Genomic DNA, 54,749 nt, shown 5'->3' with positions numbered 1-54,749 from the left:
GGCGGTCGCGGCGGCCAGCGCCTCGACCGGGTTGAGCAGGTCGATCAGCCCGGCGTACGGGATCTCCCGGTGGCCGTCCGCGCTCGGCGCCCCGGAGAAGCGCTCCCAGTGCTTGCCGCCCAGTCGGGCCGCGGTGGCCGCGTCACCGCCCTGGTACGCCACGGTGTCCACGACGATCAGCTGCTCGGCCTCGGCCGGGGTGGAACGTTTGACCTGGAGCGCGGTCTTCGGCTGCCAGAACAGCGGGCCGGTGCCGGCGTCCGACCCCAGCCGGTAGCTGACCTTGGCCCGGCGGGCGGTCTGCATGGCGAGCTGGGCGGAGAGCAGGACGCCGTGCGGCGACCGGTCGGTGGGCTTGGCCGGCCCGGTCGGGGCGGCGCTGGTCGACGTCGGAACGCCGGAGGGCGTCGGCGTCGCGCTCCCGCCGCTTCCGCACGCCGTGAGACCGCTCGCCAGGAGCACCGCGGCCGTCATGGCCGCCAGTCGCTGCCGCACCGCCATGCCCCCTCCCCTTCCTGTCCGGTCACCACCGCGACGGTCCCGCTGCGGGCCGCGCCGTCCTCGACCGCGCCGTCGCGGGCGCGCTGTCCCAGCCACCATGCCACCAGGGGCCCGGTCGACCGGCGGCGCCCCCTCGGCCTCCCGGGCGGTGTCGGCCGAACTCCGTCACCTCGGCCCCGTCGGCCGCGGCGCCGGGCTCCGCGGCCCGGTCGGCCGCTCAGGCGCCGGTGACCCCGGACGGCCCGCCCGCGACCGGCCCGGATCGGCCCCGTCCGGCCACCGGAACGGACGGCCCGGATCGGCTCAGAACTTGAAGCCCTTGGCGAGGTCGGCACCCGAGCCGATGTCGCCCGCGGCCGGCGCCTCGATCTTGGGCGCGGCGCCGAGGCCCGCGTATGTGACGGTGACGGCCGAGGCCTCGCCGCCCTTGTCGCCGTACTCCTTGAGCTGGACGAGCTGCTGCCCGGCGTTGATCCAGAAGTCCACGGTCAGCGTGCTGCCGCCGGCGGTGAGCGTCTGCTGGACGGCCGCGCGCTGGTCACCGCCGAGCATGGTCAGGCTCTCGGCCAGCTTCGCGGTGTCCTCGACGGCCCGGAAGTGGGTGGCCTGGGCCCCGCCCACCGTCTCGGTGCCGACCTTGGTGAGCTTGCCGCCCTGGGCCGCCGCCGACAGCTGGAGGACGGGGTTGGTCATCTGCGCCATGGACAGGAACAGCACCGACATCGAGCCGACGATCGGGTCCTTCGGGCCGACCTTGGCCCAGTGCCGCCCGCCCAGCACGACCGTGGTCTCGGGGCCGCCGCCGAGGTAGACGTCGTCGCCCAGCACCCGCACCTTGGTGCTCGCCTTGTCCTTGCCGGCCAGGTCGACGACGGTCTGCTGGCGCCAGTCGCCGGCGCCGGTCAGGGTGTCGCTCTCGGTGCTCACCGTGAGCGAGCCGTTGCCGGCCCGCTGCATCACCGCGGCCGACGCGGCCAGCGCCGCCCGGGGGTCGAGGTCGGCCACCTTGCCGGCGATCGCGTCCCCGGCGGCCTTGGTGTCCGCCGTGCCACCGGTACCGCCACCGCTGCTGCAGGCCGAGAGCCCGCCGGACAGGACGGCCGCCGCGACGGCGACGGACGCAAGGCGCAGAGCGCGCATAAAGGATCCCCCCATTGACCGATCATCAGAAAATACCCAGCGGACTCTAATGGATCGCCGGGCCCCTGCCCCACCGGACGGAAGCGGCCCCGCCTACTCCGCCGGGGCCGGGCCCTCGGTGCTCGCCCCTGGGTCGGAGACGTCCGTCGTGGTGACCACGGTTCCGGCGCTGCCCTCCGCGGTGGCGCGCAGCCGGAGCAGGCGGTCGCCGGGCGCGACCCAGAAGTCGTAGCCGATGGCGGCGACCCCGCGCTCGCGGTAGTACCCGAGCACCACCGCGAGCCGCTCGGGGGTGAGGCCCTGGTCGACCGCGAAGAACTCGGCCACCGACGCGCTGCCCCGGTAGTGCGCCACGATGCCGCCGGCCAGCTGTTCCCCGCCGAGCGAGGTGAGCCGGCCGGCCAGCGCCATGCCGTGCACCGCGTCGCCCGGGTTGGAGACCAGGCCGGACATCCAGCCGCCCGCGTAGCCGCCCGCTCCCCGGGCGGCCCGCGGGTCGAGCGACTCGGCCTCGGCCCGCTCGGCCCGCATCGACGCCGCCCCCTCGTACCCGAGGTCGAGCGTGCCGTCCTGGCTGTGCAGCCGGCCGGTGCCCCGCTCGTCGGTGACGGTCAGCTCGGCCGCCTCCCGGGCTCCCCAGAACACCGTGCCGGTGGCGGTCCGCCGACCGGCCGGGCTCTCCTCGACCACCTCGACGTGCGCGCCGCCGGTGTCGTCCAGCGTCTGCGCGGCCGCGAGCAGCACCTGTTTCGGGGGCCGGACGGTCGCGGGCGTGCCCTGCGGGGTGCGGTCGCCCGAGACCGCCAGCAGGCTGCACGCGGTGAGGCCGCTGGCGAGCACCAGGAGGGCCGCCCCCCAGGCGGCGGGGCGAAGGGCGGGCGGCACGGCACACTCCGGCGGTCGGCTGCGGTCACGCGTCGATCGGATGATCGGACCGGCCGAGCGTACGACGACCCGCCCGGGAGTTCCCCACCGCCCCGGATCTCGATCCGGACACGACGACGGGCCCGCACCCCCGGTGAGGGGTACGGGCCCGTCGTGCGGACTACTGCTGCGCCCAGGACGCGGCTACCGGTCGGAGCTCGGGGCTCAGACGGCGGCCGGGTCCTCCTCGACCAGGAGGTTGCGGGTACGGTTCGGGTCCACCAGGATGCCGGGGCCGATCGTGGTGCTGATCGCGGTCTTCTTGATGTAGCGACCCTTGGCGGCGGACGGCTTGGCGCGGAGCACCTCGTCCAGCGCGGCGGCGTAGTTCTCGACCAGCTGCACGTCGGTGAAGGAGGCCTTACCGATGATGAAGTGCAGGTTCGAGTGCTTGTCGACGCGGAACTCGATCTTGCCGCCCTTGATCTCGTTCACGGCCTTGGCCACGTCCGGGGTCACGGTGCCGGTCTTCGGGTTCGGCATCAGGCCACGGGGACCGAGCACGCGGCCCAGGCGGCCGACCTTGCCCATGAGGTCCGGGGTGGCGACGACGGCGTCGAAGTCGAGGCGGCCCTTGGCGACCTCGTCGATGAGCTCGTCGGAGCCGACGATGTCGGCGCCCGCAGCACGCGCGGCCTCGGCACGCTCGCCGGTCGCGAAGACCAGGACCCGAGCGGTCTTACCGGTGCCGTGCGGGAGGATCACGGTGCTGCGGACCATCTGGTCGGCCTTGCGCGGGTCGACGCCCAGACGCATGGCGACCTCGACGGTGCCGTCGAACTTGGAGGTGCTGGTCGCCTTGGCGAGGCGGATGGCCTCGAGGGGGGCGTAAAGGCGGTCGCGGTCGACCTGTGCGTCCGCGGCCTTCAGAGCCTTGCTGCGCTTCACTGCTGCTCCTGAATGGGGAATGGAGTCGTGGTATGGACGGGCCGCGCTGGCCCTACCACATGGACGAGAAGGGTGATCAGCCCTCGACCGTGATGCCCATCGACCGGGCGGTGCCGGCGATGATCTTCGACGCGGCGTCCAGGTCGTTGGCGTTCAGGTCGGGGAGCTTGACCGTGGCGATCTCGCGGACCTGGGCGGCCGTGAGCTTGGCGACCTTGGTCTTGTGCGGCTCCGCCGAGCCCTTGTCCACGCCCGCGGCCTTCAGGATGAGGCGCGCGGCCGGCGGCGTCTTCGTGATGAAGGTGAAGGAGCGGTCGTCGTAGACCGTGATCTCCACCGGCACGATCATGCCGCGCTGCGACTCGGTCGCAGCGTTGTAGGCCTTGCAGAACTCCATGATGTTGACGCCGTGCTGGCCCAGCGCGGGGCCGACCGGCGGCGCCGGGTTGGCCGCACCGGCGTTGATCTGGAGCTTGATAAGCCCCGTGACCTTCTTCTTCTTGGGAGGCATTTCTCTCCGGGTCCTTCCGAGAGGTGATTGCTGGTGCGTGCCGGGCCGGGGCGACACCCGACCGCCAGCACACACATCGGACCAGGCTAACGCGGATGCGCCGCTGGACCAAAACGGTTTCGGGGCGGAGCCGAAGCCCCGCCCCGATACCGAAGACTCGTACGCGTTCTTCCGGCCGTGCTAGTTCTTCTGGATCTGGTCGAAGGAGAGCTCGACCGGGGTCTCGCGACCGAAGATCTCGACCAGGCCCTTGACCTTCTTCGAGTCCGGGTTGATCTCGTTGATGGTCGCCTGCAGGGTGGCGAAGGGACCGTCGGTGACGGTGACCGAGTCGCCGACCTCGAAGTCCAGGACCTGGATCTCGCTCGGCTTGACCGGCGAGGGCTTGCCGGCGTCCTTGGCCGCCTGGCGCTCGACGTCCGGGGCGAGCATCTTGACGACCTCGTCCAGGGTCAGCGGGTACGGGTCGTAGGCGTTGCCGACGAAGCCGGTGACACCGGGGGTGTTGCGCACGACGCCCCAGGACTCCGGGGTGAGGTCCATGCGCACCAGGACGTAGCCGGGGAGCTTGTTCTGGCGGATGGTCTTGCGGTCGCCGTTCTTGATCTGGACGACCTCCTCCTGCGGCACCTCGGCCTGGAAGATGTACTCCTCGACGTTGAGGGAGACCGCGCGCTGCTCCAGGTTCTGCTTCACCCGGTTCTCGTAGCCGGCGTAGGTGTGGATCACGTACCACTCGCCGGGCATGAAGCGCAGGTCCTCGCGGAACTTGGCGACCGGGTCGACCTCGACGGCCTCCTCGGCCTCGGCCTCGACCTCGGCCTCGTCCGCAGCCTCGTCGTCCTCGTCCTCGGCCTCGGCGGTCTCGGCGGCGAGCTCCTCGGCGGCGAGCTCCTCGTCGGACTCCTCGTGCAGCGCGGCCTCCTCGGCGGGCTCGCCGGCCTCGGCCTCGTCGTCCGCCGCGACCTCGTCCTCGTCGCTGTCCGCGGCGTCCACGATCTGCTCGGCGGCCTCGACGTCAGCCAGCTCGGCCGCGTCCGGCTCGGCGGCGACATCCGCCTCGCGGACGGTCTCGTCGGCGTCGTACAGGGGGGACTCAGACACGGTGGCTGCTTCTTTCCTGGAGATGGTGAAGGTGGCGCGCTCCGGGACCGCTCCGGCGCCGCTCCGCTTCACGCGGGCGCCAGGAGATGCCTCGGAGACTTCAACAGTACCGAGTCAACGGTAGCGGCCTCGTACGTCCGGCGCCGACAGCTCGACCCGGGCCGAAGAATCGGCCCGGGTCGGGAAGCTGTTTCGAAGGTGGGACCGCTCGGTCAGCCGAAGACCCAGAGACTGAGCTTCGAGAAGCCGTAGTCGAGGCCGGCGACGAACGCCATCACGACCACGACGAACACGACCACCACTGTGGTGTAGTTGACCAGCTCGTTGCGGGAGGGCCAGACGACCTTGCGCAGCTCCGCGATGATCTGGCGGTAGAACAGCGCGAGCCGGGCGAAGACGCCCTTCTTGGCGCGCTTGCCGGACTTCTTGTCCGCGCGGCCCGCCCGCTTGCGGTCGCGGCGCGATCCCTTGCCGTCGCCCTCGACGGGCGTGGTCTCGTCAGCGCCGTCGGCACCCTCGGGGTTGCCGCTCTCAGGCGTTGCGGTGGAGCCCGTGGTCTCCGTCACTCGTCCTCACCTGAATCCGGGTCCTGCCGAGCATCACCTGCGTGCCCGACAGGGCACGAGCGGCCGGCTAAAGCGGTGCTGTTCGGTGCCCTCTCCGCATCAAGCCCGCTCGCTCTGTGGAGCGAACGGGCTGAATACGGATCAAGCAGCAGGGCAAGAGGGACTTGAACCCCCAACCGCCGGTTTTGGAGACCGGTGCTCTACCAATTGAGCTATTGCCCTACGGTGCCTTACGGCTCCTGTAGCGACCACCAACCTACCGCATCTCCCGCTGCTGCATGCACAGGCAGTGGAAGCTGTGGCTTCTCGGTGGCCGTCGAGGAGTGAGTGTACGTGGTCGAGGGGCGTTTGGTCGAACCTCTTCTTTCACGACCGACCACCGACCGGACCAGGTCCTGGCCGCCATGTGGACGAGCCCGTACATATGGTGAAACCCCCATGCCCGGTCCGTCCCGGTTCTGCGACCATGCAGGCATGAGCGCTTCCACCCCGCAGCCCGACAGTTCCGTCCGCCCCGCCGACCGCCGGGTCTCCGCCCGGATCGGCGCGATCGCCGAGTCCGCGACCCTCGCCGTGGACGCCAAGGCCAAGGCCCTCAAGGCGGCCGGCCGGCCGGTCATCGGCTTCGGCGCCGGCGAGCCGGACTTCCCCACCCCGGACTACATCGTCGAGGCGGCCGTCGATGCCTGCCGTGACCCGAAGAACCACCGCTACACCCCGGCCGGCGGTCTGCCGGAGCTGAAGGCCGCGATCGCCGCCAAGACGCTGCGCGACTCCGGCTACCAGGTGGACGCCTCCCAGGTGCTGGTGACCAACGGCGGCAAGCAGGCGATCTACGAGGCGTTCGCCGCGATCCTCGACCCGGGCGACGAGGTCATCGTCCCGGCCCCGTACTGGACGACCTACCCGGAGTCGGTCCAGCTGGCCGGCGGCGTACCGGTGGAGGTCGTGGCCGACGAGACCACCGGCTACAAGGTCTCGGTCGAGCAGCTGGAGGCCGCCCGCACCGAGAACACCAAGGTGGTGCTCTTCGTCTCGCCGTCCAACCCGACCGGCGCGGTCTACACCGAGGCCGAGGCCCGGGCCATCGGCGAGTGGGCGCTGGAGCACGGCCTCTGGGTGCTGACCGACGAGATCTACGAGCACCTGGTCTACGGCGACGCGAAGTTCACCTCGCTGCCGGCGCTGCTGCCCGCGCTCGCGGACAAGACCATCGTGGTCAACGGCGTGGCCAAGACCTACGCCATGACCGGCTGGCGGGTGGGCTGGGTGATCGGCCCCAAGGACGTGATCAAGGCCGCGACCAACCTGCAGTCGCACGCCACCTCGAACGTCTCCAACGTCGCGCAGCGCGCCGCCCTCGCCGCCGTCAGCGGCGACCTCGCCGCCGTGCACGAGATGCGCACCGCCTTCGACCGGCGCCGCAGGACCATCGTCAAGATGCTGAACGAGATCGAGGGCGTCGTCTGCCCCGAGCCCGAGGGCGCGTTCTACGTCTACCCGTCGGTCAAGGGCCTGCTGGGCAAGGAGATCCGCGGCAAGCGCCCGCAGAGCTCCGCCGAGCTGGCCACCCTGATCCTGGACGAGGTCGAGGTCGCGGTCGTTCCCGGCGAGGCCTTCGGCACCCCGGGCTACCTGCGGCTGTCCTACGCGCTGGGCGACACCGACCTGGTCGAGGGCGCCGGCCGGATGCAGAAGCTGCTCGGCGAGGCGACCGCCTGACGGTCCGATCCGCCGCGGCCGCCCCCTTTTCACCCCTTCGGGGGACGTGAAGGGGGCGGTTCCCGTATCGGGGCCCGATGCGGCAGTATCGGCGAATGGAACGCCTGCCAAATCCGCGAGACGTCAGGGACCTCCCCAAGGCCCACCTCCACCTGCACTTCACCGGCTCGATGCGCCCCGCCACCCTGCTGGAGCTGGCCGACAAGCACGGCGTCCGGCTGCCGGAGGCGCTCAGCTCCGCCGAACCGCCCCGGCTGCGGGCAACCGACGAACGCGGCTGGTTCCGCTTCCAGCGCCTCTACGACACGGCCCGCTCGGTGCTGCGCGACGAGTCCGACATCCGCCGGCTGGTCCTGGAGACCGCCGAGGACGAACGGCGCGACGGCTCGCGCTGGCTGGAGATCCAGGTCGACCCGACCTCGTACGCGCCCCGGCTCGGGGGGCTGATCCCCGCCCTGGAGCTGATCCTGGACGCGGTGGAGCAGGCCGCCGAGGCCACCGGCGTCGGCATCCGGGTGCTGGTAGCGGCCAACCGGATGAAGTCCCCGATGGACGCCCGGACGCTGGCCCGGCTCGCCGTCCGCTACGCCGACCGGGGTGTGGTCGGCTTCGGCCTCTCCAACGACGAGCGGCGCGGCCTCGCCCGGGACTTCGACCGGGCCTTCGACATCGCCCGCAGGGGCGGGCTGCTGGCCGCCCCGCACGGCGGCGAACTGGCCGGGCCGGAGTCGGTCCGGGACTGCCTGGACGACCTGGGCGCGGGCCGGATCGGCCACGGTGTCCGGGCCGCCGAGGACCCCCGGCTGATGCAGCGGCTGGCCGACCGCCAGATCACCTGCGAGGTCTGCCCGTCGTCCAACGTCTCGCTGGGCGTCTACGAGCGGGCCGAGGACGTCCCGCTGCGCCGGCTGTTCGACGCGGGCGTGCCGCTGGCGCTGGGCGCCGACGACCCGCTGCTGTTCGGCACCCGGCTGGCCGCCCAGTACGACCTGGCCCGCGACGTGCTGGGTTTCTCCGACGCCGAACTCGCCGAGCTGGCCCGCCAGTCGGTGCGCGGCTCGCGCGCACCGGACAGCGTCCGGAAGGAGCTGCTGGCGGACATCGACACCTGGTCGGGGGACGCCGGCGCCCCGGCCTGACGACCGGCTAGAGCTTGACGCCCACCATGACCGGCTCGTTGACCAGGTCCACCCCGAACGCCGCCCGGACGCCGTCGCGGATCTCGCGGGCCAGCGCCAGCAGGTCCTCGGCGGTGGCCGCGCCGCGGTTGGTCAGGGCCAGGGTGTGCTTGGTGGAGAGGGTGGCCGGGCCGCTGCCGTAGCCCTTGCCGAAGCCGGCCTTGTCGATCAGCCAGGCCGCCGAGGTCTTGGTCCGGCCGTCCGCCGCCGGGTAGGCGGGGGCGGTGAGCTCGCGCTCGGCGGCCAGCGCCAGGAAGGCGTCGTACTGCTCCGCGGTCAGCACCGGGTTGGTGAAGAAGGAGCCCGCCGACCAGGTGTCGTGGTCGGCCGGGTCGAGCACCATGCCCTTGCCGGCGCGCAGCCGCAGCACGGCGTCGTGGGCCTCGCGCAGCCCGACGGCCTCGCCCTGCTCGACGCCCAGGTGCCGGGCCGTCTCGGCGTAGGCGACCGGGGTGGAGAGCCCGCCGGCGTCCCGCAGACCGAAGCGGACCCGCAGGACGACGTAGCGGTCCGGGTCGGCCTTGAAGCGGCTGTGCCGGTAGGAGAACTCGCACTCGGCGTTGGAGAGGGTCACCGTCTCACCGGCCCGGCGGTCGTAGGCGACCACCTCGGTGACGGACTGCGCGACCTCCTGGCCGTAGGCGCCCACGTTCTGGACCGGCGTGGCGCCGGCCGAACCGGGGATGCCGGCCAGGAACTCGATCCCGGCCAGGCCCTCGTCCACCGTCCGGGCCACGGCCCCGGCCCAGACCTCGCCGGCGGCCAGTTCCAGGGTGGTGCCGTCGAGCACGAAGCCGGTGGTGGCGATCCGCAGCACCGTCCCGGCGAAGCCGGCGTCGCCGATCACCAGGTTGGAGCCGCCGCCGAGGACCAGCAGGGGCTCGCCGGCCGCGTCGGCCTCCCGGACGGTGGTGATCACGTCCTCATCGGTCTGCGCGGTCACCAGCCGGCGGGCGGGACCGCCGAGCCGCAGGGTGGTCAGCGGGGCGAGGGGGGCGTCGAGTTCTACCAGCACGCCCCCAGCGTACGGGGAGGGGCCGGTCCGCCCCTCCCCGCCGTCCTTCACCGGTACGGACCGGCGGCCTCAGGCCAGCCGGACGACGGCGCGGGACATGCCCAGCACCTTCTGGCCGCCGTAGGTCGCCAGCAGGTCGACCTGCACCCTGCGGTCCTCCAGCAGCTTGGCGACCTTGGCCGTGACCTCGATCACGGAGCCGACGCCGTCGTTGGGCACCATCACCGGCCGGGTGAAGCGCACGCCGTACTCGACCACCGCGCCCGGGTCGCCGACCCAGTCGGTGACCACCCGGATCGCCTCGGCCATGGTGAACATGCCGTGCGCGATGACCTCGGGCAGGCCGACCTCCAGGGCGAACTTCTCGTTCCAGTGGATCGGGTTGAAGTCCCCGGAGGCGCCCGCGTACTGCACCAACGTGGCGCGCGTCACGGGGAAGGACTGCGCCGGCAGCTCGGTGCCGACCGCGACCTCGTCGTAGCTGATCGCCATCGTGTTCACTCCCCCGCTTCGTCGGCGGCCCGGGCCACCAGGGTCATGACCGACGTCACCACGTGCTCGCCGGTCTCGTCCGTCACCTCGCCGCGCACCGTGAGCACGTCGTTGCCCGCGAGCGACTTGATGTTGTCGATGGTCACGGCGACCGAGAGCCGGTCGCCGGCCCGCACCGGGCGGGTGTAGGCGAACTTCTGGTCGCCGTGCACCACGCGGCTGTAGTCCAGGCCCAGCTGCGGGTCCTCGACCACCTGACCGGCGGCCCGGTAGGTGAGCACGAAGGGGAAGGTCGGCGGGGCGATGACGTCCGGGTGGCCGAACGCCTTGGCGGCCTCCGGGTCGGTGTACGCCGGATTGGCGTCGCCCACGGCGAGGGCGAACTCGCGGATCTTCTCCCGGCCGACCTCGTAGGGCTCGGTGGGCGGGTAGGTCCGCCCGATGAAGGAGGGGTCGAGTGCCATGGCAGCTCCTCAAGAGCGCGGTGAATGACGAAAAGACTCCGGGCCGCACCCTGTGAGGGGTACGGCCCGGAGTCGTAGACCTGTAGTCACACAGGCCCGGAGACACGCGACAGGGTCAGCGGGTCTCGCGGTGCGCGGTGTGCGAGTTGCAGCGGGGGCAGTGCTTCTTCATCTCAAGACGGTCCGGGTCGTTACGCCGGTTCTTCTTGGTGATGTAGTTCCGCTCCTTGCACTCCACGCAGGCCAGCGTGATCTTCGGGCGGACATCGGTGGCAGCCACGGGAGTGCCTTCCTTGGACAATGAATAAGAACACGACAAGAGTAGCCGACCGGGAGTGCGATCTCCCGACCGACTACGCGGGGTAGCGGTGACCGGACTTGAACCGGTGACACAGCGATTATGAGCCGCTTGCTCTACCAACTGAGCTACACCGCCACAGTGATCCGGAGCACAGCCGAAGCTGACTCCTTCTCACCAGAGCCCCCATGCGGAATCGAACCGCAGACCTTCTCCTTACCATGGAGACGCTCTACCGACTGAGCTATAGGGGCGAACGAGGAAGAGATTACACGTTCCGCGCCCAGAGGTGAAATCCGTATCCCGGCGCGAAGACCGCAGGTGGGCGAGGTGCACGGGCGGGCGATCGAAGGCCGGGTGTTCGAACCGCCTCCGCGGGACGCGGCCCGACCCGATACGACTATTGCCCGCCTCCCCGCACCACGTGCCCCCGCGCCATAGGCTCGTCGCTCATTGATCGGGACGGCCGGGGATCTGCACGGGCCAGCGCGAGGAGGAACCGGGCGATGGACAGCGCACCCTCCGACGGGCCGCACTCCGGGTCCGGCCCGGCCGCCAACCCGCTGGGGCACGGCCCCGTACTACTGCTCACCGACGCCCGGCTCGCCGACGGCCGGGTGGTGGACGTGCGGATCAGCGGCGACCGGATCCAGGCCGTCGGCACCACCGGCAGCCTCGGCCCGCTGCCCGCCCTGCCCGGCGCCCCCACGGCCACCACCGGCGCCCGGATCGACCTCAAGGGCTACCTGCTGCTGCCGGCCCCCGCCGAGGTGCACGCCCACTACGACGTCGCCTTCTCCGCCGCGCTGCCCACGCCCCCGCCGGAGACCTCTGGCGACCTCACCCGCCGGGTCACCGAGGCCGCGCTCGCCTCGCTCGGCTACGGCGCCACCGCGCAGCGCACCCACGTCCGGATCGGTGACGTGCACGGGCTGCGCCGGCTGGAGGCGGTGCTCACCGCCCGGCAGGCGCTGCGCGGCCTGGCCGAACTGCAGGCGGTCGCGATGCCCCGGCTGCTCACCGGCCGGGCGGGCGCGGACGGCCGGGCCCAGCTGCGCGACGCGCTCAAACTGGGCGCCACGGCGGCCGGCGGCTGCCCGGAGCTGGACCCGGACCCGGCCGGCTACGTCCAGGTGCTGCTGGAGGCCGCCCGGGACGCGGACTGCGGGGTGGACCTGCACACCACGGGGGCCGACGCGGCCCAGCTGGCCCGGCTGGCGAGCGCCCTCGCCCCGCTGCGGCCCCGGGTGGTGCTCGGCCCGTGCGGGGCGCTGGCACCGGGCGGCGCGACGGTGCTGGCCAGCAGTGGCGCCCGGGTGGTCTGCCTGCCGCAGAACGGCTGCTGCAGCGGGTTGGAGGGCCGGGCCGCCGGGATGCGGCCGGGGCTGCTGCGGGAGCTGGCACAGGCCCGGGTACCGCTCTCGGCGGGCAGCGGCTCGCTGCGCGACCCGGCCAACCCGGTGGGCCGGGCCGATCCGCTGGAGGCCGCGTACCTGCTGGCGGCGAGCGGGATGCTGGACCTGGAGGCGGCGTACGACGCGGTGGCCAACCAGGCCCGGGCGGCACTCGGACTGCCGCCGGTCCGGGTGGACGCCGGGTTCCCGGCGGAGCTGCTGGCGGTGCGCGGGGACAGCCTGGCGGGGGCGCTCGCGGGCGGTCACAGCCGGCTGGTGGTGCACAGCGGGCGGATCGTCAGCCGGACCAGTGCCGTGCGGGAGTTCGCCGACACGGTGGTGCTGGCGCTGCCGCGGCAGTCGGGGAGCACGGGCGGGGGCTGAGTGCCGGAGGCCGGCGACGGGCCGGCCGGGGCCGATCGGGTGATAGGGGCGCGCGGCGTTGCTCGCGCGCCCCTCCCCCACCAGTCGGCCGCCGGGGCGGCGGAGCGGCCCCGGCATCCCCCACATGGAGCAGGGCCGCTCTCTCACCGCCGACGCTACGCCCGCGAACGGCACCGCCCGGGCCGCCTTGACGCCCTCCTGTCGCCCGACGGCCCGCCCTTGACGGCTCGTTGACGCGGACCGCGGCCCGGCGGGGCGGGGCGTCAGGGCTCGTACCGGTAGCCGATCCCGGGTTCGGTGATCAGATGGCGCGGCCGGGCCGGATCGCGTTCCAGCTTGCGGCGCAACCCGGCCAGGTAGACCCGCAGGTAGTTGCCGCGCTCCTCCTGCGCGGGGCCCCAGACCTCGCGCAGGATCTGCCGCCCGGGCACCAGCCGGCCGGGGTTGGCGAGCAGCAGGGTGAGGATGCGCCACTCGGTGGGGGTGAGCCGGACCGGGCCGTCCGGGCCGGTGACGGTGGTGGCGGTGATGTCCACGGTGTGCTCGCCGATCACCGGCGCGGCCGGGGCGGGGCCGCCCGGCGGCCGGCGCAGGACGGCGCGCAGCCGGGCCAGCAGCTCCTCCATCAGGAAGGGCTTGGTGAGGTAGTCGTCGGCGCCGGCGTCCAGGGCACCCACCTTGTCGGCGGCGCCGGTGCGGCCGGAGAGCACGATGATCGGCACGGCGCTGCGGCTGCGCAGGCCCCGGATGACGTCCATGCCGTCCAGATCGGGCAGGCCCAGGTCGAGCAGGACGGCGTCGGGCGAGGTGCGGGCGGCCCGGTCCAGCGCCTCGCCGCCGCTGGCGGCCGTCCGGACGGCGTACTGGCGGGCGCTCAGGTTGATCCGCAGGGTGCGCAGCAGCGCCGGTTCGTCGTCGACGATCAGGATCTCGCTCACGCGGGCACTCCTCCCGGGTGGGCGGCGGGCAGGGTGAGCAGCATGGTGGTGCCGCCGCCGGGGGTGTCCTCGACCTCCAGGCTGCCGCCCATGGCCTCGGTGAGGCCGCGGGAGAGCGCGAGGCCCAGGCCGACGCCGGTGGTGTTGTCGGTGTCGCCGAGGCGTTGGAAGGGCAGGAAGACGCGGTCGCGGTCCTCGGGGGCGATGCCGGGGCCGCGGTCGATGACGCGGATCTCGACCTGGTCCCGGTAGTGGCTGGCGGTGACCAGGACGGGGGCGCCGGGGGCGTTGTGGCGCAGGGCGTTGGCGATGACGTTGGCCAGCACGCGTTCCAGCAGCGGCGGATCCACCAGGACGGCGGGGACGCCCTCCTCGATGTCGAACGTCAGGTCGAGCGACTGCACCGGCGCGTACGGGTCGGGCAGAGTGTCCAGGGCCCGGGGCAGGATCTCGTCCAGGTGGGTCTCGGCGAGGTGGAGGGTGAGGGCCCCGGCCTGGAGGCGGCTCATGTCGAGCAGGTTGTCCACCAGACGGGTGAGCTTGACCAGGGACTCGTCGGCGGTGGCCAGGAGTTCGGCCTGGTCCTCGGCGGAGAACTCGACGTCGGGGCTGCGCAGCGAGCCGATCGAGGCCAGGGCGGCGGCCAGCGGGGTGCGCAGGTCGTGGCTGACGGCGGCGAGCAGGGCGGTGCGCATCCGGTCGGCGGCCTTGATCGGTTCGACCTCGGCGGCGACCACGGCGAGCCGGTCGCGCTCCAGGGCGGCGGCGACGTGGGCGGCGAAGGCGGTGAGCACCCGCTGGTCGGCGGCGGGCAGCCGGCGGCCGGTGAGCGTCAGCAGGGCGTCGGCGCCGACCGGGATCTCGGTGGTCTCGCCCGGCCCGGCGGGGTCGCCCTCGCCGTCGCAGCGGGCCAGCACCGCGCCGCCGGTGCGTTCCAGCAGGGCGACGGAGTCCATGCCGAAGGCCGTCCGGGACTTCTCCAGCAGGGCGGGCAGGGCGGAGCCCGCGGCGGAGCCGCTCATGTTCGGCGTGCGCAGCACGCTGCCGGCGAGCGTGGACAGGGTCTCGGCCTCGGCGGTGGCCCGGGCGGCCCGGGTGGTGAGCCGGCTCGCGTGGTCGACCACGGTGGAGACGGTGAGGGCGACGGCGGCGAACACCACCAGGGCGACGATGTTGTTGGTCTCGCCGATGGTCAGGGTGTGGACGGGCGGGATGAAGAAGTAGTTCAGCAGCAACGAGGCGACGAGGGAGGCCAGCAGGGCCGAGGTGGCGCCGCCGAGCAGGGCGACGACGACCACGCCGAGCTGGAAGATCAGGGCGTCGGTGGTGAGGTTGACGGTGTCGTGGGCCTGCGAGAGGGCGACCGTCAGCAGCCAGGGCACGACGATCCCGGCGAGGAAGCCGGCGACGGTGCGGCGCTTGGAGTGGCGGCGGCCGAGCGAGGGCAGCCGGCCCCGGCCGGTGAACTCGTGGGTGACCATGTGGACGTCGATGTCCTCGGAGGCGTCCACGGTGGTCTCGCCGATGCCGGGGCCGGTGAGGAGCCGGGTGATCCGGCCGCGCCGGCTGGTGCCCAGCACCAACTGCGTGGCGTCGTGGGCCCGGGCGAAGGCCAGCAGCGCGGTGGGGATGTCGTCGCCGACCACCACGTGGTAGCTGCCGCCCAGCGCCTCCACCAGCTGCCGCTGCTGGGCGAGCGCGCCGGAGGAGGCGCCGGCCAGACCGTCGCTGCGGGTGACGTGCACGGCGAGCAGGTCGCCGCCGGCGGTGCGGTCGGAGATCCGGGCGGCGCGGCGAATCAGCGTCTCGCCCTCCGGGCCGCCGGTGAGGGCCACCACCACCCGCTCGCGGGTCTCCCAGACGCGGTCGATGTTGTGGCTGGCCCGGTAGTCGCGCAGCCCCTCGTCGACCCGCCCGGCCACCCAGAGCAGGGCGAGCTCGCGCAGGGCCGTGAGGTTGCCGACCCGGAAGTAGTTGGAGAGCGCGGCGTCCACCTTCTCCGCCCTGTAGACGTTGCCGTGGGCCATCCGGCGGCGCAGCGCCTGGGGGGCCATGTCGACGAGTTCGATCTGGTCGGCCCGGCGGACCACCTCGTCCGGGACGGTCTCGCGCTGCGGGATGCCGGTGATCTTCTGGACGACGTCGTTCAGCGATTCCAGGTGCTGGATGTTGACGGTGGTGACGACGTCGATCCCGGCGTCGAGCAGTTCCTCGACGTCCTGCCAGCGCTTGGCGTGCCGGCCGCCGGGGACGTTGGTGTGCGCGAGCTCGTCCACCAGGACCACCGTGGGCCTTCGCCGCAGCACCGCGTCGAGGTCCATCTCCTCGAACTCGGCGTCCCGGTAGGTCCGTCCGACCCGTGGCAGCACCTCCAGCCCGTCCACCAGGCCCTCGGTGTACCTGCGCCCGTGGCACTCGATGTAGCCGACCACGACGTCCGCACCACGGGCCCGTCTGCGCTGGGCCTCGTCCAGCATCCGGTAGGTCTTGCCGACACCGGGGGCGGAACCGAGGTACACCCTCAGCCGGCCACGGCGGGGGCCGGTGCCGGGGGTGAGGTCGCGGGCCATGGGCGCTGCTCTTTCGTCTTCGTACGAGGGTCGGGACGTACGGCGGCCGACCCGGGCGCGGGGTGGTGCCCCGGCCCGGGTCGGCCTGTCTCACGGATCCAGCCGACCGGCCGTCACTTCTGCTGCGCCAGTGCGGTGTTGAGGAGGACGACGTTGACGCCCTGCTGACCGAGGAAGCCGAGCGAGCGGCTCTCGGTGTACTTCTCGACCAGCTTGTTCAACGTCTCGGCCGAGACGTTGCCGCGGGCCTTGGCGACCCGGTCGACCTGCCCCTTGGCGTAGGCCACGGAGATGTGCGGGTCGAGGCCGGAGCCGGAGGCGGTGACCGCGTCCACCGGCACGCTCGCCGGGTCGACACCGTCGAACGCGGCGACGGCCTTGCGCCGCTCCTCGATCGCCGTGGCCAGGTCCTCGCTGTTGGGGCCCTGGTTGGAGGCGCCGGAGCTCTGCGGGTCGTGGCCCCCGGCGGAGGGCCGGGGCTGGAACCACTTCGGGTCCGGGACGGCGGCCTCCTCGGCGTCGTCCGGGTTCTGCTTGGGCAGGTCGTAGTTCTGTCCCAGCAGGCTGGAGCCGACCTCCTTGCCGTCGGCGGTCTTCACGATCGAGCCGTTGGCCTTGTCACCGAAGGCGACCTGGCCGATGCCGGCGATCAGCAGCGGGTAGGCAAGGCCGAGGATCACCGTCATCACCAGCAGCATCCGCAGTGCGGTGAAGTGCGTGCGCACGGTGGTGGGCAGGGGCTTGGACATCTGGGTTCTCCTCTCTCAGCTCAGGCCGGGGATGAACTGGACGACGAGGTCGATCAGCTTGATCCCGACGAACGGGACCACCAGCCCACCGAAGCCGTACAGCCCGAGGTTGCGACGCAGCAGCGAACTGGCGTCGGACGGACGGTACTTGACACCGCGCAGGGCGAGCGGGATCAGGCCGACGATGACCAGGGCGTTGAAGACGATCGCCGAGGTGATCGCGGACTGCGGGCTGTGCAGGCCCATGATGTTGAGCTTGTCCAGGCCCGGGTAGACCGCCGCGAACATCGCCGGGATGATCGCGAAGTACTTCGCGACGTCGTTGGCGATCGAGAAGGTGGTCAGCGCGCCGCGGGTGATCAGGAGCTGCTTGCCGATCTCGACGATCTCGATCAGCTTGGTGGGGTTGGAGTCCAGGTCGACCATGTTGCCGGCCTCCTTGGCCGCCATGGTCCCGGTGTTCATCGCGACACCGACGTCGGCCTGCGCGAGGGCGGGGGCGTCGTTGGTGCCGTCGCCGGTCATCGCGACCAGCTTGCCGCCGGCCTGCTCCTTCTTGATCAGGGCCATCTTGTCCTCGGGGGTGGCCTCGGCGAGGAAGTCGTCCACGCCCGCCTCCTCCGCGATCGCCCTGGCGGTCAGCGGGTTGTCACCCGTGATCATGATGGTCCTGATGCCCATCCGGCGCAGCTCGTCGAACCGCTCCCGCATGCCCTCCTTGACCACGTCCTTGAGGTGGATGACACCCAGGACCTTGGCCGGAGCCGTGCCCGCCTTGGTCGCCACCACCAGCGGGGTGCCACCGGCGGCGGAGATGCCGTCGACCAGCGCCGACACCTCCGAACCGACCGAACCACCCTGCTCCGTCACCCAGTTGGAGACGGCGGCGGCCGCGCCCTTGCGGACCTGGTGCACACCGTCGGCCTCGTCCAGGTCGACGCCGGACATCCGGGTCTGCGCGGTGAACGGCACCCAGGTGGCGTGCGTCAACTCGCCCTGGGCGCGCGCCCGCAGACCGTACTCGGTCTTGGCGAGCACGACGATCGAGCGGCCCTCCGGCGTCTCGTCCGCCAGCGACGACAGCTGCGCCGCACTGGCCAGCTCTTCCTGGCTCACACCGGGAGCCGGCTGGAACTCGGCGGCCTGGCGGTTGCCGAGGGTGATGGTGCCGGTCTTGTCGAGCAGCAGGGTGTTGACGTCGCCCGCCGCCTCGACGGCCCGGCCGGACATCGCCAGCACGTTGCGCTGGACCAGCCGGTCCATGCCCGCGATGCCGATCGCCGACAGCAGCGCGCCGATGGTGGTCGGGATGAGCGCCACGATCAGGGCGACCAGCACGATCATCGACTGCGGCGCGCCCGCGTAGGTGGCCATCGGCTGGAGCGTGACGACCGCGATCAGGAAGACGATCGTCAGCGAGGCCAGCAGGATGTTCAGCGCGATCTCGTTCGGCGTCTTCTGCCGGGCCGCGCCCTCGACCAGGGCGATCATCCGGTCGATGAAGGACTTGCCGGGCTCCGAGGCGATCTTCACCACGATCCGGTCGGAGAGCACCTTGGTGCCACCGGTCACGGCCGAGCGGTCGCCGCCCGACTCGCGGATCACCGGCGCGGACTCGCCCGTGATCGCCGACTCGTCCACCGAGGCGACGCCCTCGACGACGTCACCGTCGCCGGGGATGATCTGCCCGGCCTCGACCACCACGTGGTCGCCCAGTCGGAGGGCGGTGCCGGACACCTCCTCCTCGGCGCGGCTCCTCGGCCAGTCGGTGAGGCGGCGGGCCATCGTGTCGGTCTTGGTCTTGCGCAGGGTGTCCGCCTGCGCCTTGCCGCGGCCCTCCGCCACCGCCTCGGCCAGGTTGGCGAAGATCGTGGTCAGCCAGAGCCAGACCGTGATCGACCAGGCGAACACCGACGGATCGGCGATCGCGGCGACGGTGGTGACCACCGAGCCGACCTCGACCACGAACATCACCGGGTTCTTGACCATCACCCGGGGATCGAGCTTCTTCACCGCGTCGGGCAGCGAGGAGACGATCAGCTTCGGGTCCAGCAGGCCGCCGGAGACTCTGTGCGGCGCCGCGGCGGGCGCCTCCGGCTGCGTGGCCGGCTTGTCGGTAAGGGTGGACGACATCAGGAGAGACCTTCCGCGATCGGCCCGAGAGCCAGGGCCGGGAAGTAGGTGAGGCCGACGACGATCAGGACGACGCCCGACAGCAGGCCCACGAACAGCGGCTTGTGGGTGGGCAGGGTGCCCGGGGTGGCGGGGACGGGCTGCTGCTGCGCGAGCGCGCCGGCCAGTGCCAGGACGAAGACCATCGGCAGGAACCGCCCGAACACCATCGCCAGGCCGATCGCGGTGTCGTACCAGTCGGTGTTCACCGTGATCCCCGCGAACGCCGAACCGTTGTTGTTCGCGCCCGAGGTGAACGCGTAGAGCACCTCGGAGAAGCCGTGCGCACCGGAGTTGAGCATCCCGGCCCGCTCGCCGGGCAGCGCCATCGCGACGCCCGTACCGACCAGCACGATCGTCGGCGTGGTCAGGATGTAGAGGGAGGCGAACTTCATCTCCCGCCCGCCCAGCTTCTTGCCCAGGTACTCCGGCGTGCGGCCGACCATCAGACCGGCCACGAAGACCGCGACGATCGCCAGGACCAGCATCCCGTACAGGCCCGAACCGGTGCCGCCGGGCGCGATCTCGCCCAGCATCATGTTGAACATCGTCAGCCCGCCGCCGAACGGCGAGTACGAGTCGTGGAAGGAGTTCACCGCGCCCGTCGACGTCAGCGTCGTCGACGCCGCGAACAGGCTGGACGCCGCGATGCCGAACCGCTGCTCCTTGCCCTCCATCGCGCCGCCGGCCGCCTGCATCGCCGCACCGGAGTGCCGCGACTCGAAGAAGGTGATCAGCGCGACCGAGGCCACCCAGAACAGGCCCATCACCGCGACGATCGCGTAGCCCTGCCGGTTGTCGCCCACCATCTTGCCGAAGGCGCGCGGCAGCGCGAACGGGATCAGCAGGATCAGGAAGACCTGCAGCAGGTTGGTGAACCCGGTGGGGTTCTCGAACGGGTGCGCCGAGTTGGCGTTGAAGAAGCCGCCGCCGTTGGTGCCCAGCAGCTTGATGACCTCCTGCGAGGCCACCGGCCCGCCCGGGATCGCCTGCGGGTCGCCCGCCAGGGTGGCCACCTCGTGGAAGCCGTGGAAGTTCTGCACCACGCCGTTCGCCACCAGGACCAGGGCGAACACGATCGAGATCGGCAGCAGCAGCCGCAGGGTGATCCGGGTCAGGTCGACCCAGAAGTTGCCCACCCGGTCCGTCCGGTTGCGGGTGAAGCCCCGGATCAGCGCCGCCACGACGGCGATGCCCACCGCAGCGGAGACGAAGTTCTGCACCGCCAGACCCGCCATCTGCGCCAGGTGACCCATCGCGGACTCGCCGCTGTAGGACTGCCAGTTGGTGTTGGCGGTGAACGAGATCGCGGTGTTCCACGCCTGGTGCCCCGACATCTGCGGGACCCCGAGGCTCAGCAGCAGGTGGCCCTGGAGCCGGATCAGGCCGTAGAGGAAGAGCACGGAGACGGCCGAGAACGCCAGCACCGAGCGCAGGTAGACCGGCCAGCGCTGGTCGGCGTCACCGTCCACACCGATGACCTTGTACAGGCCGCGCTCGGCTCTCAGGTGCTTGGAGGTGGTCAGGATGCGGGCGATGTGGTCGCCCAGCGGCCGGTAGCACAGGGCCAGGGCGCCCACCAGGGCGATGACCTGCAACCAGCCCGCGAGAGTGGAGCTCATGTCAGAACTTCTCCGGGTAGATCAGCGCGACGACGAGGTAGCCGACGAGGGCGACGGCCACGATGAGACCTGCGATGTTCTCCGCGCTCACAGCTTCTCCACCCCCCGCGCGATCAGGGCGATGACGGCGAACACGGCGACCGTGACACCGACGTAGATGAGATCGGACATGGGCTCCACCACAGTGGTTCGGGGGTGGCCGCGGCCAGGCCCTGCGGGCGGTCGACGCGGCACCGGCGGCGGGCCGGCTAGGCCAGCCAACCGCCCCTACGGACCGTTACCGCCGTTCTTGACGGCCTCCATACGGCGCCCGTTCGATTGTTGACGGGCTCCATACGGCGGCTCGGCGGGGTGGCCGGCGGGCCGGTCGCGGACGGCCTGCGGGGCGGGTCGCGGACGGCCCCGGGGCGGGTCGCGGACGGCCCCGGGGCGGCGCCCGCGACCGCTCGCCGGGTACGCCGAGAGCCCCGGACCGTGCGGTCCGGGGCTCTCGGCGGCGAGGTCTCAGGCGTTCTCGGGCGCCGGCAGCTTCTCGTACTCCGACCGCGCCGCCGGCTCACCGCGGCGCACCGCGCCGGGGGCCCGGCGGGAGGGGTGGTACGCCTTGTTGGAGGAGGTGAGCTGCCACGGCACGCTGATCACCATCACGCCCGAGGTGAACAGCAGCCTGCTCTTCAGCCAGAGCGCCGACTGGTTGTGCAGCAGGTGCTCCCACCAGTGCCCGACCACGTACTCGGGGATGAACACGGCCACCACGTCCCGGGGGCTGGTCCGGCGGTACTCGCGCACGTACGCCACCACCGGCTTGGTGATCTCCCGGTACGGCGAGTCCAGCACCTTCAACGGCACCTGGACGTCCAGCTCCTGCCACTGCCGCTCCAACTCGCCGGTGGCCTCCTGCTCGACCGCCACGGTCAGCGCCTCCAGCGAGTCCGGCCGGAACGCCTGGGCGTAGCCGAGCGCCCGCAGCGTGGGCTTGTGCAGCTTGGAGACCAGCACGATCCCGTGCACCTTGGAGGGCGGCACCGAGTCCGCGTGCGGGTCGTCCACCGCCAGTTCCTCGGCGACGCTGTCGTAGTGCCGGCGGATGCCCCGCATCATCACCCAGAGCACGACCGCCGCGACCACGGCCAGCCAGGCGCCCTGGGTGAACTTGGTGAGCAGCACGATGACCAGCACCAGCGCCGTGGTGACCGCGCCGAAGGCGTTGATCACCCGCGACCGCTGGGCCGAGCCGCGCACGGCCGGATCGGTCTCGGTGCGCAGCACGCGGTTCCAGTGCTTCACCATGCCGATCTGGGAGAGCGTGAAGGAGGTGAAGACGCCCAGGATGTAGAGGTGGATCAGGCTGGTGACGTCCGCGTCGTACAGCCAGAGCAGCCCGCCGGCCACCACCGCGAGCGCGATGATGCCGTTGGAGAAGGCGAGGCGGTCGCCGCGGGTGTGCATCTGCCGCGGCAGGTAGCGGTGCTCGGCCAGGATCGAGGCCAGCAGCGGGAAGCCGTTGAAGGCGGTGTTGGCCGCCAGGATCAGCACCAGCGCGGTGACGGCCTGGATGAAGTAGAAGAGGATGCTCTGGTCCCCGCCGAAGATCGCGGCCGCCAGCTGGGCGATCACGGTCTGCTGCGGCGCGGTGTGGCAGTCCCCGGGGAAGCCGGTCAGCGCGCAGGCGTCGTCGGTGATGTGGACCTTGGACATCAGCGCCAGCGCGGTGATGCCGACGAACATGACCACGGCCGTGGTGCCCATCACGGCCATCGTCGCGGCGGCGTTCTTCGACTTGGGGGCCCGGAAGGCCGGTACGCCGTTGGAGATCGCCTCCACGCCGGTCAGCGCCGTGCAGCCGGAGGCGAAGGCCCGCAGGCCCAGCATCAGCAGTCCGAGGCCGGCGAGGGTGTCCTTGCCGTCCACCGGCAGGATCCCGTACGAGGCGCTGGCCGCCACCGGGGTGTCCCCGAAGGCCGCCTTGATCAGGCCGGTGACCACCATCAGCAGCATCCCGCCGATGAACAGGTACGTCGGCGCGGCGAAGGCCTTGCCGGACTCCCGCACCCCGCGCAGGTTCATCGCCGCGAGCAGCACGACGAAGCCGACCGCCAGCTCGACCCGGTGGTCGGCCAGCGAGGGCAGCGCCGAGATGATGTTGTCGACGCCCGAGGCCACCGACACCGCGACCGTCATCACGTAGTCGACCAGCAGCGAAGCCGCCACCACCAGGCCCGAGTTGGCGCCCAGGTTGCGGGACACCACCTCGTACGAGCCGCCGCCGCTCGGGTAGGCGTGCACGACCTGGCGGTAGGACATCACCACGACCGCCATCAGGGCGACCACGCCGGCCGCGACCCACGGGGTCAGGTACAGGAAGGCGGTGCCACCGACGGTGAGCACCAGCAGGATCTCCTGGGTCGCGTAGGCGACCGAGGAGAGCGGGTCGGAAGCGAAGATCGGCAGCGCCAGCCGCTTGGGGAGCAGCGTCTCGCCCAGCTCCTCGCTGCGCATGGCTCTGCCGATCACTAGGCGCTTGAGCGCCTGGGGCACGTTGAACACATGGGCGAGCGTAAGGGCCTGGCACGGGCCGGCAATGGGCCCGGGCGGAGTGCCACGAGGGCCCGACGCGCCCATTGGGAGGGGTGTTCCCGCAGGTGGAAGCCGCTATGTGGGGCGCGTGCCGGGCGAGTGGGGGGCGTTTCGGGGGCGTTAAGGGGGCCCGTTAAGACATCGTCAAGATATGACGATCGGATAGGACATTTACGACATAGACGTCTATTTCACCAGTCGCCTCGCATCCGACCCCGCCTCGCCCCACCCCCTCCCGCCCCCTACATCCGCATCCGCAGTCGGCAGACCACCGCGTCGGTGTGGCGGCGCAGGGCCCGGTCGATCACGGCGCCGCGCCGGTTCTGCAGCGCCCACTGCCAGGGACGCACCGGCTCGACCTCGGGGATCAGCACGGTGAGGCGGTCGTAGGCGTGCTCGGCGGCCAGCCGGTTGACGAAGGCGGCGATCGGCGGACCGAGCCGGCGGTGGTCGTCCGGGACCTCCACCAGCGGCACGCCCGGTTGCCAGAGCTCCCAGTCCCGGCGCAGCGCCTCGGCCTCGGCGGGCTCGTGGACCACGGTGACGGCCATGACCTCGTCACCGAGCGAGAGCGCGGCGGAGAGGGCGTCGCGGGTGAGGCGGGTGATCGCGGTGACCGGGACGACGACCAGGCTGCGCTGCGGGGTGAGCGGGCCGGGGACGCGGCCGAGTTCCAGGCGCTCGCCGATCCGGGCGTAGCCGCGGTGGATCGCCTCGAAGAGCACCACCAGCAGCGGCAGGGCCAGGCAGATGCCCCAGGCGCCCTCGGTGAACTTGGTGCCGGTGACGACGACGGCGGCCACCCCGGTGAGCAGCGCGCCGAAGCCGTTCAGGGCTGCCCTGGCCCGCCAGCGCGCCGGCCTCTCCAGGAACCAGTGGCGGACCATGCCGACCTGGCAGACGGTGAAGCCGACGAACACCCCGATCGCGAACAGCGGGACGAGGCTGTTGACGTCGCCGCCCGAACCGACCAGCAGCACCGCCGAGACGCCGGCGAGGAAGAGCACGCCGTGGCGGTGGACCTGGCGGTCGGCGCGCAGGGCGAAGACGTGCGGCAGGTGGTTGTCCCGGGCGAGCAGGTGGAGCAGGACGGGCAGCCCGCCGAAGGAGGTGTTGGCGGCCAGCCCGAGCAGGACGACGGTGGCGAACTGCACCAGGTAGAAGCCGGCGCCGTGGCCCAGCGACGCGTCGGCGAGCTGGGCGAGGACGGTGACGCCCTCGACCGGCTGGAGGTGGAAGCGGCCGATCAGCACGGCCAGTCCGATCAGCATCACGCCCAGCAGCGCGCCGAGCGCGACCTCCGTACGCTGCGCGCGCTTCACGCCCGGCGCGCGGAAGGACGGGACGGCGTTCGCCACCGCCTCCACGCCGGTCAGGGCCGAGCAGCCGGCCGCGAAGGCCTTGAGCAGCAGCAGCGCGCCCACCGCGGTGGCGTTGCCGGCCAGCACGGACGCGTGCCCGGCGGCGGCCTCGGTACTCGCCGGCGCGTCCCGGAAAAACCCGACCACGACGATCGCCAGGATCGACAGCACGAACACCGCGGTCGGCGCCAGGAACCAGCGCGCCGACTCCGCGATGCCCCGCAGGTTCACCGCGGTCACCAGGGCGAGCACGCCCAGGCAGAGCCAGACCCGGTCCCCGTACAGGCCCGGCACCGCCGAGGTCAGCGCCGCCACCCCGGCCGTCACCGACACCGCCACGTTCAGCACGTAGTCGATGACCAGGGAGGCCGCCGCCGTCAGCGCGGTCCGCCGCCCCAGGTGCGCCTTGGCCACCGCGTACGAGCCGCCGCCGTCCGGGAACGCCGCGATCACCTGCCGGTAGGAGGCCACCAGCACGGCCAGCAGCACCGCGATCGCCGCCGTCACCGGGAGCGTGAAACCCAGGCCGTACGCGCCGGCCGCCGCCAGCACCAGCACGATCGACTCCGGCCCGTAGGCCACCGACGCCATCGCGTCCAGTGACAGCGCCGCCAGCCCGCCCAGTGCGGTCAGCCGGTGGCGGTCCTCCGGGGCCGCGCCGGTATCCGGGGGCTCGGGTTCGGCGGTGACAACCGGGGTGGTGGCGCTGGACATCGGACGGGACCTCCGCAGTCGGGTACTGCTCCGATCCTGCGGGCCCCGGGCGCCTCGCCCCGGACTCCCTACGCGTTCCTGACGCACCGCCGGGCGTCCTTGACGGCTCGTTGACGGCTCGCCGACACCTCGCCGGTGCGTCGCCACGAAGCCTGCCGGGGAGCGGACGGGGAGGGTTGGCGGGGTGGGCGGGCCGTTGTCCCGGCGGGCGCCGGTTGGGAAGACGATCAGCTCGGACGGAGGACTCCCGGGGCGCCTTGGCACGCCCGGGACCACTCGACAGGGAGGCTGAACGGCCCACCCCACCCCTCGGAGAACACTTTGCTGCCTGTATCCAGCAATTGCAAGTAATGCGCAATAATGCCGAAGCGCCGGCCGGGCTACGCTCCGCACATGAACCAGCACGTTCCGCGCACGGACCGCTCCACCGGCCCCGGGCCCCTCCTCCTCATCGACCTCGACCACACCCTGGTCGAACGCGACGGCGGCCCGGACGCCTGGACCCCCGGTTTCTGCGCCACCCACGGCCTCCCCCCCGACGCCGCCCCCGCCGTCTTCACGCTCCTCCGGGCCGACCGCTCCCCCGCCGGCTTCGCCCGGATCGTCGCCCGCTACGGCCTGGCGCAGTCCGGCGAGACCCTCTGGGAGGAACACGTCGCCGGCGAGGCCGCCCGCACCCACCTGATCCCCGGCGTCCCCGCCGCCCTCGCCGCGCTGCGCGAGGCCGGCTGGACCATCGGCGTCGTCACCAACGGCAGCACCGACATCCAACGCGCCAAACTCGCCCGGACCGGCCTGCTCACCGCCGTCGACACCGTCTGCGTCTCCCAGGAGGCCGGCACCCGCAAGCCCGCCCCCGAGATCTTCCGACTGGCCGCCGCCCGCCTCGGCCGCACCCTCACCCCCGACGCCTGGATGGTCGGCAACAACCCCGCCACCGACCTCCTGGGGGCCCACGCCACCGGCATCCGCTCCATCTGGATCACCCCCACCCCGCCGCCGCCGCTCCCCCCGTCCCACCCCACCCCCACCCACACCGCCCCCGACACCCCCGCCGCCACCGCCCTCCTGCTCGCGGGCCCGTGAGCGGGAGGGCCCGTGCCGTGAGCAAGACCACCACCGCCCGTCCGCCGCTGTCGGTCCCCTCGGGCAGGCTGTCCCCATGCGCGCACCCCGAGTCCAGTGCCCCGCCTGCGGCCGACCGGTCGCCCTGATGCCCACGCGCCGCTCCGGCTACGGCGTCATCCACGACCACAAGAGGGACCGGCGCTCCCTCGTCCTCTGCGAGGCGAGCATGCGCGCCCTCCCGCTCTCCCGGGCCACCGCCTGGCAGGACGCCCTCCCCGGAGTCGCCCCCGACCCTCCGGCACCCACGCTCTTCTGACACCCCGGCACCGCGCGGGCCGGCCCCCGGGGCGCGTCCGCGGACACAACAGAACCGGCCCTGAGCGGCGTTTCCGCTGCTCAGGGCCGGTCTGGTAATCCAGTGGCTGGTGTAGGGTTCGAACCTACGTAGGCTATGCCGGCAGATTTACAGGCCGTCGGCCGCCCTCACATCACACCACCTCCGACCTGCGCAGGAAGCGGCGCCTTACCTCACGCAGCCACCTTTGGTCCGCCGCTGGTCCGGATCTTGCTCGCTCCAAGGCACCGGGATGCCGCCTCCGCACTGGCTGCAGGGAGAACGCTGCGGACCCCCAGCCCTACCCGAGCGGCTAGCCAAACCGCTCTACACCCGTTGAGCCCGCGCGAAGCCTTCAAGTAAATGCGCAAGCCTGGCAGAATGGCTCGCCATGGCAGACTCATCGCTCATTATTTCGATCGTGGGTGTCGGCGGAACACTTGCGGGCGGAGCCCTCACGGGTTGGATCAACAGTCGGTCGCAGAAGCGCACGGAAGCCGCACGGGAGCGAGAGCAAATACGCCAAGTCGAGGCGGAAGGCCGGTCTCGCATGCACTCCATCCAGGTTGAGCATCAAACCTGGCTTCGCGAGCGCAGGGAGTCCGCGTATCTGGCATTTCTACACGCCGCCCATACCGCGCGTGACGATCTGCGAAACCTGGCGCAAATTATCGCAACCGATTCATCAGCGCCCAACGCCGTAGCTGGCGCATCCCAGGCAGCACGCAACGCTATGATGCACCTGATCAGCACGCATGCTCCGGTTCAGATATCTGGCCCTTTTGGCGTGGCAGAGGCGGCCGATGCCTACGTATCAGCAATCACCGCCTACTGGGGATACGTTGATCAAATGGTGCCACGGCGCGAGTCAAGGGCTCTCACCGAGGGCGAAGAGGATCAGATGCGCCTCCGAGTAGGCAGCGCAAATCGGTCAGCAACGGAGGCCGAGAAGCAATTCGCTTCAGAGGCCCAGAAGTCTCTGGGTAGCATTACAATAGCGTGATCAAATTTGAACGCAATATCCATACAGCTACGAGCCGCCAAGGCCGGGCCGGACAGCATCAGCGGCCCGGACTGTTGCGTGGTTGCACTAGACCAGGGCGGCTTCGATTTCCTCCATCGAATCGACAATGACCGCTGCTCCGGCAGCGGCAAGCTTGGCTTCCTTCCCGGGCTTGTTTGCGTAGCCGATCGTTGGCACGCCCGCAGCTTTACCGGCTTCCACATCCCGAGCGGCATCGCCAATGAACACGCAATCAGCCGACTTGGCGCCAACAGCCTCCATGGCCTCCATGAGGAGGCGCGGGCTCGGCTTCATGGATGACGGGTCACCGGGGACGCGCCCATGGACGCCAGTAACATAGCCACTCAACCCGCGATCGGAGAGGTAGGCCTCGATCGCCACCCCCGCATTGTTGCTGACCACTGAGACCGATCGGCCAGAGCGCACGCAAGCCAACAGAACCGCTTCTCCGCCAGGATTCGGCTTGCCAACCTGGATAGCCATCGTCTCCAGCGCCGCCAGCGCCGCGTCAACGCGCGCTGCGATATCCGGCCTGGCATCAGCGATGAGCCGAAGCAGGGCAAGCGGGTCCGTCTCAACCTCTCCCTCAAGTGGAGTCTGCTCTCCAACGAGCCCCTCGCGGAGACGTCGTGCCACCTCGGCAGCTGGCAGCCCGGCAAACACCGAGCACACCGGGCCGTCGAAGTCGAGCAGCACGTGCTTCACCGGCCGCAGCACGTCGGCGAGTTGCTGAGGGGTGGCGTTCATGACTGCCGCTCGTACGCGATCGTGCTCCACACGCTGTCGAACCACATCTGGGCCTGCTGGACGTACTGCGATCCGAGCGAGGCGTCGTCCGGGCCGGCGGCGTGGTGGAACAGGGTGGTGTCCTTGCCGGTCACGTCGTAGAAGGTGTGGTCGGTGTCGTCGATCGCCACAGTGCGCTCGCGAAGCGGGTAGAAGCCGAAGAACGCCTCCGACCGGTTCAGGATGTACAGCTTGAACAGGCTGGACGCGCGGTGCACCTTGACCTGAACGCTCGCCTTCTGGACGAGGCCCAGCTCGGCCAGCATCTCCACCGAGTGGGCGATGCCGCCGGCGTTCGTCAGGGCGATGTTGCGGGCGCGCTGCCGGAGGGCGGCCTCGTCCTGGAGCCCGTCGACGAGAACCGGCACGGCCATCGGCGCGGTGGTGTCCGGCAGCAGCAGGCGGACCGCGATGGACTCCGGTGCCAGTCGCCCGGAGCGGACCTTGTCGAGCGGCTCCTGAAGCGCGTTGTGCAGCGTCTCGCTGGAGAAGCCGGCGAAGTCGAGGGTCACCTGCTGCTGCTCGAAGGCGGCTTCGAGGTGAGGCCGCAGCCCGACCGGTCGGGACGTCCGCTCCCGCACGAAGGAGCCGCTCCCCTGCCGGGTCACGATCAGCCCCTCGGTGCGGAGCAGGTCGAGCGCCTTGTCCACCGTGCCGCGCGCCACGCCGAAGTGCTTCGCCAGCTCGGGGCCTGAGGGGAGCTTGTCGCCGGTCTCGAAGCCCGGCTTCTTGGTGAGGATCGAGGCCCGCAGAGAGCTGCTGACCTGCTGATACGGGGGGCGCGAGTCGTCCGGGTCCAAGGCCATGGACCAATGCTAGGGCAGGTGCCCAACAGGCGCGAGAAACCCAACTCTCTTGACCTGCCTAAGCAGGTTCTCTATGTTGTGAGTGTCGCACCGAGTGAGACAGGGGTGACACAGAGAGGCCTTCTTTGGGCTGCTCTGACCTGCACGAACGCGCCCATGAATGGCCGGCCTTCTGCCGCGCCCAGGGCGAAGGGGCCCGGGACAGATCGGGCCGAGGCATCCCGGCGCCTTGTCAGATCGGAGACCTGATCAAGAGGCCGCGCCCGCCTTCAAGGGCGCAGACCTGCTGGCCACGCCCGGGCAACCGAGTGGTCAGTGCTGTTGATCGCACGTTGGACGGGCCTGTGAGAACGGGGTCACCGCGCCTTCCTTGGCCGGAGCGCGGCGACCCCTCACGGGCCCACACCCCAGAGAAGAGGTAGGCCCATGAGGCTGATTATCGCGGGCCAGACGGCCGCGGACGACGACGAGTTCGCCGAATTGGCGCTCGGCGTGGACGAGCAGCTGTTCGCCGGGATGCCCGGCGAGGACGAGATCGAGCGCGCGGCCCGGCTGGACGCGGCACGCTCGATGCTGGCGGACCTGCGGCGGGAGGACCCGGAGCTGGCCGTCTTCGCCGAGCGTCTGCTGCGGTCGGCGCCGGTGCCGCTGCGGAGGCCGGCCGCCATCCGCCGCATCGCGAGCGCTGCCCGGGTGGCGGCGTGAACGCCAGCGTGTTCGCCGTGCTCACGGCCGCCGTGGACGTGCTCACCGGCCACTCACGGCGCCCGGATCGGAGGCCGCGATGAAGACGGCGATGAGTCCCGCTCAGATCCGTTCGGCCGAGCGCGCGCTGACCGCCGGAACGTGGGCGATCACGTTCGGCGCGGTCCTGTACAGCGTGCTCACGGTGACCCCGCTCATGGCCGGCCACACGCCGAAGGGGTGGGGGTGGACGGCGCCGATCCTGCCGCTCGTCGTGGATGCGGCGGTGGTGATCGTGGTGCGCATGGATGCCACGCTTGCCCGCCTGAACGGCGACGGCGGGCGCTGGCCGGTGGTCCTGCGCTGGATGACCGGCCTCATGACGGTGCTGCTCAACGTGGGTCTCTCCGCCCTGGACCGAGATCCGGTCGGGGTGGCAGTCCACGCGGTGGCGCCGCTGCTGCTGATCGTCACGGCCGAAACCTCCCTCGCCTACCGGCGCGCGATCGGCGCCGCGCTGGCTACCCGAGAGGCCGCTGAGCAGGCCGAGCGCGAGCAGCGCGAACAGCGGGCCGAGGCCCGGCGGCAGGAGGAGCGGGCCGACCGCATCGAGCGCTTCAAGGCCGCCGAGCGAGGCGACCGTGAGCGCCGTGAACACGAAGCCCGGCTCGCCCATGAGCAGCGTGAGCACGACGCGAACATGGCCCGCGACCAACGCGAGGAGACCGCCCGCCGAGAGGCCGCGGCACGCGAGGAGCACGCACGGCAGCAGGCCGCCGAGCGGGCCGACCGCGAGCGTCGTGAGCGTGAGGCGAGCGAGCGTGAGCACCGTGAGCACGCCGCCCGGGCCGACCGTGAGCGGCACGAGCGGGAGGCCGCCGAGCGCGCCCGCGCCGAGCTGCTGTCCGCCGGCCCGGCCGCCGAGCGCCTGCCGGAGGAGCAGGCCCGCGAGGTGGTTACGGCCGCCGTCGAGGCCGGGCTGCCGCAGCGCCAGGCGGTGGAGCTGACCGGCTGGTCCGTCGGCTGGATCGCCGCCCGCTACAAGGAACACCCCGCCGTCCGGCCCGCCCTGCACGCCGTCCCCACCACGACCGCTGAGGAGCAGGCATCGTGACCGTGCCCGTGTCCGACCCGCAGTTCATCACCTACATGGCCGCCTTCCGGACCGCCACGGAGCACACCGCCTCCTGCGAGCCGTGCCAGGACGGGCAGCCGTGCCCGGTCGGCGACCCGATCCACCGCGCCTTCCTCACCGAGAAGGCCGCCTGGGAGGGCGAGCAGAAATGAAGGCGATCACTTCCCTGCCGCTGGTCGGCACCGTCCGCCGCGACGGCATCGCCTACCGCGTCGCCGACCCCGTGCCGCTGGACGTGGTCAGCGGCCTGATCCGCGAGCCGTGGTGCTCGCGCCTGGTCGTCACCGACGCCAGGAGCGGCGGCGCCTGCCCCGGCGAGTTCACCGCGATGTGCGTGGTCGACGGCGAGCCGTTCGTCCTCGTCGGCCGCATCAGGCAGCGCTGATGTTCGGCCGCGACCCGAAGCCGCCCAAGTCCGGCCAGCAGCGGCGCGCGAAAGCCGTCCGCGAGGCGGACCGCGCCGGGCAGCGCCAGATCGACTCCCGCCGCTCCAGCCAGTCGACCACCGCCTGGCACCGCGCCGAGTCCCCCCGCGCCTGGTGGCGCTCCTCCTGACCCACTCCCCGACGCGCGCCCCGCACACCCTCCGGTGTGCGGGGCGCGCATCCTCTCTGACCTGGGAGTTTCCATGGGCTACCTGCTGATCCTGTTCCTCATCCTCCTCGACACCGCCATCGCCGGCATCGCCGTCCGCGAGCTGATCCGCCGGGGGTCGAACCGATGACCACCCCTCACAACGGCGACTGGGACGACGACCTGGCTGACATCCTTCAGAGGCTCGTCACCCTCGCCCCTCCTGCCTCCGCCCCGTCGGCCCCGCCCGTTCCGCCGATGCCGTCGGCGCCGCCGACGGTCCCGCCCCAGAGCCCGCCCGCCGCAGCCGGCACCGGGCCGACGGTCGACGAGTGGTGGCGCAAGTCCGGCCCCGTCGTGCACACCCCGGTCCCGCTCGGCGGCGACCAGCCCGCCGGACGGCCTTCCTTCGAGGCCGCCGCGCAGGCGTTCTGGGCCCCGGTCGGCCGGATCCTGTCCGAGCAGGTCCCGACGATCGCCTCGCAGGTCGGGCAGCAGGTGAACCTGCTCCTGACCGAGACCGAGGCCCAGCGCGCGGCCCGCGAGCAGGTCCACTACGAGACCCTGATCGCCGAGCAGCGCACCGAACGCGACGCCCTCTTCGCCGCCGCCGGCGAAACCGCCGAGCAGCGCGCCGAGCGTCACCGCGTCGAGCAGGTCCTCACGCCCGGCCAGCACCGCGACGACCTCGTCGGCCTGGTCGACATGCTCGCCGAGCGGATCACTGAGACCCCCGAGGAGCGGGCCACCCGCCGCCAGGCCGAGCACGAGCTGGAGCGGCAGCGGGCCCGCGCCCGGGAGGACGCCCTGCGCGCCGCCGCCGGGGAGACACCCGAGCAGCGCACCCGCCGCCACCGCGAACAGCAGCTCGCCGACCGGCGCGAGGCCCGCACCCGGGCCCGCCGCCAGCGCCGCCGCGCCGCCCGCACCGCCGGTCCCTCCGACCGCACCCGGCGCTTCCGCCGCTGGTGCGTGCTCACTGCGATCAGCGCGACCGGCGGCTACGCGACCGGCCTGGTGTCGCTGATCGCCCCGGGCGGGCCCTTCGTCGGTTTGCTGGTCGCCGCCTTCGGCTGGGCCCTGGACCTCCAGGTCCGCGACCGGGGCCGCCAGCGGGTCTCCGAGGTCCGGGGTCCCTGGCCCCTGGTGACCCTCGTCGCCCTGCGCGTCCCGGTCGCCTCCGGCCTGGCCGTGGCCGCCGGCACCGACCGCCTCTTCGCCGCCCTCCCCCTCTACTGAGCCAAGGAGACACACCATGAGCAGCCTCATCGCACTCGGCACGGGCGGCGCCGCCACCGTCACCACGATGTACCTGTACGTCGGCGTGCGTGGCAAGAACAAGATCAACGTCGCGGACGAGCACATCCCCTACTGGGCGTTCGGGATCGGTCTGCTGTCGGCCAACGCAGGCACCGCGTTCCAGCAGCTGGCGGGCATCGGCCAGCAGCTGAGCAGCTCTTTCCAGGGGAACGTCGCACTCGGGGAGTGGCAGACCGGCGCCACCGCCGCCGTCCTGACGATCGCCGTGTTCGGCCTCAAGCCGAAGCCGTGGAAGGACGCGCTGTGCGGCGCCGTCGCCCCGTCCCTGTTCGCCGCCGCCGGCGGACTCTGGGCCCTCCCGGCCAGCATCCTCAGCGGGCTCATCACCTCGTTCATCGGCTGACCGCCATGACCGAGAAGATCTTCCCCACCGAGAAGCTGAGCGCCACCCTGCTCTACCCGGTCACCGGCCTCGCCGCGGGCACGCCCGTCCTCGTCCGCAAGCTGATGGCCCCCCAGCGCGAGCGCCGGGCCGAGGCCGCCGCACTCAAGGCCAAGCGCGACGAGATCACCACCCAGGCCGCCGAAGCCGCCACGGCCGCCTTCACCCAGAAGCTCTTGACCGAGGCGGACCCGGTCAAGCGCGCCGCGATGCTCCAGGCCCGGGAGGCCGCGCAGGTCACGGCGCGCCAGGTCGAGCTGGAGCAGGCCAAGGCCGCCCGCAAGGAGCAGCGGAGCAAGCTCGGCGACACCGCCGGCGGGGCGGCCCTGCTGCTGATCGTCGGCGGCCCGCTGGTCTGGTCCCTCGCCCGCCCGTGGATCCAGCCCGGGATCGGCGTTCTCCTCGGGGTCTGGTGGATCGCCGCCCTGATCCACGCTCCCGCCCGCGGCAAGGCCGTCCCGGCCGAGGGCCAGGAGGACCAGGAGCAGCCGGTGCCCGCGGTCGAGGAGGAGCCCGCCGAGGAGGGCCCCGTCGAGGCCCCCCGGGCGACCGTCCCGACCCCCGTCGAGGCCCACTCCCTGACCGCCTCCCTGACGGCCTCCGGCAGCTCCGTTCTGCTGACCCGGCTGGCCGCCGATCTGGGCGCCGCCCACCCCTCCTGGACGGGCTCCACCAAGGCCGTCCGCGCGCTCCTCTCGGAGGCCCGCGTCCCGTTCCGCGAGGGGGTCCGCACCCCGGACGGCAACGGGCCCGGCGTCCACCACCAGGACGTCCCCCCGCTCCTCTCCCCTCCCGGGACCCCCGTCGTTGCCAACGTTGGCCCAGGTCAGAGTGCCAACGCCAACGCCAACAACACCGACGAGTGGTCCACCCGAGAGGGATTCGTCATGCGGGCCGACCCGGACAACCCCGCCCGGACGATCATCGTCAGCCGCATCAACGCCGCCTGATTCACCGACACGAGGAGCCCCGCGATGGAGCAGAAGCTTGCCATCGCACTCGCCGGGGACCACGCCGCCGAGGGCATCGGCATGCACACCTGCCCCGGCGCCCTCTACTGACGCCACCACAACACAAAGCCCCGCAGCAACCGTCGACCTTGCCGGGTGACGGGCGGTTGCTGCGGGGCCGGATCCGATCCCAATCAGAGACCAGAGGACACCAGCATGCCCGGAAACGCCACCGAGCCGCAGCCCCGCTGCGAGGCCGCCCACCTCGGCGATGCCAGCCCCTGCCAGGGCCCGCAGGACGCCGTGACCGTCCTTGACCAGCACGGCGACGCTGCCGAGGCTTGCGTGCACCACGGCACCCGTCTGTACGCCAGTCTCATCGGCGCCCGGGTTCACCCGGGCAGCGTCCCGGGCGCGGCCATTGAGGTCCACAACCGCGCCCAGAGCACCTCCGCGTTCGCCTGGCTCGACCACCACCAGCTCCCCAACGAGGGGGAGCGGTGACCGAGAGCCCTCTGAACGTGATTCCGTTCCGGCCCGAACCCGCCGAGGTCAAGGCCGCCGAACAGGCCGTCATCGGCGCGGCCCTGCTCGACCCCGCCCAGATCCCCACGCTCGCCGCTCAGATCGGCGACCCCGGCGTGTTCTACCACCCGGCGCACGAGACGATCTGGCGCACCATCACCCGCATGGCCGACGGCGGCCGGCCGGTGGATCCGCTGCTGCTGACCGGTGTCCTGCGCACCCAGGGCGACCTGGCCCGGGTCGGCGGGCCCGGCTACCTGCACACCTGCGTCGAGGCCACACCCACGGCGGCGAACGGCGACTACTACGCGGAGATCGTGCGCGTGGCCGCCGAGCGCCGCCGCATCAACACCGCCACCAGCCGCCTCGCCCACCTCGCCGGCGACGCCCAGGCCGACCTGGACGACGTGCGCGCCGCCGCCCTGGCCGCGCTCGCCGACCTCGCCACCGGCGAGAGCTGGCTCGACCCCGTTCCGCTCGGCTCCCACACCGGCCTGCCCACCTTTCCCGTGAAGGCCCTGCCCGGGTGGGTCGGCGCCTACGTCGACGCGGTCGCGGAGTTCACGCAGACCCCGCCCGACGCCGCCGCGACCATGGCCCTGGCCGCGCTGTCGACGGCGGCCGGCGGGCGGGTAGGGGTGGAGATCCGGCCCGGCTGGCGCGAGCAGTCGAACCTCTACCTGACCTGCGCGATGCCGCCGGCCAGCCGCAAGTCCGACGTCTTCGCGTTCACCATGGGCCCGGTCTACAAGGTCGAGGCCGAGCTGCAGGCCGACGCCCGGGCGGCGATCATCGAGGCCGAGACCACCCGGGACGCCGCCCTGGCCGAGGTCGAGGCGCTGATGGCAAAGGCGCGCAAGAACCCGGAGGCCGACCGGACCCAGCTCGTCGCGGAGGTCTCCGCCGCGAAGATGCTCGCCGAGCAGATCGTGGTCCCGCCGACCCCGCGCCTGACGCTGTCGGGGGACATCACCGCCGAGACCGTCACCCACCATCTCGGTGTCCACCGGTGCCTAGCCGCGCTCTCCCCCGAGGGCGACCTGTTCGACAGCATCGTCGGCCGCTACAGCAGCAAGCCCAACCTCGGGGTCTTCCTCCAGGCCCACAAGGGCGAGCGGCTCCAGACCGACCGGATCACCCGCGAGCAGCCCACCGTCGACAAGCCCGCGCTCACGATCGGCGTCACCCCGCAGCCCGCCGTCCTGCAGGAGCTCGGCGCCGCCCCCGGCGCCCGCGACCGCGGCCTGCTCGCCCGCTTCTTGTACTCCCTGCCGCCCTCCAACCTCGGCTGGCGCAAGGTCCGCACCGACCCGATCCCCGACAAGGTCGCGAACGCCTACGACCGCAACCTGACCCGCCTGCTCCGCGCCATGACCGACCTCCCCGAACCCGTGGTTGTCGTCATGGACCAAGCCGCCGACCTCGCCGTCGAGAAGCTGCAGGAACGCGTCGAGGTCCAGCTCCGCCCCGACCAGCCGCTCGCCCACATCAAGGACTGGGCCGGCAAACTCGTCGGCCACATCGCCCGCATCGCCGTCCTGCTCCACCTCGCCGACCACATCGCCGGCGACCAGGACAGCAACGCCTGGCGCGCCGGCCTGCAGGCCAATGTCGTCGACCGGGCCGCCGAGATCGCCGACTACTACACCGCGCACACCCTCGCCGTGTTCGACCTCATCGCCGCCGACCCCGCCACGGAAGACGCCCACGCCCTCCTCCAGTGGCTCCGGCGCCCGAAGAAGGACGGCACCCACCGCACCCACATCAAGGCCCACGACGCCGTCGCCAGCAGCCGCCGCTTCAAGAAGGTCGCCGACATCGAACCGGCCCTCGCTCTGCTCGAACAGCACGGCTGGCTCCGCACCGACCAGCCTTCCGCCGGCGGCCAGCGCGGCCGCACCCCGGCTGTCACGTTCCGTGTCCACCCGGCCGTGAGCACCCCCACGGACGGGGCCGAAGCCCCGTAACCGTCAGGGATGTCAGGGGAAATCCCTGACCAGCCACAACGCCGCCGGACGGCCTGTCAGGGCACGTCAGGGATGTCAGGGAAAGGCCGAATTTCCCTGACATCCCTGACAATCCCTGACGCCTCGCCAGGACCCAAAGTCGCAGGTCAGTGATTTCCCCTGACATCCCTGACACTTTCCGCCCTCCGCCCGCGTCCGCGAGAGGGCGAGTAACACTCCGCAACCACCATTCGCACTCGCCGATGGAGTCGCCGCCATGCCCACGCAGGACCCGAAGCTCAAGCTCGCCGAGGTGCTCGAAGAGCTGGAGATGTCCCGCTCCGCCTTCTACCGCATGGTCGCCCGCGGGAGGGGCCCGAAGCTCATGAAGCTTCCCAACAATCAGATCCGTGTCCGCCGCAGTGCCCTCGACGCGTGGTGGGCCGAGCAGGAGGTCGCCGCCTGATGGCCACCTCGTACAAGGTGAAGTTCTGGGAGCACCGTCACCGGCCGGACCGGCGGACGCCGTGGATGGTGCGGTGGACGGTGGCCGGCCGGGAGTTCTCCGAGTCGTACCTGACGAAGACCCAGGCCGACGGCCGGAAGGCCGAGCTACTGGTAGCCGTCGCCTCGCACCAGCCGTTCGACGTCGAGACGGGGCTCCCGCTGGCCGAGTTGCGCAAGCGCCAGCAGGAGGAGAGCGCCGTCAGCTGGTACCAGCACGGGCGGAACTACGTGGAGGGCCGGTGGGACGGGGCCCCGGCGAAGACGAGGACGACGTGGGCCGATGCGCTGGCCAGCGTGACGTTCGAGCTGGTCAGCAGCAAGACCGGAATGCCGGACAAGCGAGTCGTCCGGCGGGCGCTGTACGGCTGGGCGTTCAACGTGAACCGGTGGACCGAGGAGCCGCCGGCCGAGGTCGCCAAGGCGCTCGCGTGGGTCGCGCGGCACTCGGTGGACGTCTCCGCGCTGGAGGACCCGAAGGTGGTCCGGAAGCTGCTCTCCGCGCTGTCGGTGAAGTTGGACGGCACGAAGGCCGCCGCCTCCACGATCCTGCGCAAGCGCCGGATCGTCCACCACGTCATCGGCCGTGCCGTCGAGGACGGGCTGCTGACCGCCAATCCGCTGCCGCTGGTCCAGTGGCAGCCGCCGCAGGTCGAGGAGGAGGTCGACCCCGAGTACGTGATGAGCCCGGAGCAGGCCGCCGCGCTGATGGAGGCGGTCGGGCGCCAGGGGCGGCGCGGGCCCCGGCTGGTGGCGTTCTTCGCGTGCATCTACTACGCGGGCATGCGCCCCGGGGAGGTCGTCCACCTGCGGAAGGACCGCTGCGTGCTGCCCGCGGAGGGGTGGGGGAAGCTCAACCTCAACGGGAACAGCCCGCGGGTGGGGTCCGCCTGGACCGACACCGGCGCCTCGCACGACCCCCGGGGCTTGAAGCACCGCGCCGAGAAGGCGACTCGGCCGGTCCCGATCCCGCCCGAACTGGTGAAGCTGCTGCGGGAGCACATCACGGCGTACGGCACGGCGCCGGACGGCCGGCTGTTCCGGACCTTCCGCGACGGCATGGTGCAGGAGAGCGGCTACGGGGTGGTGTGGGCGGCGGCCCGGGCCGAGGTGCTGAGCCCGGAGGAGCAGGCGACGCCGTTGGCGAAGCGGCCGTACGACGGCCGGCACGCCGGGATCTCGCTGTGGCTGGCCTCCGGGGTGGCGCCCGCCGAGTGCGCACGGCGCGCCGGGCACAGCATCGCCGTCCTGCTCCGCGTCTACGCGAAGTGCATCCACGGTGACGAAGACCACGCCAACCGGCTGATCACCGAACGCCTGCAGCGCCGACCCGAATGACCCTGGTCCGCGCCTGGTCCGGAACCGCTGGTCAACGCCGGGATTCAGGCGACGACAGGTGGGACAAACTTCGCGAAACGGCCCTCCGGGCATCGCGGGCGTTCGACTGAACGAGAAGGGCCCCTGATCGCGTTTCCGCAGATCAGGGGCCCTTCTTTATCCTGTGGCTGGTGCAGGGTTCGAACCTGCGTAGCTTACGCGGCAGATTTACAGTCTGCTCCCTTTGGCCGCTCGGGCAACCAGCCAGGATTGGTGTCTCGCGGGGGCTTGCCCCGTTCGACTCCGTAAACAATACCCGATGCCGGGGGGTGGTTCGCCACCCGGTTGGTCACGTGATGATCAAGGGATGTGGCGTGGCTGTCGGGGGCGGGCGCGGGGTGCTGCTGGATAGGCTGGGGCAGCGGGCGTCCGGTGGGACGGCCCGTGTCAGTGAAGCCAGAGCATCAAGGAGACCAACACCCATGGCCGACTCCAGTTTCGACATCGTCTCGAAGGTCGAGTGGCAGGAGGTCGACAACGCGATCAACCAGACCTCGCGTGAGATCGCCACCCGCTTCGACTTCAAGAACGTCGGCGCCGAGATCAGCCGCTCCGGCGAAACGATCGAGATGAAGGCCAGCGGCGAGGAGCGGGTGAAGGCCATTCTGGACGTGCTGCAGAGCAAGTTCATCAAGCGTGGCCTGTCGCTGAAGGCGCTGGACGCCAAGGATCCTCAGCTGTCCGGCAAGGAGTACAAGATCTTCGCGGACGTGAAGGAGGGCATCTCCCAGGACGATGCCAAGAAGGTCGCGAAGATCATCCGTGACGAGGGCCCGAAGGGCGTGAAGGCCCAGGTCCAGGGCGACGAGCTCCGCGTGAGCTCGAAGAGCCGTGACGACCTGCAGACCATCCAGGCACTGCTCAAGGGCAAGGACCTCGACTTCGCGATCCAGTACGTCAACTACCGCTGACCCCGCGGGGTGTACGCGGCGAGGCCCCCGGTCCCGGGTTCGGGACCGGGGGCCTCTCCCGTCGGCCGGGGTCAGCCGACGGCGGGGTGCGGGTGGAGGGCGGCCAGGCGGGCCGCGGCGTCCGCGAGGGACTGGCCCTGCGCCTTGAGCGCGGCGAGCTGATCCGGCCGCGCCGGGGCGGAGGCACCGGGGACGCCCGGCGGGTCCGGGACGGTCACCGGCGGCGTCGGCAGCTGGCCGAGCAGACCCTGCAGGACGGCCTGCAATGAGGCGACCAGCTGCTGGACCACCCCGAGATCGGGGAGGGACGACGTCAGCGACGAGACCAGCCCGGTGACCGTGCCGACGAGGTCGCCGACCGTCCCGAGGAGCAGGCCCGGATCGGGGGCGGCGGACAGGTCCGGGGCGGCCGGCAGGGCCGGGAGACCGGACGTCGGCGCACCGACCGGGGGCACCGTCACGGGCAGCGGCGCGTCGGCCGGGCGCGCGGGGACGGCCGGGACGGCGACGGACACCGGGAAGGCCGGCAGGGCCGGGGCGGTGACGGAGAAGGGGGACGTTCGGGGGGCCGCGGCTTCGTTGCCGGCGGCGGTGGCGGACGCCGTGGCGACCGGGGTCAGCACGATGGCTGCGGTCAGCGCGGCGGCCATCCAGGTGGCACGCATGGGTGTTGCTTCCTCTCAATGCGAATCAGGCGAAATGCCTGATTCACACGTTGGGGCACGCCAGTTGACCCAGCCACCGCGCCTACTCCGAACGGTTCACGCCCCGCCGGGGGCGGCCCAGCGCTCGGTGCTGCGATGGGCCGGCAGGCCGACCGCCTCGAACTCGTCGCGGTGGCGGGTGTCCACGACGCGGGCGCCGATGCGCCGCAGGGCGCGGGAGATCGGGCTGCCCTCGGGCGGACTGGGCTCGAACTCGCCGCTGACGAGCGGTCCCAGGTCGAGCCGGCCGTCGGCCCAGACGGCGGCGCGCTGGGTGCCGCTGCCGCCGAAGTAGTCGGCCTCGACGCAGGCGATCGGGCCGGCCTTGGACCAGGCGGCGAGCCGACGTTCGAGGCCGTCCGGGAACCAGTCGAAGCCGGACTCGCCACCGAACCCCGGTTCACCGCGGCCGAACTGGAGCGCGGACAGGAAGGCGGGGGTGGCCGGTATCAGGGCCAACCCCTGGGCCAGCGGACTGAGATGGGCGGCCGGGACCTCGGCGGCGGCCACCGCGAGCAGCTCCGCCGAACCGATCAGCGCCTGAAGTTCGTACGACATTCAGTCATCCTGAACCACGGCACTGACACTCCGCCCGGCATTTACCATTCCGTACCCGGACGGGTACGACCCGGACGGCGCCGCTCCGGGTGCGGGCGGCCCCGGAGCGGGCGTCAGCCGGTGGCGGTGCCGCCCGGAAGGGGCTCGCCCGACCCGGCCGGACCGGCCCGGAGACCGTAGAGCAGGGTGAAGACGGTGATGTCCACCGCGTCCGCCGCATCGCTCGACCCCTATTCGAACAATTCGTCGAACACCTCCGCGAGTTGACCGCGCAGGCGGACCAGTCGGGCCGGGCTCACCCGCAGCGACGAGTGGGCGAACTGGCCGGGCCCGGGGCTCTGCTGCTCGCGGTGGGCCGGCTCTGCGTCCCGGTCATGCCGGCGCCGCTGCTGCCCGGTGGCCCGGCAGTCGTCTTCGCGGGCCTGTTCGTGCTGGGCCTGGGGACGCCGACGCCGCGGGTGATGATCGACATCCTGGTGTTCCGCCGGGTCGCGGACGAGCTCTGCGGGCGGGCGATCGCCGCGACCATGACGCTCTTCACCGTCGGCATGCCCGCCGGGACGCTCGGCAGCGGCCTGCTGCTCGACCACCTCTCCCCCACCGCGGCACTGGCCGCGATCGCCGGCCTGCTCGCCGTCGCCCCGCCGCCCGCGACGGTCGGCCGGACGCTGCGCCGCTCGACCTGGCCGGAGGCCGCCCGGCCGGACACGGCCGGGCAGCCTCCGGACCGACCGCGGGACGCCCTCCGGCCACCGCGCGAGCCAAACCTCCGCCACGCACTCCTGACAGTCGATCACCCGTGCGGGTGCACGCCGCATGCGACGCCCCCGGCAACCGGGTGAACTGGCCGGGTACGGCCTACCTGCCGGGGCTCTCCCGGAGCGAACGCACCCAGGGCCGCATCCGAGGAGGACGCATGAGTTCCATGGAGGCACCGTCGCCCGGCCGGGGCAGCCCGGGCCCGAGCGCCACCGGCAACAGCGGCGGCGCGGTGGCCGCCCGGATGGCCAGCGCACCACGGATGTCCTGGATGACCCTGGCACTGATGACGACCGCCTCGGTGGCCAGCCTCCGGGCCGCCCCGACCATGGCGGTGTACGGCCTGGCCTGCATCTTCCTCTACCTCGTCCCCGCGATCGTCTTCCTGCTGCCGACCGCGCTGGTCTCCGCCGAGCTGGCCTCCGGCTGGGAGGGCGGCGTCTACCGCTGGGTGTCGGAGGGCCTGTCGAAGCCGCTCGGCTTCCTCGCCGTCTGGTGCCAGTTCGCGATGACGATCTTCTACTACCCGTCCCTGCTCGCCTACGTGGCCTCGACCATCGCCTACGTGGTCAACCCGGCGCTGGCCAGCAACGGCCCGTACACCGCCGTGGTGATCATGGTGCTGTACTGGACCGGCGTCTGGGTCACCTCGCGCGGGACGAAGGCCGTGGCCGGCCTCTCCTCCTGGGGCCTGGTGATCGGCACCCTGATCCCGGGCACGCTGCTGGTCGTGCTCGGCATGGTCTTCCTCGGCCAGGGCAACGCCTCGGCCGCGCCGATGAACGCCGCACACCTCTTCCCGCAGTGGACCGGCCTGGCCAGCCTGGTGCTGATCGTCAACAACTTCCTCAGCTACTCCGGCATGGAGATGAACGCGGTGCACGTCTCCTCGCTGCGCAACCCGGCCCGCGAGTTCCCGCGGTCGATGTTCACGGCCTCCGGGATGGTCCTGCTGATCTTCATCCTGCCCGCGCTGGCGATCAGCTGGGTGGTGCCGTCCAGCGAGCTGAGCCTGACGGCCGGCGTGATGCAGGCCTTCGACGCCTTCTTCCAGTACTTCCACATCGGCTGGCTCACCCCGGTGATCGCGGTGGCGCTGGTCGCCGCCGCCCTCGGCGGCATGCTGACCTGGCTGGCCGGGCCGTCCAAGGGGCTGCTGATGATCTCCCGGCAGGAGGGCTACCTCCCGCCGTTCCTGCAGCGGCTGAACAAGGAGGGCATCCAGCAGAACCTGCTGGTCACCCAGGGTGTGGTCACCACGATCATCGCGCTCGCGTACGCGCTGATCCCGAACGTCTCCAGCGCCTACTGGATCTTCTCGGTGATCACCACGCAGGTGTACCTGATCGTCTACCTGCTGATGTTCCTCGCGGCGATCCGGCTGCGCCGCACCCAGCCGGACCACCCGCGCGGCTACCGCGCCCCGGCGCTGGTCCTGGTCTGCATGACCGGCTTCCTGGCCTCGGCGGCGGCGATGGCGATCGGGTTCGTGCCGTCCTCGCAGTTCGGCAGCGGCAGCGTCTGGTCGTACGTCGCGATCGTCGCCGGCGGCCTGGTGCTGCTCGGCCTGGTGATCCCGTACCTGTTCCTGCGACTGCGCAAGCCGTCCTGGCGCTCCCCCGAGGCCCAGGCCGAACTGGCCGCGCAGGAGGCCGCGGAGCGGCGCGACGCCACCGGAGGTGCGCAGTGACCGGCACGATGATGGCCTCCCGCCACCGCTGGATCTACGTGGGTGCGATCGTCCTGCTGGTCGGGATGCTGATCACCGGCCTGCTGACGTACTCCCAGCTGCACAACACCAACAAGGCCAACGACAAGGCCAAACAGCTCTCCGAGGCCCTGTCGGCGGCCGGTTACCCGGTGCCCAGCCAGAGCCAGATCGTGCACACCCTGGGCGAGGACGGCGGCGCCGTCTGCGAGAACCCGGCGAACGCGCTGACCCAGGCGCAGTGGAAGTACGGCATGTCCAACGGCGCGGGCGGGCCCGGGCAGCGGCCGGTGCTCTCCGACCGCGAGGTGGTGCTCGCGGAGACGATCGTGCTCTCGGTGTACTGCCCGGACAAGCTGGCCGACATCAAGGAGAAGATCGACGACCTCAAGCTCCACGACACCGTCCGGAACTGACGCCCCGCCCGGCCGTCACCCTCGGCCCACCCCCCGGCCGTCGCCCCCCGGCCCCGCCCCCTCGACCCCGCCCCCTCGACCCCGCCCCCTCGACCCCAGCCGAACGATCGATCGCCCAGGAGTCGTACCCATGACCGACGAACTCGCCCGCCGGATCGCCGCCCTGATGCCCCGGGCCAAGGCCGACCTGGCCGAGCTGGTCGCCATCCCGTCCGTCGCCGACCCCCGCCAGTACCCGCCGGAGAAGTGCCGCGAGGCCGCCGAGTGGGTCGCCGCCGCCTTCGCCCAGGCCGGGCTGCGCGACGTCCACCTGGAGGAGACGCCGGACGGCAGCCACGCCGTGATCGGCCACCGCCCGCCCCCGCCCGGCGCACCGACCGTCCTGCTCTACTGCCACTACGACGTCCAGCCCCCGCTCGACGACGCCGCCTGGACCTCCCCGCCGTTCGAGCTCACCGAGCGCGACGGCCGCTGGTACGGACGCGGCACCGCCGACTGCAAGGGCAACATCGTCATGCACCTCACCGCGCTGCGCGCGCTCGGCGACGACCTCCCGGTCGGCATCAAGTTCGTCGCCGAGGGCTCGGAGGAGCAGGGCACCGGCGGCCTGGAGGCGTACGTGCCCCCGCACGCCGGCGAGTTGCACGCCGACGCGCTGCTGGTCTGCGACACCGGGAACGCCGCCGTCGGCGTACCCACCGCCACCACCTCCCTGCGCGGGGTCACCAACGTGGTGATCACCGTCTCGACCCTCGCCGGCGACATGCACTCCGGCATGTTCGGCGGCCCCGCCCCGGACGCCCTGGCCGCGCTGATCCGCGCCCTCGACTCGCTGCGCGACGCCGACGGCGGCACCCGGATCGACGGGCTGGACTGCACCGGCAGCTGGAGCGGCGTCGGCTACGACGAGCAGCAGTTCCGCACCGACGCCGGGGTGCGGGAGGGCGTCCGGCTGACCGGTTCGGGCACCGTCGCCGACCGGCTGTGGGCCAGGCCCGCCGTCACCGTGCTCGGCATCGACTGCCCTCCGGTGGTCGGCTCGGCCGCCGCCATCCCGGCCACCGCCCGCGCCCGGGTCAGCCTGCGGGTGCCGCCCGGCACCGACGCGCAGGCCGCCCAGGACGCGCTCACCGCGCACCTGCAGGCCGCCGTGCCGTGGGGCGCGCAGGTCGGCGTCGAGCCGGAGAGCGTCGGCTCGCCGTTCCGGGCCTCCACCGGCGGACCGGCGTACACGGCGCTCGACAAGGCCATGCAGGAGGTCTACGGCAAGCCGATCTCCTTCCTCGGCCAGGGCGGCTCGATCCCGCTCTGCAACGTGTTCGCCCGCACCTACCCGGACTCGGAGATCATCCTGATGGGCGTCGAGGAACCCCGCTGCCTGATCCACGCGCCCAACGAGAGCGTCGATCCCGGCGAGATCGAGCACATGGCCAACGTCGAGGCGTTGTTCCTCCGGCACTACGCCGACTCCGCCCGGACGTGATGGAGTTCGGTACACGCGACAGCAGCCCGCGCCCGGTGGCCGGCCCGACCCGGACGGCCGCCGGTCCGGGACCGATTCCGGTACGGGACAGACGCAGAGAGGACCCCTCATGCCACGACCGTTCACCACCGAGGACTACACCGCCCGGATGGCCCGGGCCACCGCCGCCGCGGCCGCCGCCGGACTCAGCGGCCTGGTCGTCGCCCCCGGCCCCGACCTGGTCTACCTCTGTGGCTACCAGCCGACCGCGATCACCGAGCGGCTGACCGCGCTGCTCCTCACCGACGGCAACGAACCCGCCCTGATCGTCCCCAAGTTGGAGCGCCCCGACGCCGAACGGGCCACCGGCGCCCCCGGTCTGCGGCTGCTCGACTGGAGCGACGGCGAGAGCCCCTACGCCACCGCCGTCCCACTGCTCGACCCGGCCGGCCGCTACGGCGTCTCGGACAACGCCTGGGCCATGCACCTGCTCGGCCTCCAGAGCGCCCTGCCGGGCACCGGCTGGACCTCGCTCACCGAGGCGCTGCCGATGCTCCGGGCGGTCAAGGACACCGACGAGCTGGAGCGCCTGGCCGCGGCCGGGGGCGCCGCGGACGCCGCCTACCGGGGCATCCTGGAGGTGCGGTTCGCCGGCCGGCGGGAGACCGACGTGGCCGCCGACCTCAGCGCCCTGCTCATCCAGTACGGGCACAGTCAGGTCGACTTCACCGTGGTCGGCTCCGGCCCCAACGGCGCCAACCCGCACCACGAGGCGGGCGACCGGGTCATCCGGGCCGGTGACACCGTCGTCCTGGACTTCGGCGGCCTCAAGGACGGCTACGGCTCCGACACCACCCGGACGGTGCACGTCGGCACCGACGTCCCGGCCGAGGTGCGGAAGGTGCACGACGTCGTCCGGCAGGCGCAGCAGACCGCGTTCGAGGCCGTCCGGCCCGGGGTGACCTGCCAGGAGATCGACCGGATCGCCCGTCGGGTGATCACCGAGGCCGGGTACGGCGAGTACTTCATCCACCGCACCGGGCACGGCATCGGCATCACCACGCACGAGCCGCCGTACCTGGTCGAGGGCGAGGAGCAGCCGCTCGTCCCCGGGATGTGCTTCTCGATCGAGCCCGGTGTCTACCTGCCCGGCCGGTTCGGGGTGCGGATCGAGGACATCGTGACGGTGACCGAGCAGGGCGGGCGGCGGTTCAACAACACGCCCCACGAGTTGGGCAGCGTCTCCTAGCCGGGGCGGCCGGGCGCTGCGCTGTCCGGTGTCTTTCTGAGTCTTTGCTGGACGACAGGCCGTTCGCGTGAAGAGTTCTCCAAGAATGCCTTGCTAGCTTCGGCTGGCATGACCAAACTGCTCCGCCCGGCGCCGCCCCCACCCGCGAGCGCCGGGCGGCTGCGTCCGGTGACCCGGCCGCTGCCCGGTGCGCGCGCCAGCGCACTGGCCCGGCTGCGGCTGCTGGCGTGGCCGCTCTACCTCGTCGCCCTGCTCTGGTACGTGCGCACGTACGGCTTGCCGTACTCCAACGACGTGGTCTTCTGCTGGCTGATCGGCGCCCTGCTGGCCGCCGCCGTGCACAGCGGCCACGGGCCGCGCGGCTTCCTGCTGGTGCTGCGCGACTGGGTGCCGGTGATGGCCGTCGTCTGGGCGTACTCGCTGCTGCGCGGGTACGGCGCCCACACCCCGTGGGCCCCGCACTGGCGGCCGCAGCTGCGCGCGGACGAACTGCTCGGCTTCGGTGAGACCCTGACGGTCCGGCTGCAGTACGGGCTCTACACCCCCGGTTCGCCGCACTGGTACGACTACGCGGCGGTCACCGTCTACATGTCGCACTTCTTCATGATCTTCGTGGTGCTGGCCGTGCTCTGGCGGCGCCGCCACGACCGGTTCCGGCACCTGCTCACCTGCTACCTCGCGCTGACCTTCGCCGGTTTCGCGACGTACATCCTCTTCCCGGCCGACCCGCCGTGGCTCACCGCGCAGGAGGGCCACATGCCGGCGCTCACCCGGGTGGTGTCGGACGTGCTGACCCAGAGCGGGCTGCCACGGGCCGGCTCGGTCTTCGAGAACGGCAGCCGCTTCGCCAACGACGTCGCCGCGATGCCCTCGCTGCACTCCGCCTACCCGGCGATGCTGCTGTTCTTCTTCTGGCCGACGGCCTCGCGGTGGCTCCGCGTGCTGCTGGTCGCGTACCCGCTCGCGATGGCGTTCACCCTGGTCTACGGGGCGGAGCACTTCATCGTCGACGTCTTCGCGGGCTGGGCGTACGCGGCGGCGGTGGTCTACGGCGTGCGGTGGCTGCGCGAGCGCCGCCGGACCAGGCTGCTGGCGGCCGCCGCGCCGGCGCAGCCGGACCGGGCCGGGGCGCCGGGGTAGCCGGACCGGGCCGGGGCGCCGGGGTAGCCGGACCGGGCCGGGGCGCCGGGGTAGCCGGACCGGGCCGGGGCGCCGGGGGAGCCGGACCGGGCCGGGGCGCCGGGGTAGCCGGACCGGGCCGGGGCGCCGGGGGAGGACGGCTCGCCACCCCCGCACCGGGTCGGCGGCCGCCACCGGCAGACTGGGCGGGTGACCGAGACGCCCATGAAGCCCACCCCGGACCAGCTGCTCGCCGCCCGCGACAGCACCATCGCGGACATCGTCGCCCCCGGGTTGCGAGTGCTGTTCTGCGGCATCAACCCCGGCCTCTGGTCCGGCGCCACCGGCCACCACTTCGCCCGCCCGGGCAACCGGTTCTGGCCCGCCCTGCACCGCTCCGGCTTCACCCCGCGCCTGTTCCGCCCCGACGAGCAGCGCGAACTGCTCGACCTCGGCCTCGGCATCACCAACGTCGCCCCGCGCGCCACCGCCAAGGCGGACGAACTCACCGCCGACGAACTGCGCGAGGGCGGCGCCGCGCTCGGCGAGCGCGTCCGGTCACTGCGCCCGCGGGCCCTGGCCGTGCTCGGCATCGGCGCCTACCGGACGGCCTTCGGGCGGCGGACGGCGGCGGTGGGCCGGCAGCCCGAGGGCCTCGGGGAGACCGAGGTCTGGGTGCTGCCCAACCCGAGCGGGCTCAACGCCCACTACACCCCGGACGCCCTGGCGCAGGAGTTCCGGCTGCTGCGGGAGGCCCTGGAGTAGCCGCGCGCGGGCTCAGGCCCGCAGGAACTCCAGCACGGCCAGCACCCGGCGGTGGCTCTCCTCGGCCGGCGGCAGGTCCAGCTTCATCAGGATGTTGCCGATGTGCTTGCCCACCGCCGCCTCCGACACCACCAGCTCGCGGCAGATCGACGCGTTGGACCGGCCCTGCGCCATCAGCGCCAGCACCTCGCGCTCGCGCGGGGTCAGCCGCTCCAACGGGTCCCGGCGGCGGCGCAGCAGCTGCCGCACCACCTCGGGGTCGACCACCGTGCCGCCGGCCGCCACCGCGGCGACCGCCCCCGCGAACTCCTCGACCTGGCCGATCCGGTCCTTCAGCAGATAGCCGACGCCGGAACCGTCCCCGGAGTCCAACAGCTCGGCGGCGTAGGAGCGCTGCACGTACTGACTGAGCACCAGGACGGGCAGCCCCGGGGTCCGCGCGCGCAGGGCCACGGCGGCCCGCAGGCCCTCGTCGGTCTGGCCCGGGGGCATCCGGACGTCGGTGACGACGATGTCCGGCGCGTGCTCGGCGACGGCCGCGTGCAGGGCCTCGGCGTCGCCCACGGCGGCGACCACCCGGTGGCCGAAGCGGCTCAGCAGACCGATCAGGCCCTCGCGCAGCAGGACGCCGTCCTCGGCCAGGACGACGCGCAGGCCCTGCGGCCCGGCGGGGCCCGGGGGCTCGTCGTGCGGCTCGTTCATCGGTCGGTCGGGGTGCAAGGGATCTCCACACGCAACAGGGTCGGTCCGCCGGGCGGGCTGCTCACCGTCAGTGTGCCGTCCACCACCGCAACCCGGTCGGCCAGGCCGGTCAGTCCGGTGCCGGCCGCCGGATCGGCGCCGCCGCGGCCGTCGTCCGAGACCTCGATCGTCAACAGCCCGTCCGCGTACCGGCCGTCGACCCGGGCGAGGCCGGCGCCGCTGTGCTTGGCGATGTTGGCGAGCGCCTCGGAGACGGCGAAGTAGCCCGCCGACTCGACCGGCCGGGGCAGCCGGCCGGGCAGGTCGAAGCCGACGTCGACGGGGACGGGCGAGCGGTCGGCGGCGTCCGCGCAGGCGTCGGGCAGGCCGCGGTCGGTGAGCACCTGCGGGTGGATGCCGTTGATCAACTCGCGCAGCCCGGCCAGCACCTCGCCCGCCTCGCGGTGCGCCTCGGCGAGCCGCGCGGCGAGCGGACCGTCCGGCGGGGCGTCCAGCCGGGCCAGCCCGAGCGTCATCGCCAGGGCCACCAGGCGCTGTTGGGCGCCGTCGTGCAGATCGCGCTCGATCCGGCGGCGCTCCGCCTCGAACGCGTCCACCAACCGGGCCCGGGAGCGGACGAGTTCACCGATCCGCCGCTCCTGCCCACCGGGGGCGAGCACCAGCCGGACCAGCGCCGCCCGGCCGGCCGCCACCGCCGTCAACGGGTAGGCGACCAGCGGGAGCAGCAGCAGGCCGCCGACCCCCGCCAGGGCGGCCACCGGCGGCGAGTGGACCTCCCACAGCTTCAGGACGTTCACCTGCTCCCCGTCCAGCACCAGCAGCGGCAGCGCGGCGAGCAGGTGGCCGGGCACCACGAGGGCGCAGCCGACGACGGTCAGGTCGATCGGCCAGAGGACGAAGGCGGCGAGCAGCGTGAAGCCCAGCTCCCGCCAGGTCGCCGGCTCGCGGTAGCGCAGCCGCAGCCAGGCGGGCAGGCCGGGGCGGCCCGGCACGAGGTGCGGACCGGGAACGCCCGGGCCACCGAGCACCCTCAGCAGCCGCCGCTCCCAGGCCGCGTACGGCACCCCGACCAGCGCCAGCGCCGCCAACAGCGGCACCCCGACCAGCAGCACCGCCAGCACCCCGGCGGCCACCCCGGCCAGCAGCAGCCCCGCGCAGAGCAGCAGCCCGGCCGTACCGCTCACCGCCAGGTACAGCGCCGCCCGCCAGGGCGCCGCCGTCCGCAGGAAGCCCGGCCGGCCCGGCTCCCCCCACCGCTCCCGCCCGCCCAGGCCGCCCATCGCCCCGCCCTCCCTGTCCGTGTCCCCACCCGCTGCCGCCGCCCACCCTAGGCAGCGGTGCGGCGGGCGTCGGTAGGGCCAGGCCCACCCTGCGGCGCCTCCACTCCGGGCACACCCCTACGGGTAGGGCCTGCCCCACCCCCCGGAGTAGGCCCCGGCCTGCTGACCGGCACCGGGCCGGCACGGTTGGCTCGCCACCATGAGAATGTTCCGGATCGCCCTCAAGTCCCTGAAGGCCCGCTGGGTTTCACTCCTCGGCGCGTTCCTCGCACTGGCCCTCGGCGTGGCGATGACGGCGGTGATGCTGCTCGGGCTGGCCGCCGCCGCGGGGGCACCCGGCGGGGAGGAGCTGGTCTCGCTGGTGGCCGCGCTCGGTACGGCCGGCGGGGTGAGCGCGTTCGTCTCGGCCTTCGTCGTCGCCTCCACCTTCTCGTACACCGTCGCGCAGCGCCGCCGCGAGCTCGGCCTGCTCCGGCTGGCGGGCGCGACCCGGGCGCAGGTGCGGCGGACCGTCCTCGCCGAGGCACTGGTCCTCGGCGCCGCCGCCTCCGCCGTCGGCTGCGTCCTCGGCCGGCTCGGCGCCCCCGCCCTGGTGCGGTGGCTGGCGGAGGTCGGCATGGCCCCGCCCGGTTTCACGCTCGGCGACAGCGGCTGGCCGTTGCACGCCGCCTTCTGGACCGGGCTGCTGGTGGCCCTGGCCGGGGTCGCGGTGGCCGCCCGCCGAGCCGGCCGGGTCGGACCGCTGGACGCCCTGCGCGCCGCCGACCTCGACACCGGTGCGATGACCGCCGGCCGCCTGCTCTGGGGCCTCGGACTGCTGCTCACCGCCGCCGTACTGACCGCCACGGCGCTCGCCGGCGACCCGGCCGACCTGCTGCACCGCAAGACCTACACCACCCGGCCGATGCTGCTGATCTGCGCCTGCGGCCTGCTCTCCCCCGTCCTCGCCCGCCCGCTGGTCCGCGCGCTCGGCCGCCTCCCGGCCCGGCCGGCCTCGTTCGCCGGGCGGCTGGTGCGGGGGAACGCCGTGGCGGCGGTCCGCCGTACCGGGGCGGTGGCCGCACCGGTCCTGGTGTCGGTGGCGCTGGCCGGCTCGCTCGCCGGGGCGCTGGACACGGTCAGCGCCGCCCGTGCCGCCGAGACCGCCGCCCGCACCGCCGCCGACCTGGTGGTGCTCCCCGCCGCCCTCCCGGGCCCGCTCGCCGAGGCCCTGCGCGCCCTCCCCGGCACCGCCGTCTCCGCCACCGCGCCCACCACCCTCGCCGTGGTCGAACCGGACGGCAACCCGGTCACCTCCGAGGCGCGCATGGCCGATCCGGCCGGGCTGGCCGCGCTCGCCCGGCTGCCCGTCCGGGCCGGCTCGCCCGCCGATCTGACCGACGACACCATCGTGCTCCCCGCCGAGTGGGGCCGCACGACGGTCGGCGAGCCGGTGCCGGTGATCCTGGCCGACGGCCGCCGCACGACCCTGCGGGTGGCCGCCGTCCTGCGCGACGGCCTCGGCGACAACGGCGTCTACGTGAGCGCCCGCAACGCGCCGGGCGCGCGGGTCGACCGGATCGAGGTGCGGTTCGACCCCGGCACCGACCGGGCCACCGCCGCCGCACGCGTCCGGGAGGCCGCCCGCCCGTACGGCGCGACGGTGCTCACCCGGGCCGGCTGGCTCGCCGCCACCGCCCCCGCCAACGGCCGGATCGCCTGGCTGCGCACCGTTCTGGTGCTCGGCCTCGCCCTGACGTACACCGGCATCGCGCTCGCCAACACCGTCCTGATGGCCACCGCGGACCGCCGCCGCGAGCTGGCCCTGCTGCGGCTGGCCGGTGCCACCCGCGCCCAGGTGATCCGCCTGGTGACGACCGAGTCGGTGCTGGTGGCGGCGGTCGGCGCGGTGCTCGGCTGCACCGTGGCGGCCGTCCAGCTGGGCACCATGCACGGCGCGTTGGCGCTGCTCGGGGCGCCGGCCCCGTGGGCGGTGCCGTGGCGGGCGGTCACCCTGGTGACCGGGGGCTGCCTCCTGGTCGCGGCGGCCTGCGCCGCACCGGCGGCCGCCTGGGCACTGCGCCACCGCCCGGTCGTCGCGGCCACCCGCTGACGACCGGGCCGAGGGGCTGCCTAGCCCGCCACCAGCCCCTCCGGCAGGGCCAGCGCCCGCAGTTCGCGGATCAGCGCCCGGACGGCCGCGGTGCCCGCCAGCTCGGGCGTGGTGACGTACCCGACGTGCCGGCTGGGCGGGCGCGGGCCGAGGTCGGTGACGGCCAGGCCGGGCGGCGCACCGAGCAGGGCGGTCCGGGGCATGATCGCCATGCCGAGCCCCTGGGAGACCAGCGAGACGGCGACGGTGTCGTCCTCGACGTCGATCGTCGCGGGCGGGATCCAGTCCTGGCGGTCCCACCACTGCCGGGTGTAGGAGCCGCAGTTCTCGTCCCAGTCGACCAGGGGCAGCCCGTGCGGCGCCGGGTGTCCCTGCGGGTGCGCCAGCGCGTACGTCTCCTCGAACAGGCGGACCGCGACCAGTCCGGGGACGGGCGGCGGCCCTCCGGCGTCCAGCGTGGCGAGCCCGAGGTCGGCGCGACCGTCCGCGACCTCGCCGGCCGTGCCGCGGCCGATCTCGCGAACGATCCGCACCTGCGGGGTCAGCCCGGGGTGGCGGGCGGTGAGCCGGGCCAGCACGGGCGGCAGCAGGTGGGCGGCGACGCTGCGGAAGGCGGCGATCCGCAACGGCCCGGTGACCTCCGCGGCCGCGTCCCCCGCCCCGGCGCCGCGCACCTCCGGGCCCATCGCCTCCAGCAGCCGCAGGATCCGCCGGGCGTAGGCCACGGCCCGGGCACCGGCGGCCGTGGGGCGCGCGCCATGGCGGCCGCGTTCGAAGAGCACCGCGCCGAGCTTGCGTTCACAGGTGCGCACCGCGTGCGAGACGGCGGACTGGGTCGTGCCCAGGCGTGCCGCCGCGGCCGTGAAGCCCTTCTCCTCCTCGACGGCCACCAGGATCCGCAACTCCTGCGGGGCGAGATCGGGTGCGCCGGCGCGTTCGACGACAGGAGCGGCGGCAGCGGCAGGGACGGGAGCGGGGCCGGGCGCAGCGGCAGGGGTGCGGCCCGGCGCGGTGACGTTCATCCGCCGAATCTACCGGCATCCATCGATCGCGCTCATGGAACGGGCCGATCCATCGACGCGGACCCCTGCCCGGCGGGCCACCACCCTCCCTACGGTGATCGCATCCGCCCCGCCCCCTCGACCGTTCCGGAGCCCCGAATGCCCCGCCCCACCGCCCTCGCCGTCCACCAGGTCGCCCGCCCGTCCGGCGCCCCCACCGCCGACGACTTCGCCTTCGTCGAGGAGGCCGTTCCGGCGCTCGCCGAGGGCGAGGCCCTGGTCGAGAACATCTACCAGTCCGTCGACCCGTACATGCGCGAGGAGATGGAGGAGGGCGGCTGGGAGCTCCGTGCCCCGCTGGAGGGCCGGGCGCTCGGCCGGGTGGTGGAGTCCCGCACCCCGGCGCTGCCCGTCGGCGCGCTGGTCCACCACCGCCGGGCCTGGCGCACCCACTCGGTGGTCGGCGCGACCGGGGCCGCCGTCCTGCCCGACTTCGCGGGCGTCCCGCTCAGCGCCCACCTGAGCGTGCTGGGCGGCACCGGCCTCTCCGCCTGGGTCGGCCTGACCAGGGTCGCCCGGCTCCAGCCCGGCGAGACGATCTTCATCTCGGCGGCCGCCGGCGGTGTGGGCAGCGCGGCCGGACAGCTCGCCCGGCTGCTCGGCGCCGGCCGGATCATCGGCAGCGCCGGCTCCGCCGCCAAGGTCGAGCACCTCACCGACCACCTCGGTTTCGACGCCGCGTTCGACTACCACGACGGCCCGATCGCCGACCGGCTCCGCGAGGCCGCCCCCGACGGCCTGCACGTCTACCTCGACAACGTCGGCGGCGACCACCTCGAAGGCGCGATCGGCGCGCTGCGCGACCACGGCCGGATCGCCTGGTGCGGCGCCGTCGCCCAGTACAACCACCTGCACCGGCCGCCCGCCGCGCCGCGCAACCTCTTCGACGTGGTCGGCAAGAGCCTGCGCCTGGAGGGCTTCCTGGTCCGCGACCACCTCGACGCCCGGCCGGAGCTGTACGACTTCCTCGTCCCCCACCTGCGCTCCGGCGCCGTCGTCCCGGACGAGACCGTCGTGCGGGGCTTCGAGAACGTGGTCGAGGCCTTCCTCGGCATGCTGCGGGGCGCCAACACCGGCAAGATGATCGTCCAGCTCACCGACGCACCGTGACGGCCCGCCGGGGGCCGGGTTCAGCGCCCGCCGAACCGCTCGTCCGTCGACACGACCTCGCGGCCCAGCGGCATCAGCGAGATCGGGATCATCTTCAGGTTGGCCCAGCCGAACGGGATCCCGATGATCGAGATGAACAGCGGGATGCTGGTCGC

The 54,749-nt window shown here is 72.7% G+C and carries 55 protein-coding genes and 4 tRNA genes (2 of these 59 cut by a window edge); 28 read left to right on the top strand and 31 right to left on the bottom strand.

The annotated features are described in order from the left end of the window. The 8 genes from ACFVYI_RS08210 to ACFVYI_RS08175 form a co-directional block, all read right to left on the bottom strand. Positions 1-501: the 5' portion of a hypothetical protein gene (locus ACFVYI_RS08210; RefSeq protein ID WP_387882321.1), read on the bottom strand. Its footprint begins 360 nt before the window's first position; only the first 501 of its 861 coding nucleotides appear in the window; its start codon is at positions 499-501; the stop codon falls past the left edge of the window. A 303-nt stretch (positions 502-804) separates the two neighbouring features. Further along, positions 805-1,641 (bottom strand): hypothetical protein, encoded by an 837-nt coding sequence (locus ACFVYI_RS08205; RefSeq protein WP_387882320.1) that lies wholly within the window; start codon positions 1,639-1,641, stop codon positions 805-807. A 93-nt stretch (positions 1,642-1,734) separates the two neighbouring features. Continuing rightward, the gene (locus ACFVYI_RS08200; protein WP_387882319.1) at positions 1,735-2,526 is read right to left on the bottom strand and encodes a hypothetical protein; all 792 of its coding nucleotides are present in this window, start codon (positions 2,524-2,526) and stop codon (positions 1,735-1,737) included. A 204-nt stretch (positions 2,527-2,730) separates the two neighbouring features. Continuing rightward, positions 2,731-3,453 (bottom strand): 50S ribosomal protein L1, encoded by a 723-nt coding sequence (rplA, locus tag ACFVYI_RS08195; protein ID WP_387882318.1) that lies wholly within the window; start codon positions 3,451-3,453, stop codon positions 2,731-2,733. A 76-nt stretch (positions 3,454-3,529) separates the two neighbouring features. Beyond that, positions 3,530-3,964 carry a 50S ribosomal protein L11 gene (gene rplK / locus ACFVYI_RS08190; RefSeq protein ID WP_148644356.1) on the bottom strand — a complete coding sequence of 145 codons (435 nt, stop codon included), beginning with the start codon at positions 3,962-3,964 and terminating at the stop codon, positions 3,530-3,532. Positions 3,965-4,144: 180 nt separating this feature from the next. After that, positions 4,145-5,068, bottom strand: a complete 924-nt coding sequence (gene nusG / locus ACFVYI_RS08185; RefSeq protein ID WP_387882317.1) for a transcription termination/antitermination protein NusG — start codon at positions 5,066-5,068, stop codon at positions 4,145-4,147. Between the two features lie 212 nt (positions 5,069-5,280). Further along, positions 5,281-5,634, bottom strand: coding sequence for a preprotein translocase subunit SecE (gene secE / locus ACFVYI_RS08180; RefSeq protein ID WP_387882316.1), 354 nt, complete (start codon positions 5,632-5,634; stop codon positions 5,281-5,283). A gap of 149 nt (positions 5,635-5,783) precedes the next feature. Continuing rightward, positions 5,784-5,856: transfer RNA gene (locus ACFVYI_RS08175), tRNA-Trp, on the bottom strand. Between the two features lie 252 nt (positions 5,857-6,108). Here ACFVYI_RS08175 and ACFVYI_RS08170 point away from each other — a divergent pair. Both ACFVYI_RS08170 and ACFVYI_RS08165 read left to right on the top strand, forming a co-directional pair. Beyond that, entirely contained in the window at positions 6,109-7,356 is a 1,248-nt protein-coding gene (locus ACFVYI_RS08170) for a pyridoxal phosphate-dependent aminotransferase (protein ID WP_387882315.1), read from the top strand. A 95-nt stretch (positions 7,357-7,451) separates the two neighbouring features. Further along, positions 7,452-8,495 carry an adenosine deaminase gene (locus ACFVYI_RS08165; RefSeq protein ID WP_387882314.1) on the top strand — a complete coding sequence of 348 codons (1,044 nt, stop codon included), beginning with the start codon at positions 7,452-7,454 and terminating at the stop codon, positions 8,493-8,495. A gap of 7 nt (positions 8,496-8,502) precedes the next feature. Here ACFVYI_RS08165 and ACFVYI_RS08160 read toward each other — a convergent pair whose 3' ends face one another. The 6 genes from ACFVYI_RS08160 to ACFVYI_RS08135 all read right to left on the bottom strand — a co-directional run bounded on the left by ACFVYI_RS08160 (position 8,503) and on the right by ACFVYI_RS08135 (position 11,057). Further along, positions 8,503-9,549, bottom strand: coding sequence for a UDP-N-acetylmuramate dehydrogenase (locus tag ACFVYI_RS08160; protein WP_387882313.1), 1,047 nt, complete (start codon positions 9,547-9,549; stop codon positions 8,503-8,505). A gap of 69 nt (positions 9,550-9,618) precedes the next feature. Beyond that, a complete protein-coding gene (locus ACFVYI_RS08155) occupies positions 9,619-10,041 on the bottom strand; it encodes a MaoC family dehydratase (RefSeq protein ID WP_387882312.1) in 423 nt (140 codons plus the stop codon). A gap of 5 nt (positions 10,042-10,046) precedes the next feature. Continuing rightward, positions 10,047-10,505, bottom strand: a complete 459-nt coding sequence (locus ACFVYI_RS08150) for a MaoC family dehydratase N-terminal domain-containing protein (RefSeq protein ID WP_360630363.1) — start codon at positions 10,503-10,505, stop codon at positions 10,047-10,049. 115 nt (positions 10,506-10,620) lie between these two features. Beyond that, positions 10,621-10,785 (bottom strand): 50S ribosomal protein L33, encoded by a 165-nt coding sequence (gene rpmG, locus ACFVYI_RS08145; protein ID WP_006604855.1) that lies wholly within the window; start codon positions 10,783-10,785, stop codon positions 10,621-10,623. 83 nt (positions 10,786-10,868) lie between these two features. Then, a tRNA-Met gene (locus ACFVYI_RS08140) sits at positions 10,869-10,941 on the bottom strand. 43 nt (positions 10,942-10,984) lie between these two features. Continuing rightward, positions 10,985-11,057, bottom strand: a tRNA-Thr gene (locus tag ACFVYI_RS08135). A 252-nt stretch (positions 11,058-11,309) separates the two neighbouring features. Between ACFVYI_RS08135 and ACFVYI_RS08130 the strand changes: the two genes are divergently transcribed. Continuing rightward, on the top strand, positions 11,310-12,581 hold the full coding sequence (locus ACFVYI_RS08130; RefSeq protein WP_387882311.1) for a hydrolase: 1,272 nt from the start codon (positions 11,310-11,312) through the stop codon (positions 12,579-12,581). 263 nt (positions 12,582-12,844) lie between these two features. Here ACFVYI_RS08130 and ACFVYI_RS08125 read toward each other — a convergent pair whose 3' ends face one another. From ACFVYI_RS08125 to ACFVYI_RS08090, 8 genes are all read right to left on the bottom strand, one after another. After that, a complete protein-coding gene (locus ACFVYI_RS08125) occupies positions 12,845-13,519 on the bottom strand; it encodes a response regulator (RefSeq protein ID WP_387882310.1) in 675 nt (224 codons plus the stop codon). Beyond that, positions 13,516-16,089 carry an ATP-binding protein gene (locus ACFVYI_RS08120; RefSeq protein ID WP_387882309.1) on the bottom strand — a complete coding sequence of 858 codons (2,574 nt, stop codon included), beginning with the start codon at positions 16,087-16,089 and terminating at the stop codon, positions 13,516-13,518. The genes ACFVYI_RS08125 and ACFVYI_RS08120 overlap by 4 nt, the downstream gene beginning before the upstream one ends. 113 nt (positions 16,090-16,202) lie before the next feature. Then, entirely contained in the window at positions 16,203-16,838 is a 636-nt protein-coding gene (gene kdpC / locus ACFVYI_RS08115) for a potassium-transporting ATPase subunit KdpC (protein WP_387882308.1), read from the bottom strand. Between the two features lie 15 nt (positions 16,839-16,853). Beyond that, entirely contained in the window at positions 16,854-18,971 is a 2,118-nt protein-coding gene (gene kdpB / locus ACFVYI_RS08110) for a potassium-transporting ATPase subunit KdpB (RefSeq protein ID WP_387882307.1), read from the bottom strand. Further along, on the bottom strand, positions 18,971-20,632 hold the full coding sequence (kdpA, locus tag ACFVYI_RS08105) for a potassium-transporting ATPase subunit KdpA (RefSeq protein ID WP_387882306.1): 1,662 nt from the start codon (positions 20,630-20,632) through the stop codon (positions 18,971-18,973). Before kdpA ends, kdpB begins: the two co-directional genes overlap by 1 nt. 1 nt (position 20,633) lies before the next feature. After that, positions 20,634-20,723, bottom strand: a complete 90-nt coding sequence (gene kdpF / locus ACFVYI_RS08100) for a K(+)-transporting ATPase subunit F (protein ID WP_097237446.1) — start codon at positions 20,721-20,723, stop codon at positions 20,634-20,636. A 413-nt stretch (positions 20,724-21,136) separates the two neighbouring features. Further along, the gene (locus tag ACFVYI_RS08095; RefSeq protein WP_387882352.1) at positions 21,137-23,131 is read right to left on the bottom strand and encodes an APC family permease; all 1,995 of its coding nucleotides are present in this window, start codon (positions 23,129-23,131) and stop codon (positions 21,137-21,139) included. A gap of 320 nt (positions 23,132-23,451) precedes the next feature. Beyond that, positions 23,452-25,284: an APC family permease gene (locus ACFVYI_RS08090; RefSeq protein WP_387882305.1), complete on the bottom strand. Its 1,833-nt coding sequence runs from the start codon at positions 25,282-25,284 to the stop codon at positions 23,452-23,454. Positions 25,285-25,677: 393 nt separating this feature from the next. Here ACFVYI_RS08090 and ACFVYI_RS08085 point away from each other — a divergent pair, with 393 nt between their 5' ends. The 3 genes from ACFVYI_RS08085 (at position 25,678) to ACFVYI_RS08075 (ending at position 27,689) form a co-directional block, all read left to right on the top strand. Continuing rightward, positions 25,678-26,370, top strand: a complete 693-nt coding sequence (locus tag ACFVYI_RS08085) for an HAD family hydrolase (protein WP_387882304.1) — start codon at positions 25,678-25,680, stop codon at positions 26,368-26,370. A 76-nt stretch (positions 26,371-26,446) separates the two neighbouring features. Next, entirely contained in the window at positions 26,447-26,668 is a 222-nt protein-coding gene (locus ACFVYI_RS08080) for a hypothetical protein (protein ID WP_387882303.1), read from the top strand. Between the two features lie 409 nt (positions 26,669-27,077). Then, on the top strand, positions 27,078-27,689 hold the full coding sequence (locus tag ACFVYI_RS08075; RefSeq protein WP_387882302.1) for a hypothetical protein: 612 nt from the start codon (positions 27,078-27,080) through the stop codon (positions 27,687-27,689). An 87-nt stretch (positions 27,690-27,776) separates the two neighbouring features. Here the strand turns inward: ACFVYI_RS08075 and ACFVYI_RS08070 are convergent, their stop codons facing one another. Next, positions 27,777-28,457: an HAD family hydrolase gene (locus ACFVYI_RS08070; protein ID WP_387882301.1), complete on the bottom strand. Its 681-nt coding sequence runs from the start codon at positions 28,455-28,457 to the stop codon at positions 27,777-27,779. Further along, entirely contained in the window at positions 28,454-29,302 is an 849-nt protein-coding gene (locus ACFVYI_RS08065; RefSeq protein WP_387882300.1) for a GntR family transcriptional regulator, read from the bottom strand. The genes ACFVYI_RS08070 and ACFVYI_RS08065 overlap by 4 nt, the downstream gene beginning before the upstream one ends. A gap of 426 nt (positions 29,303-29,728) precedes the next feature. Here ACFVYI_RS08065 and ACFVYI_RS08060 point away from each other — a divergent pair, with 426 nt between their 5' ends. From ACFVYI_RS08060 to ACFVYI_RS08005, 12 genes are all read left to right on the top strand, one after another. Further along, on the top strand, positions 29,729-30,007 hold the full coding sequence (locus tag ACFVYI_RS08060; protein ID WP_387882299.1) for a hypothetical protein: 279 nt from the start codon (positions 29,729-29,731) through the stop codon (positions 30,005-30,007). A 91-nt stretch (positions 30,008-30,098) separates the two neighbouring features. Further along, entirely contained in the window at positions 30,099-31,100 is a 1,002-nt protein-coding gene (locus tag ACFVYI_RS08055) for a DUF2637 domain-containing protein (protein ID WP_387882298.1), read from the top strand. Further along, positions 31,097-31,273, top strand: coding sequence for a hypothetical protein (locus ACFVYI_RS08050; protein ID WP_387882297.1), 177 nt, complete (start codon positions 31,097-31,099; stop codon positions 31,271-31,273). Before ACFVYI_RS08055 ends, ACFVYI_RS08050 begins: the two co-directional genes overlap by 4 nt. After that, on the top strand, positions 31,270-31,506 hold the full coding sequence (locus tag ACFVYI_RS08045; protein ID WP_387882296.1) for a hypothetical protein: 237 nt from the start codon (positions 31,270-31,272) through the stop codon (positions 31,504-31,506). Before ACFVYI_RS08050 ends, ACFVYI_RS08045 begins: the two co-directional genes overlap by 4 nt. Beyond that, positions 31,506-31,676, top strand: a complete 171-nt coding sequence (locus ACFVYI_RS08040; RefSeq protein ID WP_387882295.1) for a hypothetical protein — start codon at positions 31,506-31,508, stop codon at positions 31,674-31,676. Before ACFVYI_RS08045 ends, ACFVYI_RS08040 begins: the two co-directional genes overlap by 1 nt. Before the next feature lie 165 nt (positions 31,677-31,841). Further along, entirely contained in the window at positions 31,842-32,933 is a 1,092-nt protein-coding gene (locus ACFVYI_RS08035) for a hypothetical protein (protein ID WP_387882294.1), read from the top strand. A gap of 16 nt (positions 32,934-32,949) precedes the next feature. Continuing rightward, entirely contained in the window at positions 32,950-33,357 is a 408-nt protein-coding gene (locus tag ACFVYI_RS08030; protein ID WP_387882293.1) for a hypothetical protein, read from the top strand. Between the two features lie 5 nt (positions 33,358-33,362). Further along, positions 33,363-34,346: a hypothetical protein gene (locus tag ACFVYI_RS08025; protein WP_387882292.1), complete on the top strand. Its 984-nt coding sequence runs from the start codon at positions 33,363-33,365 to the stop codon at positions 34,344-34,346. Between the two features lie 216 nt (positions 34,347-34,562). Beyond that, a complete protein-coding gene (locus tag ACFVYI_RS08020; RefSeq protein ID WP_387882291.1) occupies positions 34,563-34,850 on the top strand; it encodes a hypothetical protein in 288 nt (95 codons plus the stop codon). After that, positions 34,847-36,838: a DUF3987 domain-containing protein gene (locus ACFVYI_RS08015; protein ID WP_387882290.1), complete on the top strand. Its 1,992-nt coding sequence runs from the start codon at positions 34,847-34,849 to the stop codon at positions 36,836-36,838. The genes ACFVYI_RS08020 and ACFVYI_RS08015 overlap by 4 nt, the downstream gene beginning before the upstream one ends. Positions 36,839-37,094: 256 nt before the next feature. Beyond that, positions 37,095-37,283: a helix-turn-helix transcriptional regulator gene (locus tag ACFVYI_RS08010; protein WP_387882289.1), complete on the top strand. Its 189-nt coding sequence runs from the start codon at positions 37,095-37,097 to the stop codon at positions 37,281-37,283. Further along, positions 37,283-38,659, top strand: a complete 1,377-nt coding sequence (locus ACFVYI_RS08005) for a tyrosine-type recombinase/integrase (RefSeq protein WP_387882288.1) — start codon at positions 37,283-37,285, stop codon at positions 38,657-38,659. The genes ACFVYI_RS08010 and ACFVYI_RS08005 overlap by 1 nt, the downstream gene beginning before the upstream one ends. A 164-nt stretch (positions 38,660-38,823) precedes the next feature. Here the strand turns inward: ACFVYI_RS08005 and ACFVYI_RS08000 are convergent. Beyond that, a tRNA-Tyr gene (locus tag ACFVYI_RS08000) sits at positions 38,824-38,904 on the bottom strand. Between the two features lie 216 nt (positions 38,905-39,120). Here ACFVYI_RS08000 and ACFVYI_RS07995 point away from each other — a divergent pair. Next, positions 39,121-39,609, top strand: a complete 489-nt coding sequence (locus tag ACFVYI_RS07995; RefSeq protein ID WP_387882287.1) for a YajQ family cyclic di-GMP-binding protein — start codon at positions 39,121-39,123, stop codon at positions 39,607-39,609. Positions 39,610-39,680: 71 nt separating this feature from the next. Here the strand turns inward: ACFVYI_RS07995 and ACFVYI_RS07990 are convergent, their stop codons facing one another. Next, positions 39,681-40,274, bottom strand: a complete 594-nt coding sequence (locus tag ACFVYI_RS07990) for a hypothetical protein (RefSeq protein WP_387882286.1) — start codon at positions 40,272-40,274, stop codon at positions 39,681-39,683. Between the two features lie 96 nt (positions 40,275-40,370). Beyond that, entirely contained in the window at positions 40,371-40,871 is a 501-nt protein-coding gene (locus tag ACFVYI_RS07985; protein ID WP_387882285.1) for a hypothetical protein, read from the bottom strand. Between the two features lie 263 nt (positions 40,872-41,134). Between ACFVYI_RS07985 and ACFVYI_RS07980 the strand changes: the two genes are divergently transcribed. From ACFVYI_RS07980 to mug, 7 genes are all read left to right on the top strand, one after another. Next, positions 41,135-41,713: a hypothetical protein gene (locus tag ACFVYI_RS07980; RefSeq protein ID WP_387882284.1), complete on the top strand. Its 579-nt coding sequence runs from the start codon at positions 41,135-41,137 to the stop codon at positions 41,711-41,713. Positions 41,714-41,874: 161 nt separating this feature from the next. Then, on the top strand, positions 41,875-43,320 hold the full coding sequence (locus ACFVYI_RS07975; RefSeq protein ID WP_387882351.1) for an APC family permease: 1,446 nt from the start codon (positions 41,875-41,877) through the stop codon (positions 43,318-43,320). Then, positions 43,317-43,754, top strand: a complete 438-nt coding sequence (locus ACFVYI_RS07970; protein WP_387882283.1) for a hypothetical protein — start codon at positions 43,317-43,319, stop codon at positions 43,752-43,754. The genes ACFVYI_RS07975 and ACFVYI_RS07970 overlap by 4 nt, the downstream gene beginning before the upstream one ends. A gap of 130 nt (positions 43,755-43,884) precedes the next feature. Then, positions 43,885-45,237 carry a dipeptidase gene (locus ACFVYI_RS07965; protein ID WP_387882282.1) on the top strand — a complete coding sequence of 451 codons (1,353 nt, stop codon included), beginning with the start codon at positions 43,885-43,887 and terminating at the stop codon, positions 45,235-45,237. A 109-nt stretch (positions 45,238-45,346) separates the two neighbouring features. Beyond that, positions 45,347-46,465 (top strand): aminopeptidase P family protein, encoded by a 1,119-nt coding sequence (locus ACFVYI_RS07960; RefSeq protein WP_387882281.1) that lies wholly within the window; start codon positions 45,347-45,349, stop codon positions 46,463-46,465. Positions 46,466-46,573: 108 nt separating this feature from the next. Next, the gene (locus ACFVYI_RS07955) at positions 46,574-47,605 is read left to right on the top strand and encodes a phosphatase PAP2 family protein (RefSeq protein ID WP_387882280.1); all 1,032 of its coding nucleotides are present in this window, start codon (positions 46,574-46,576) and stop codon (positions 47,603-47,605) included. A gap of 204 nt (positions 47,606-47,809) precedes the next feature. Beyond that, positions 47,810-48,349 carry a G/U mismatch-specific DNA glycosylase gene (gene mug / locus ACFVYI_RS07950; protein WP_387882350.1) on the top strand — a complete coding sequence of 180 codons (540 nt, stop codon included), beginning with the start codon at positions 47,810-47,812 and terminating at the stop codon, positions 48,347-48,349. A 12-nt stretch (positions 48,350-48,361) separates the two neighbouring features. Here the strand turns inward: mug and ACFVYI_RS07945 are convergent, their stop codons facing one another. Both ACFVYI_RS07945 and ACFVYI_RS07940 read right to left on the bottom strand, forming a co-directional pair. Next, on the bottom strand, positions 48,362-49,051 hold the full coding sequence (locus ACFVYI_RS07945; protein WP_387882349.1) for a response regulator: 690 nt from the start codon (positions 49,049-49,051) through the stop codon (positions 48,362-48,364). Next, positions 49,048-50,331 (bottom strand): sensor histidine kinase, encoded by a 1,284-nt coding sequence (locus ACFVYI_RS07940; protein WP_387882279.1) that lies wholly within the window; start codon positions 50,329-50,331, stop codon positions 49,048-49,050. The genes ACFVYI_RS07945 and ACFVYI_RS07940 overlap by 4 nt, the downstream gene beginning before the upstream one ends. A 199-nt stretch (positions 50,332-50,530) precedes the next feature. Between ACFVYI_RS07940 and ACFVYI_RS07935 the strand changes: the two genes are divergently transcribed. Next, positions 50,531-52,423, top strand: coding sequence for an FtsX-like permease family protein (locus tag ACFVYI_RS07935; protein WP_387882278.1), 1,893 nt, complete (start codon positions 50,531-50,533; stop codon positions 52,421-52,423). A 20-nt stretch (positions 52,424-52,443) separates the two neighbouring features. On the opposite strand, the gene ACFVYI_RS07930 is transcribed toward ACFVYI_RS07935, so the two are convergent. After that, positions 52,444-53,445, bottom strand: a complete 1,002-nt coding sequence (locus tag ACFVYI_RS07930) for a LysR family transcriptional regulator (RefSeq protein ID WP_387882277.1) — start codon at positions 53,443-53,445, stop codon at positions 52,444-52,446. Between the two features lie 138 nt (positions 53,446-53,583). On the opposite strand from ACFVYI_RS07930, the gene ACFVYI_RS07925 reads away from it, so the two are divergent. Next, positions 53,584-54,594 carry an NADP-dependent oxidoreductase gene (locus ACFVYI_RS07925; RefSeq protein WP_387882276.1) on the top strand — a complete coding sequence of 337 codons (1,011 nt, stop codon included), beginning with the start codon at positions 53,584-53,586 and terminating at the stop codon, positions 54,592-54,594. Positions 54,595-54,614: 20 nt separating this feature from the next. On the opposite strand, the gene ACFVYI_RS07920 is transcribed toward ACFVYI_RS07925, so the two are convergent. Beyond that, positions 54,615-54,749, bottom strand: the 3' end of a protein-coding gene (locus tag ACFVYI_RS07920; protein WP_387882275.1) for a YccF domain-containing protein. The gene runs 267 nt beyond the window's last position; only the last 135 of its 402 coding nucleotides appear in the window; its start codon lies off the right edge, out of view; the stop codon is at positions 54,615-54,617.

This window comes from Kitasatospora sp. NPDC058218, assembly GCF_042882445.1.
Taxonomy (GTDB): Bacteria; Actinomycetota; Actinomycetes; order Streptomycetales; family Streptomycetaceae; genus Kitasatospora.
This window is presented reverse-complemented; position numbering and strand designations above follow the sequence as displayed.

What these genes read in the sequence shown, in the direction of transcription:
- ACFVYI_RS08005 (WP_387882288.1), top strand. Translation starts at nt 37,283, where the DNA reads ATGGCCACCTCGTACAAGGTGAAGTTCTGGGAGCACCGTCACCGGCCG.
- ACFVYI_RS07940 (WP_387882279.1), bottom strand. Translation starts at nt 50,331, where the DNA reads ATGGGCGGCCTGGGCGGGCGGGAGCGGTGGGGGGAGCCGGGCCGGCCG.
- ACFVYI_RS08155 (WP_387882312.1), bottom strand. Translation starts at nt 10,041, where the DNA reads ATGGCGATCAGCTACGACGAGGTCGCGGTCGGCACCGAGCTGCCGGCG.
- ACFVYI_RS08130 (WP_387882311.1), top strand. Translation starts at nt 11,310, where the DNA reads ATGGACAGCGCACCCTCCGACGGGCCGCACTCCGGGTCCGGCCCGGCC.
- ACFVYI_RS08170 (WP_387882315.1), top strand. Translation starts at nt 6,109, where the DNA reads ATGAGCGCTTCCACCCCGCAGCCCGACAGTTCCGTCCGCCCCGCCGAC.
- ACFVYI_RS08055 (WP_387882298.1), top strand. Translation starts at nt 30,099, where the DNA reads ATGAGTCCCGCTCAGATCCGTTCGGCCGAGCGCGCGCTGACCGCCGGA.
- ACFVYI_RS08040 (WP_387882295.1), top strand. Translation starts at nt 31,506, where the DNA reads ATGTTCGGCCGCGACCCGAAGCCGCCCAAGTCCGGCCAGCAGCGGCGC.
- ACFVYI_RS08065 (WP_387882300.1), bottom strand. Translation starts at nt 29,302, where the DNA reads ATGGCCTTGGACCCGGACGACTCGCGCCCCCCGTATCAGCAGGTCAGC.
- ACFVYI_RS08030 (WP_387882293.1), top strand. Translation starts at nt 32,950, where the DNA reads ATGAGCAGCCTCATCGCACTCGGCACGGGCGGCGCCGCCACCGTCACC.
- ACFVYI_RS08070 (WP_387882301.1), bottom strand. Translation starts at nt 28,457, where the DNA reads ATGAACGCCACCCCTCAGCAACTCGCCGACGTGCTGCGGCCGGTGAAG.
- ACFVYI_RS08045 (WP_387882296.1), top strand. Translation starts at nt 31,270, where the DNA reads ATGAAGGCGATCACTTCCCTGCCGCTGGTCGGCACCGTCCGCCGCGAC.
- ACFVYI_RS08085 (WP_387882304.1), top strand. Translation starts at nt 25,678, where the DNA reads ATGAACCAGCACGTTCCGCGCACGGACCGCTCCACCGGCCCCGGGCCC.
- ACFVYI_RS08165 (WP_387882314.1), top strand. Translation starts at nt 7,452, where the DNA reads ATGGAACGCCTGCCAAATCCGCGAGACGTCAGGGACCTCCCCAAGGCC.
- ACFVYI_RS07975 (WP_387882351.1), top strand. Translation starts at nt 41,875, where the DNA reads ATGGCCAGCGCACCACGGATGTCCTGGATGACCCTGGCACTGATGACG.
- mug (WP_387882350.1), top strand. Translation starts at nt 47,810, where the DNA reads ATGAAGCCCACCCCGGACCAGCTGCTCGCCGCCCGCGACAGCACCATC.
- ACFVYI_RS08060 (WP_387882299.1), top strand. Translation starts at nt 29,729, where the DNA reads ATGAGGCTGATTATCGCGGGCCAGACGGCCGCGGACGACGACGAGTTC.
- ACFVYI_RS07965 (WP_387882282.1), top strand. Translation starts at nt 43,885, where the DNA reads ATGACCGACGAACTCGCCCGCCGGATCGCCGCCCTGATGCCCCGGGCC.
- ACFVYI_RS07935 (WP_387882278.1), top strand. Translation starts at nt 50,531, where the DNA reads ATGAGAATGTTCCGGATCGCCCTCAAGTCCCTGAAGGCCCGCTGGGTT.
- ACFVYI_RS08120 (WP_387882309.1), bottom strand. Translation starts at nt 16,089, where the DNA reads ATGGCCCGCGACCTCACCCCCGGCACCGGCCCCCGCCGTGGCCGGCTG.
- kdpA (WP_387882306.1), bottom strand. Translation starts at nt 20,632, where the DNA reads ATGAGCTCCACTCTCGCGGGCTGGTTGCAGGTCATCGCCCTGGTGGGC.
- kdpB (WP_387882307.1), bottom strand. Translation starts at nt 18,971, where the DNA reads ATGTCGTCCACCCTTACCGACAAGCCGGCCACGCAGCCGGAGGCGCCC.
- ACFVYI_RS07995 (WP_387882287.1), top strand. Translation starts at nt 39,121, where the DNA reads ATGGCCGACTCCAGTTTCGACATCGTCTCGAAGGTCGAGTGGCAGGAG.
- ACFVYI_RS08010 (WP_387882289.1), top strand. Translation starts at nt 37,095, where the DNA reads ATGCCCACGCAGGACCCGAAGCTCAAGCTCGCCGAGGTGCTCGAAGAG.
- ACFVYI_RS08080 (WP_387882303.1), top strand. Translation starts at nt 26,447, where the DNA reads ATGCGCGCACCCCGAGTCCAGTGCCCCGCCTGCGGCCGACCGGTCGCC.
- ACFVYI_RS08150 (WP_360630363.1), bottom strand. Translation starts at nt 10,505, where the DNA reads ATGGCACTCGACCCCTCCTTCATCGGGCGGACCTACCCGCCCACCGAG.
- ACFVYI_RS07930 (WP_387882277.1), bottom strand. Translation starts at nt 53,445, where the DNA reads ATGAACGTCACCGCGCCGGGCCGCACCCCTGCCGCTGCGCCCGGCCCC.
- ACFVYI_RS08090 (WP_387882305.1), bottom strand. Translation starts at nt 25,284, where the DNA reads ATGTCCAGCGCCACCACCCCGGTTGTCACCGCCGAACCCGAGCCCCCG.
- ACFVYI_RS08020 (WP_387882291.1), top strand. Translation starts at nt 34,563, where the DNA reads ATGCCCGGAAACGCCACCGAGCCGCAGCCCCGCTGCGAGGCCGCCCAC.
- ACFVYI_RS08075 (WP_387882302.1), top strand. Translation starts at nt 27,078, where the DNA reads ATGGCAGACTCATCGCTCATTATTTCGATCGTGGGTGTCGGCGGAACA.
- ACFVYI_RS07985 (WP_387882285.1), bottom strand. Translation starts at nt 40,871, where the DNA reads ATGTCGTACGAACTTCAGGCGCTGATCGGTTCGGCGGAGCTGCTCGCG.
- rplK (WP_148644356.1), bottom strand. Translation starts at nt 3,964, where the DNA reads ATGCCTCCCAAGAAGAAGAAGGTCACGGGGCTTATCAAGCTCCAGATC.
- ACFVYI_RS07960 (WP_387882281.1), top strand. Translation starts at nt 45,347, where the DNA reads ATGCCACGACCGTTCACCACCGAGGACTACACCGCCCGGATGGCCCGG.
- ACFVYI_RS07955 (WP_387882280.1), top strand. Translation starts at nt 46,574, where the DNA reads ATGACCAAACTGCTCCGCCCGGCGCCGCCCCCACCCGCGAGCGCCGGG.
- ACFVYI_RS08205 (WP_387882320.1), bottom strand. Translation starts at nt 1,641, where the DNA reads ATGCGCGCTCTGCGCCTTGCGTCCGTCGCCGTCGCGGCGGCCGTCCTG.
- kdpC (WP_387882308.1), bottom strand. Translation starts at nt 16,838, where the DNA reads ATGTCCAAGCCCCTGCCCACCACCGTGCGCACGCACTTCACCGCACTG.
- ACFVYI_RS08025 (WP_387882292.1), top strand. Translation starts at nt 33,363, where the DNA reads ATGACCGAGAAGATCTTCCCCACCGAGAAGCTGAGCGCCACCCTGCTC.
- ACFVYI_RS07990 (WP_387882286.1), bottom strand. Translation starts at nt 40,274, where the DNA reads ATGCGTGCCACCTGGATGGCCGCCGCGCTGACCGCAGCCATCGTGCTG.
- ACFVYI_RS08095 (WP_387882352.1), bottom strand. Translation starts at nt 23,131, where the DNA reads ATGCGCAGCGAGGAGCTGGGCGAGACGCTGCTCCCCAAGCGGCTGGCG.
- ACFVYI_RS08035 (WP_387882294.1), top strand. Translation starts at nt 31,842, where the DNA reads ATGACCACCCCTCACAACGGCGACTGGGACGACGACCTGGCTGACATC.
- ACFVYI_RS07945 (WP_387882349.1), bottom strand. Translation starts at nt 49,051, where the DNA reads ATGAACGAGCCGCACGACGAGCCCCCGGGCCCCGCCGGGCCGCAGGGC.
- ACFVYI_RS07925 (WP_387882276.1), top strand. Translation starts at nt 53,584, where the DNA reads ATGCCCCGCCCCACCGCCCTCGCCGTCCACCAGGTCGCCCGCCCGTCC.